Annotated in this window: 42 protein-coding genes and 1 pseudogene; 29 read left to right on the forward strand and 14 right to left on the reverse strand. The window is 68.5% G+C overall.

Going from position 1 to position 46,746, the window contains the following annotated elements; genetic code table 11:
• On the forward strand, window positions 1-578 hold a 578-nt coding region (locus tag P1J78_RS14400; RefSeq protein WP_374213290.1), incomplete at its 5' end, for a leucine-rich repeat domain-containing protein.
• A gap of 36 nt (window positions 579-614) precedes the next feature.
• Here P1J78_RS14400 and P1J78_RS14405 read toward each other — a convergent pair.
• Both P1J78_RS14405 and P1J78_RS14410 read right to left on the reverse strand, forming a co-directional pair.
• Complete coding sequence (locus tag P1J78_RS14405; RefSeq protein WP_275568074.1) at window positions 615-1,643, reverse strand: aspartate-semialdehyde dehydrogenase; 1,029 nt, start codon at window positions 1,641-1,643, stop codon at window positions 615-617.
• Between the two features lie 75 nt (window positions 1,644-1,718).
• A complete protein-coding gene (locus tag P1J78_RS14410; protein ID WP_275568075.1) occupies window positions 1,719-2,726 on the reverse strand; it encodes a LacI family DNA-binding transcriptional regulator in 1,008 nt (335 codons plus the stop codon).
• A gap of 261 nt (window positions 2,727-2,987) precedes the next feature.
• On the opposite strand from P1J78_RS14410, the gene P1J78_RS14415 reads away from it, so the two are divergent.
• Both P1J78_RS14415 and P1J78_RS14420 read left to right on the forward strand, forming a co-directional pair.
• Entirely contained in the window at window positions 2,988-4,601 is a 1,614-nt protein-coding gene (locus tag P1J78_RS14415) for a GMC family oxidoreductase (protein WP_275568076.1), read from the forward strand.
• 115 nt (window positions 4,602-4,716) lie between these two features.
• Window positions 4,717-4,806: pseudogene (locus P1J78_RS14420) on the forward strand (chemotaxis protein MotB); the annotation flags it as partial.
• A gap of 321 nt (window positions 4,807-5,127) precedes the next feature.
• On the opposite strand, the gene P1J78_RS14425 reads toward P1J78_RS14420, so the two are convergent.
• Window positions 5,128-5,478 (reverse strand): flagellar biosynthesis protein FlgN, encoded by a 351-nt coding sequence (locus tag P1J78_RS14425; RefSeq protein ID WP_275568077.1) that lies wholly within the window; start codon window positions 5,476-5,478, stop codon window positions 5,128-5,130.
• Entirely contained in the window at window positions 5,465-5,734 is a 270-nt protein-coding gene (locus P1J78_RS14430) for a rod-binding protein (protein WP_275568113.1), read from the reverse strand. Before P1J78_RS14430 ends, P1J78_RS14425 begins: the two co-directional genes overlap by 14 nt.
• A gap of 2,365 nt (window positions 5,735-8,099) precedes the next feature.
• On the opposite strand from P1J78_RS14430, the gene P1J78_RS14435 reads away from it, so the two are divergent.
• Complete coding sequence (locus tag P1J78_RS14435) at window positions 8,100-8,630, forward strand: flagellar hook-length control protein FliK (protein ID WP_275568078.1); 531 nt, start codon at window positions 8,100-8,102, stop codon at window positions 8,628-8,630.
• Between the two features lie 14 nt (window positions 8,631-8,644).
• A complete protein-coding gene (locus P1J78_RS14440; protein ID WP_275568079.1) occupies window positions 8,645-9,307 on the forward strand; it encodes a flagellar hook capping FlgD N-terminal domain-containing protein in 663 nt (220 codons plus the stop codon).
• A gap of 55 nt (window positions 9,308-9,362) precedes the next feature.
• Here P1J78_RS14440 and ubiB read toward each other — a convergent pair whose 3' ends face one another.
• Together ubiB and ubiE are read right to left on the reverse strand one after the other, a co-directional pair.
• Window positions 9,363-10,892, reverse strand: coding sequence for a 2-polyprenylphenol 6-hydroxylase (gene ubiB, locus P1J78_RS14445; RefSeq protein WP_275568080.1), 1,530 nt, complete (start codon window positions 10,890-10,892; stop codon window positions 9,363-9,365).
• A complete protein-coding gene (gene ubiE / locus P1J78_RS14450; RefSeq protein ID WP_275568081.1) occupies window positions 10,889-11,632 on the reverse strand; it encodes a bifunctional demethylmenaquinone methyltransferase/2-methoxy-6-polyprenyl-1,4-benzoquinol methylase UbiE in 744 nt (247 codons plus the stop codon). Before ubiE ends, ubiB begins: the two co-directional genes overlap by 4 nt.
• A 157-nt stretch (window positions 11,633-11,789) precedes the next feature.
• Between ubiE and mutM the strand changes: the two genes are divergently transcribed.
• The 8 genes from mutM (at window position 11,790) to P1J78_RS14490 (ending at window position 19,559) form a co-directional block, all read left to right on the forward strand.
• A complete protein-coding gene (gene mutM / locus P1J78_RS14455; protein WP_275568082.1) occupies window positions 11,790-12,641 on the forward strand; it encodes a bifunctional DNA-formamidopyrimidine glycosylase/DNA-(apurinic or apyrimidinic site) lyase in 852 nt (283 codons plus the stop codon).
• Window positions 12,642-12,704: 63 nt separating this feature from the next.
• Window positions 12,705-13,481 carry an enoyl-CoA hydratase gene (locus P1J78_RS14460; RefSeq protein WP_275568083.1) on the forward strand — a complete coding sequence of 259 codons (777 nt, stop codon included), beginning with the start codon at window positions 12,705-12,707 and terminating at the stop codon, window positions 13,479-13,481.
• 232 nt (window positions 13,482-13,713) lie between these two features.
• Window positions 13,714-13,977 (forward strand): 30S ribosomal protein S20, encoded by a 264-nt coding sequence (gene rpsT, locus P1J78_RS14465; protein WP_275568084.1) that lies wholly within the window; start codon window positions 13,714-13,716, stop codon window positions 13,975-13,977.
• Window positions 13,978-14,630: 653 nt separating this feature from the next.
• Entirely contained in the window at window positions 14,631-16,013 is a 1,383-nt protein-coding gene (dnaA, locus tag P1J78_RS14470; protein ID WP_275568085.1) for a chromosomal replication initiator protein DnaA, read from the forward strand.
• Between the two features lie 118 nt (window positions 16,014-16,131).
• A complete protein-coding gene (gene dnaN, locus P1J78_RS14475) occupies window positions 16,132-17,250 on the forward strand; it encodes a DNA polymerase III subunit beta (RefSeq protein WP_275568086.1) in 1,119 nt (372 codons plus the stop codon).
• A 61-nt stretch (window positions 17,251-17,311) separates the two neighbouring features.
• Window positions 17,312-18,415, forward strand: a complete 1,104-nt coding sequence (recF, locus tag P1J78_RS14480; protein WP_275568087.1) for a DNA replication/repair protein RecF — start codon at window positions 17,312-17,314, stop codon at window positions 18,413-18,415.
• Window positions 18,412-18,942 carry a DUF1697 domain-containing protein gene (locus P1J78_RS14485; RefSeq protein WP_275568088.1) on the forward strand — a complete coding sequence of 177 codons (531 nt, stop codon included), beginning with the start codon at window positions 18,412-18,414 and terminating at the stop codon, window positions 18,940-18,942. The genes recF and P1J78_RS14485 overlap by 4 nt, the downstream gene beginning before the upstream one ends.
• A complete protein-coding gene (locus P1J78_RS14490) occupies window positions 18,939-19,559 on the forward strand; it encodes a LysE family translocator (RefSeq protein ID WP_275568089.1) in 621 nt (206 codons plus the stop codon). The genes P1J78_RS14485 and P1J78_RS14490 overlap by 4 nt, the downstream gene beginning before the upstream one ends.
• Here the strand turns inward: P1J78_RS14490 and P1J78_RS14495 are convergent.
• Window positions 19,552-19,872, reverse strand: coding sequence for a hypothetical protein (locus tag P1J78_RS14495; RefSeq protein WP_275568090.1), 321 nt, complete (start codon window positions 19,870-19,872; stop codon window positions 19,552-19,554). The two genes, P1J78_RS14490 and P1J78_RS14495, sit on opposite strands and share 8 nt — an antisense overlap.
• A gap of 144 nt (window positions 19,873-20,016) precedes the next feature.
• On the opposite strand from P1J78_RS14495, the gene gyrB reads away from it, so the two are divergent.
• Window positions 20,017-22,434, forward strand: coding sequence for a DNA topoisomerase (ATP-hydrolyzing) subunit B (gyrB, locus tag P1J78_RS14500; protein WP_275568091.1), 2,418 nt, complete (start codon window positions 20,017-20,019; stop codon window positions 22,432-22,434).
• A gap of 93 nt (window positions 22,435-22,527) precedes the next feature.
• Here gyrB and P1J78_RS14505 read toward each other — a convergent pair whose 3' ends face one another.
• From P1J78_RS14505 to P1J78_RS14525, 5 genes are read right to left on the reverse strand one after another with little or no spacing between them, the layout of a single operon-like run.
• Window positions 22,528-23,472, reverse strand: a complete 945-nt coding sequence (locus P1J78_RS14505) for an ABC transporter substrate-binding protein (protein WP_275568092.1) — start codon at window positions 23,470-23,472, stop codon at window positions 22,528-22,530.
• 48 nt (window positions 23,473-23,520) lie between these two features.
• Window positions 23,521-24,522, reverse strand: a complete 1,002-nt coding sequence (locus P1J78_RS14510) for an ABC transporter permease (protein WP_275568093.1) — start codon at window positions 24,520-24,522, stop codon at window positions 23,521-23,523.
• Complete coding sequence (locus tag P1J78_RS14515; protein ID WP_275568114.1) at window positions 24,515-26,068, reverse strand: sugar ABC transporter ATP-binding protein; 1,554 nt, start codon at window positions 26,066-26,068, stop codon at window positions 24,515-24,517. Before P1J78_RS14515 ends, P1J78_RS14510 begins: the two co-directional genes overlap by 8 nt.
• 15 nt (window positions 26,069-26,083) lie before the next feature.
• Window positions 26,084-27,253, reverse strand: coding sequence for a Gfo/Idh/MocA family protein (locus tag P1J78_RS14520; RefSeq protein WP_275568094.1), 1,170 nt, complete (start codon window positions 27,251-27,253; stop codon window positions 26,084-26,086).
• Between the two features lies 1 nt (window position 27,254).
• Complete coding sequence (locus P1J78_RS14525; RefSeq protein ID WP_275568095.1) at window positions 27,255-28,313, reverse strand: sugar phosphate isomerase/epimerase family protein; 1,059 nt, start codon at window positions 28,311-28,313, stop codon at window positions 27,255-27,257.
• Window positions 28,314-28,460: 147 nt separating this feature from the next.
• Here P1J78_RS14525 and P1J78_RS14530 point away from each other — a divergent pair, with 147 nt between their 5' ends.
• A complete protein-coding gene (locus tag P1J78_RS14530; RefSeq protein ID WP_275568096.1) occupies window positions 28,461-29,498 on the forward strand; it encodes a LacI family DNA-binding transcriptional regulator in 1,038 nt (345 codons plus the stop codon).
• A gap of 12 nt (window positions 29,499-29,510) precedes the next feature.
• Here the strand turns inward: P1J78_RS14530 and P1J78_RS14535 are convergent, their stop codons facing one another.
• Both P1J78_RS14535 and P1J78_RS14540 read right to left on the reverse strand, forming a co-directional pair.
• A complete protein-coding gene (locus P1J78_RS14535) occupies window positions 29,511-30,209 on the reverse strand; it encodes a CDP-alcohol phosphatidyltransferase family protein (protein WP_275568097.1) in 699 nt (232 codons plus the stop codon).
• 139 nt (window positions 30,210-30,348) lie between these two features.
• Complete coding sequence (locus P1J78_RS14540) at window positions 30,349-31,074, reverse strand: GntR family transcriptional regulator (RefSeq protein WP_275568098.1); 726 nt, start codon at window positions 31,072-31,074, stop codon at window positions 30,349-30,351.
• A gap of 173 nt (window positions 31,075-31,247) precedes the next feature.
• On the opposite strand from P1J78_RS14540, the gene P1J78_RS14545 reads away from it, so the two are divergent.
• From P1J78_RS14545 to P1J78_RS14610, 14 genes are all read left to right on the forward strand, one after another.
• Entirely contained in the window at window positions 31,248-32,279 is a 1,032-nt protein-coding gene (locus P1J78_RS14545; protein WP_275568099.1) for a TRAP transporter substrate-binding protein, read from the forward strand.
• 172 nt (window positions 32,280-32,451) lie between these two features.
• Window positions 32,452-34,527, forward strand: coding sequence for a TRAP transporter large permease subunit (locus P1J78_RS14550; RefSeq protein WP_275568100.1), 2,076 nt, complete (start codon window positions 32,452-32,454; stop codon window positions 34,525-34,527).
• 10 nt (window positions 34,528-34,537) lie between these two features.
• Window positions 34,538-34,660 (forward strand): dihydroxy-acid dehydratase, encoded by a 123-nt coding sequence (locus P1J78_RS14555; protein ID WP_275568101.1) that lies wholly within the window; start codon window positions 34,538-34,540, stop codon window positions 34,658-34,660.
• Between the two features lie 10 nt (window positions 34,661-34,670).
• Window positions 34,671-36,416, forward strand: a complete 1,746-nt coding sequence (gene araD, locus P1J78_RS14560) for an L-arabinonate dehydratase (RefSeq protein WP_275568102.1) — start codon at window positions 34,671-34,673, stop codon at window positions 36,414-36,416.
• Entirely contained in the window at window positions 36,416-37,615 is a 1,200-nt protein-coding gene (locus tag P1J78_RS14565) for an L-talarate/galactarate dehydratase (RefSeq protein ID WP_275568103.1), read from the forward strand. Before araD ends, P1J78_RS14565 begins: the two co-directional genes overlap by 1 nt.
• Window positions 37,612-38,499, forward strand: coding sequence for a phytanoyl-CoA dioxygenase family protein (locus tag P1J78_RS14570; RefSeq protein WP_275568104.1), 888 nt, complete (start codon window positions 37,612-37,614; stop codon window positions 38,497-38,499). The genes P1J78_RS14565 and P1J78_RS14570 overlap by 4 nt, the downstream gene beginning before the upstream one ends.
• On the forward strand, window positions 38,496-39,407 hold the full coding sequence (locus P1J78_RS14575; protein WP_275568105.1) for a dihydrodipicolinate synthase family protein: 912 nt from the start codon (window positions 38,496-38,498) through the stop codon (window positions 39,405-39,407). The genes P1J78_RS14570 and P1J78_RS14575 overlap by 4 nt, the downstream gene beginning before the upstream one ends.
• Window positions 39,408-39,417: 10 nt before the next feature.
• Window positions 39,418-40,137, forward strand: coding sequence for a ribonuclease activity regulator RraA (locus P1J78_RS14580; RefSeq protein ID WP_275568106.1), 720 nt, complete (start codon window positions 39,418-39,420; stop codon window positions 40,135-40,137).
• A gap of 112 nt (window positions 40,138-40,249) precedes the next feature.
• Window positions 40,250-41,788: a D-arabinonate dehydratase gene (locus P1J78_RS14585; protein ID WP_275568107.1), complete on the forward strand. Its 1,539-nt coding sequence runs from the start codon at window positions 40,250-40,252 to the stop codon at window positions 41,786-41,788.
• Window positions 41,785-42,513 carry an RraA family protein gene (locus P1J78_RS14590; protein ID WP_275568108.1) on the forward strand — a complete coding sequence of 243 codons (729 nt, stop codon included), beginning with the start codon at window positions 41,785-41,787 and terminating at the stop codon, window positions 42,511-42,513. Before P1J78_RS14585 ends, P1J78_RS14590 begins: the two co-directional genes overlap by 4 nt.
• The gene (locus tag P1J78_RS14595; protein ID WP_275568109.1) at window positions 42,510-42,968 is read left to right on the forward strand and encodes a nuclear transport factor 2 family protein; all 459 of its coding nucleotides are present in this window, start codon (window positions 42,510-42,512) and stop codon (window positions 42,966-42,968) included. The genes P1J78_RS14590 and P1J78_RS14595 overlap by 4 nt, the downstream gene beginning before the upstream one ends.
• Window positions 42,969-43,029: 61 nt before the next feature.
• Window positions 43,030-44,169, forward strand: coding sequence for a fumarylacetoacetate hydrolase family protein (locus P1J78_RS14600; RefSeq protein ID WP_275568110.1), 1,140 nt, complete (start codon window positions 43,030-43,032; stop codon window positions 44,167-44,169).
• Window positions 44,170-44,183: 14 nt separating this feature from the next.
• Entirely contained in the window at window positions 44,184-45,692 is a 1,509-nt protein-coding gene (locus P1J78_RS14605; protein WP_275568111.1) for an aldehyde dehydrogenase (NADP(+)), read from the forward strand.
• 82 nt (window positions 45,693-45,774) lie between these two features.
• The gene (locus P1J78_RS14610) at window positions 45,775-46,680 is read left to right on the forward strand and encodes a 5-dehydro-4-deoxyglucarate dehydratase (protein ID WP_275568112.1); all 906 of its coding nucleotides are present in this window, start codon (window positions 45,775-45,777) and stop codon (window positions 46,678-46,680) included.
• Window positions 46,681-46,746: the final 66 nt, after the last annotated feature.

Below are 46,746 nucleotides of genomic sequence, written 5' to 3' on the forward strand. Positions count from 1 at the left end.
CGGAGGTCGTGGACCTGTCACCGCTGACGGGGCTGCGGGCGGTGCGGCACCTGGACCTGGACGAGACGCCGGTGGCCGATCTGGCGCCCCTGTCGGCGCTGCACGGGCTGGAGCGGCTGTTTCTGTGGAACACGCAGGTCAGCGACCTGTCACCGCTGGCCGGGCTCGACCGGCTGGAGATGCTCGACGTGCGTCAGACGGCTGTGCGCGACCTGGCGCCGCTGGCCGGGCTGGGGCGTTTGCGGAATCTGAACGTTTCGCTGACGGCGGTGACGGATGTGGCACCGCTGGCCGGTCTCGCCGGGCTGGAGCATCTCAGTCTCTACTACACCGACATCGCGGATATCGCGCCGCTGGCCGGGCTGACGGGCCTGCGGTCGCTGGACCTGAATCAAACGGCTGTCGCCGATCTGCGGCCGGTGGCGGGGATGCCGCTGCTGGCAGAGGCACCCGGGAAGATGGGGCTGCAATTCGCCGGCTGTGCGGCCGCCGCGGCCGATCCGCGGATCGCGGAGATTGCCGAGATCCGGGACGACGCGGCGCGGGCGCGCGCGCTGTTCGCACATCTCGGCGGATGAGCGGCCGGGCGCGCGCGGCGCCCGCCCGGCAATGCCTCAGGCCTCGGCCTTCTGCAGCACCTTGTTGCCCAGAACCTCGGCGATCTGCACGGCGTTCAGCGCCGCGCCCTTGCGCAGGTTGTCGGACACGACCCAGATGTTCAGGCCGTTGTCGATGGTCGGGTCCTGGCGGATGCGGCTGATGAAGGTGGCGAAGTCGCCCACGCATTCGACCGGCGTGACGTAGCCGCCGTCCTCGCGCTTGTCGACGACCAGGCAGCCCGGCGCGGTGCGCAGGATCTCGCGCGCCTCTTCCTCGTCGAGGTGCTCCTCGAACTCGATGTTCACCGCCTCGGAGTGGCCGACGAAGACCGGGACGCGCACGCAGGTGGCCGTGACCTTGATCGAGGGGTCGATGATCTTCTTGGTCTCGGCGACCATCTTCCACTCTTCCTTGGTCGAGCCGTCCTCCATGAACACGTCGATATGCGGGATCACGTTGAAGGCGATCTGCTTGGGATAGACCGACGGCGCGACCTCCTGCCCCGGCACGTAAAGCCCCTTGGTCTGATCCCAGAGCTCGTCGATGGCGTCCTTGCCCGAGCCGGAGACCGACTGATAGGTCGAGACCACCACACGCTTGATCTTGGCGCGGTCGTGCAGCGGCTTCAGCGCCACCACCATCTGCGCGGTCGAGCAGTTGGGGTTCGCGATGATGTTTTTCTTCTTGTAGCCCACGATCGCGTCGGCGTTGCATTCCGGCACGATCAGCGGGACGTCCGGGTCGTAGCGGTAGAGCGACGAGTTGTCGATCACGACGCAGCCGGCCTTGGCGGCCTTGGGCGCGTATTCCTTCGTCGCGTCCGAGCCGATGGCGAACAGCGCGATGTCCCAGCCGGTGAAGTCGAAGGTGGCGAGATCCTGGGTCTTGAGGGTCTTGTCGCCGAACGAAACCTCTGTGCCCAGCGACCGGCGGCTCGCCAGCGCGGCGATCTCGTCGATGGGGAAGTGGCGCTCGGCCAGGATGTTCAGCATTTCGCGGCCCACATTGCCCGTGGCACCGACGACGGCGACCTTGTAGCCCATTTCGTACTCCTCGAGTCTAGGGACGCGGGTTCTTACCGCACACGAGGTAGCGTTTAAAGCGGTTTGTCGAGTTTGCTAGGCAACCGTGCTGGAGGCGCGGACCTTCAGCTGCACCGGTTCGCGGGTGAACTCGTCGGGCCGGTTGCCGGTGTCGATCCAGCCCAGCAGCGCGGCGACGCTGCGCTCGGCCAGCCGCGCCACGTCGCAATGCACCGAGCTCAGCGGCGGATCGGCGGTGGCGCATTCGGGGATGTCGTCGAAGCCGACGATCCAGAAATCCCGCCCCACGGTGCGCCGCGCCGCCCCGGCCGCGCCCAGCATGCCCAGCGCGACGCGGTCGTCGATGCAGATCGCCGCCTCGGCCTCCGGATGCTCGCGGGCAATCCGGGCCATGGCCGCCCGCCCGAAGTCGCGGCTGGCGTCGCCTTCGATCACCAGGGGGCGCTGGCCGTGCACCTGCATGATGTCGCGGTAGCCCGACGCGCGCTCCCACGCGATCTGGTGGCCGGAGTGACCGCCGACGAAGGCGATGCGGCGCAGCCCCTGGTCCAGCAGGTGCTGCGCCGCGAGATGACTGCCGATGGCATAGTCCATGGAATGGAACGGCAGCCTGTCGAGCCGGTCGTCGCTCTGCCGCAGCACCTGCATCGCCGGGATGCCGGCGGCGAGGATCGTGTCGAAGACCGGCAGGCCCGCGCCGTGGCAGGGCGCGATCAGCAGCCCCGCGATGTCGTGTTCCAGCGCCAGCCGCACGGCGCGGTCCTCGGTCTCGGCGTCCTCGCCGGCGGAGCCGACGATCGGCGCGAGTCCGCGCCGCATCAGCGCCGCCTGCGCGGCGACCACGAAATCCGTCACGAAGGGGGTGGCGAGGTCGTTGACGACGATGCCGATGCGCCCGCTATTGGCACTGCGCAGCGCGGCGGCGGCGCGGTTGCGGACATAGTTCAGCTCGCGGATCGCGTCGGCGACGGCGGCCTTGGTCTCGGCCCGCACCAGCGGCGAATCGTGCAGCACCAGAGAGACCGTGGACTTGGAAACCCCGGCCCGCTCGGCCACGTCGCGGATCGTCGCGCGTTTGCCCATCCGCCCCCTCCTTGCACCCGCCGGGCCGCGCCACCGCGTGCTCCGGCCAAACCGTTCCTGTCCCCGGCGCCAGCCATAGACCGCCTGACGCGCGAACTAAAGGCCCAGCGCACGGCTCCGCCTCCGGCCCGACGCAACGGGGCCGGAGCTGCCCGCCACGCAGGCCGTTCGCGCAGGGATCGGGCAGCGCCCCGGCGCCGGACCCGTTGTGCTTTGGCCGCGAATGTCGTCTCCTGCCCCGCGTCAGGCAGGGTGAACCGCATGTCGAAGGTCGCGGAATACGTCATCGTCGGCGCCGGCTCGGCCGGCTGCGTGCTCGCCAACCGGCTGAGCGAGGATGCAAGCGTCGTGCTGCTGGAGGCCGGCGGCAAGGACACTTATCGCTGGGTGCATATCCCGGTGGGCTATCTCTACTGCATCGGCAACCCGCGGACCGACTGGGGCTTTCGCACGGCCGAGGAGACGGGGCTGAACGGGCGGTCTCTGCTGTATCCGCGGGGGCGGATCCTGGGTGGCTGTTCCTCGATCAACGGCATGATCTACATGCGCGGTCAGGCGGCGGATTACGACGGCTGGCGCCAGATGGGGCTGACCGGCTGGGGCTGGGACGACGTGCTGCCCTATTTCCGCAAGTCGGAGGACTATTTCGCCGGCGAGAGCGAGCTGCACGGCGCCGGCGGCGAATGGCGGGTCGAGGAACAGCGGCTGAGCTGGCAGATCCTCGACGACTTCATGGCCGCCGCGGAACAGGCCGGCATTCCGCGGACCGACGACTTCAACACCGGCGACAACGAGGGCGTCGGCTATTTCAAGGTGAACCAGCGGCGCGGCTGGCGCTGGAATACGGCCAAGGCCTTCCTGCGGCCGGCGCGCGGGAGGGCCTTCCTGCGGGTGGAGACCGACGCGCAGGCGACGCGCATCCTGTTCGAGGGCCGCCGCGCCGTCGGCGTGGAGTATCGCCGGGGCGACCGGGTGGAGCGGGTGACGGCCCGGCGCGAGGTGATCCTGGCCGCCGGCGCCATCGGCTCGCCGCAGCTGTTGCAGCTGTCGGGCGTCGGGCCGGGCGAGGTGCTGCGCGCGCACGGGATCGAGGTGGTGCGCGACGTGCCGGAGATCGGGGAGAACCTGCAGGATCACCTGCAGCTGCGCTGTGCCTACAAGGTGCAGAACGCGACGACGCTGAACACCCTGTCGGCCAGCCTCCTGGGCAAGGCGCGGATCGCGGCGGAATACGCGCTGACCCGTTCCGGCCCGATGTCGATGGCGCCGTCGCAGCTGGGCGCTTTCGCGAAGTCGCGGCCGGACGTGGCGACGCCAGACCTGGAATACCACGTGCAGCCGCTGTCGCTCGACGCCTTCGGCGAGCCGCTGCACGCCTTCGACGCGATCACCGCGAGCGTCTGCAACCTGCGCCCCGACAGCCGCGGGCACGTGCGCATCGCCTCGCCCGACCCCTTGGCGCCGCCGGAGATCCGGCCGAACTATCTGTCGGAAGAGAGCGACCGTCGGGTGGCCGCCGACTCGATCCGCCTGACGCGCCGGATCGTGGAGCAGCCGGCCTTCGCCAGGTACGCGCCGGCGGAGTTCAGGCCCGGCCCCGCCTATGAAAGCGACGCGGAGCTGGCGCGCGCCGCCGGAGACATCGGGACCACGATCTTCCATCCCGTCGGCACCGTCCGCATGGGCCCCGACGACGCCGCGCCGCTGGACGGCGCGCTGCGGCTGCGCGGGGTGGAGGGGCTGCGCGTCGTGGATGCCAGCGTGATGCCGCGGATCACCAGCGGCAACACCAATTCCCCGGTCATCATGATCGCCGAGAAGGCGGCCGACATGATCCGGGAGGGCCGGCGCACCGGGTCGGCGCAAGACACCTAAAATACCGGGAAAACCCGGATATTCGCCATCTTAATCGCGACAATTGGACAGGTTAAGGCCACGTTCACCGGCCCCTTCTATCAGCCATGTGGGGGTAAAGTTCCGAGGTGGTGGGATGAGCGCGAAGAGCAACGCGCCAGTCATCATCAAGCGGAAGAAGGTCGTGGCCGGCGACGGGCACCACGGTGGGGCGTGGAAGGTTGCGATTTGGGTACATTTCCTTCGCTCGTGCGGTGCCGTTTTGCACCGCAGGTTCAGTTGCGCCCCGTTCGACAGGACGATTGCGATGTCGTTCTGACTGTTGCGCGGGATCGTTCGCCCCGTGCGCCACCCCGTCGGGTGCAGGGGCAGTCCTGACGCCAAATCGGTAAGAGAATGTGAAAATGACGCGCCAGCTTCGGGCGTTTTCGGTAAAACTCAACGTTAAGACGTGTCGCGCTCAAGGCGCATCGCGTCGGTCCGAGTTCGTACATTCAATGCGATACACTCGGAGCGGCGACCCGGATCGGCTGCCCGGCCGCGACGCTCAGCGGCGCCGGTTCGTCGGACGCGCGGCGCCGTCCAGCACCTTCTTGCATCCGCTGGCATCGTAGGTGTGAAGCGTGTCGGGGCGGCGCAGGGCCTCGAGCCGTGCCTGCGCGTCGGTCAGCCCGGACTGCGCGGCCGCCAGCAGTCGGCCATTGCGCTCGGCCTTCCGCCGCAGGCACTCCAACTCGCCGCCGCCGGACGCTCCGCGCGCCAGCCGCGTGCCCAGACGTTCCTTTTCCGGCGCCAGCCGTTCCAGCACATCGAACCGACCGGCCAGGATCGCCTCGCGCTCGCGATCCAGAAGATCGTGCAGGGCGCCGGCGGCGTCGCGAAACTCAAACAACGCCATCCTGCCGCTCCTTCAATGCCTCGAACAGCGATTCGGCGAGGCCGATTCCGCCGGCCCTTGCCATCTCCTCGGCCTGGGCGCGGACCAGGAACGACGAGAACTGATCCTCTCCCACGCCACCGCCGAAGGAGTCCCGCGTCTCGCCAAAGCCCGCGGATTTCAGCATTTCCGTCAGGAACGTCGCCTCCAGCGCCCGCGCCGCGCGGTGCAGATCGGCATCCTGGCCCGTGGCGTCCGGGCCGGTCGGCGCGGGCATCGCGCCGGGGGCGCGCAAACCGTCGAGAGGTGTCATCGCGTTACCTTCAATTCGAAGAAGTCTCGCCCCCTCATGCACCTCGATAGGTAAAGAACCGGTAACCATTGTCGGTCATAACCGGGCGACACCGCGGAAGAAGACCCGGAAAGACAGTATGCAGGCAAACCAGATTTTCGAGGGCCAGGTCACGGGCCGGCGATCCAAGCGGCCGGACACGGACGCCACGCCGACCGGTGCCGAGACGCCGTTCGCGCGGTTCGTGGACAGCGGGCCCAGCACGGCGAAGGGCGATCGCGCTGAGGCGAGCGCCGGTGCCATCGGCGCGTCCGGCATGCGGCCGGGGCATCCGGACGTCGCGGGAGTCCGGAACGCACCGCGCCGCGTCGCCTTCGGGATCGAGGTGCCTCCCGAATCGAACGGCGGCGCTTCGGGCCATGCCACGTTTATGGAGCAGGTCGGAGAAGACAGCGGCCCGGCAGGGCCAGGCGATCTACCGGACACCACGCAGCCGGCGGTCGACCAGCACACGGCGACGCCCGGTGCGGGCGCCGGACCGGTGCTCGCCGATGCGCCAACGGGCGGCATCCCGCCGTCCATGCCCCTTTCGACACGGGACGATGCGGCGCAGACGGGGAGCGCGTACGCGCTTCGCGACGCCGCGACAACGAAACCGGAGACCCCCGCCGCGGCGAACAGCCATGCGCCGGGGACCGTGCCCCTCGACCAGTGGAGTCCGGCTCGGGCTCCCTCAGGCCCGCTGGAGGCGCCGCCGCCGCGTGCCGCCGGCGCGGCAACACCAATTACCGCACAACCACCGGATCAGAGGAATGCGCCCGTGGCATTGCCCGGGACCACGCCTTCGGCGCCGGCAAGCGGTCCGGGCACCGACCTCGCGCGTTCCGCCGACGGGGATCAGGCAACGGGTTTGGCGGAGCTCTCCGCTACTCGGCCCGGATCCGCGGGCCACCCGACGCGCCCGACCGACGGCTCGACCGCACGCGGTGAGGCCGGGCCGGTGCGCGACGGCGTCCCAAGGGCGACCGTCCCGGGGACGCTGACGGACCCGGGCGACCCGGCCGCCACGGCTGTCTCGCGGGATACGCATGGCCCGCGCGGATCTGCGGAGGATGCGGTCGCACCAAGGCGAGCCCGATTGCCTCAGCTCGACTCCGCGACGTCTCTGGACCGACAGCCCTATGCGAGAACCGGCACGCTGCCCGCCACCACGGCCGAGGGCGTCCGGGACGCACCGCAGCAACCGGGGAATCCGTCCTCCACACCGCAGTCCGGTCTGAGCGGTCCCCCATCCGCCACGACACCGCGACCGCCATCCGCCCCCGCTTCGGTTGGGGCCGGAGGCACACCGGCAGACTCTTCCCTCCCGTCGACGCCCCCGGCGGGACTGCCGTCGGACTCCGGCCCGGCCCGGGACGCCGCGCCGGATCGAGGGACCGCCGCACCGCTCCGGCCGACCCTATCGTCCCCGCAATCGGCCAATGCGGGCCAGGCCACGCATACCGCACGCGCGAAAACGGCGGGCGCCACGTTTATCCCCGACCCCAACACTCCCGTGCGGCACGACCCGAAACCGGCCGACGCACCGGTCCGTGATGCCGATGCCCGCACGGTCTCGGCGGCCGCGCAACCGCGCGTGCCGCCCGCCACTGCGACGCCGTCCGGTCCCGCGACACCGGCAGACGTCCCGGATCCGAAGTCCGCGATACCGCCACCGACCGATCCGACGGTCGCGGCATCGCAGAACCGATCCCCGCATCGCGTCGGCGCGCCGCAGGAGGGGCCGGGTCGCTCAGCGTCCCCAGGGGGTGCGCACCAGGGCGTGCCGCTCAACGGCACCGAGTTAACCGCGACCACCCGCCAGAAGGACGGAGCGGTTTCGCCGTCAAGGCACCGCGCTCCGTCCGGCTCCGGTTGGCCGCCGCCGGGCACCTCTGGCCCAGGTCAGAGCCCCGACTTGTCCGCTCCGGCCCAGAAGACCACGCGACCCGGCGGCGCGCCCGTCACCCGGGCCGGAGACCCCCTAACCGCTAGGAACCTCGCCACCGCGCAGGGGGAGGGCCGCCGGTCTGTATCCCAGGCCCAGGCCAGCGAACCGGCCCGGTCGCCGGCCCCCGCAACGGCGCCCGTCGCGCCGAAGGGGCCGAGCGTCGCCGAAGGGCCGCCGGTTGCCCGGACGCCACCGGACGCGCCTTTGCCCGCCGATCGGGCCGCCCGCCATGATCGCAGGCCCGACTCGCGCGAGAACGCAAGTCCCGCGCCGACCGCCCGGACAACGACGCCGGCCCCTCCGGCCGCGGCCGCGCAGGCGGTACCGATGGCGCCCCCGGCCCCGGTCTCGCCCGCGCCCATGGGGCAATCCCGCGACATGGCGCCCGCCGGACAGACAGGCCAGGACTCCGACCGCGTCGCCGCCGAGGCCGCGCCCGCCGCCGCAGAGTCGCGCTCCGCCCCCGCGCCCCTGCGTCCGCCGGATCAGCCCATGCCGCACCGGATCGCACTGCAACTCGTCGAAGCCGCTCGGCAGATGGCCGACCGCCCCGTCGAGCTGACGCTGGAGCCGGAGGAGCTTGGCCGTGTGCGCATGACGCTGACCACGGGAGACGGCGCCATGACGGTCGGCCTGACGACCGAACGCGCCGAGACCGCCGACCTGCTGCGGCGCCACATCGAAACGCTGGCCCAGGAATTCCGGCAGCTCGGCTATCGAGACGTCACGTTCGAATTCGCGGGCGGCCGGGGCGGGAACGGTGCAACGCCGGAGCGGGACGCGCCGGGCCACAATGACGCCGCCGCGACCGAGTCCGAGACGCCAACCGAAGACGGCGCGGAAGCGCCGGCGCGCCTGCACCTCTCCGACCGGATGGACCTGAGACTCTAGAAAGGACGACACGCATGGACATCGCAACGACCAACCCGAACGCGGCAACGCCCCCCGCGGCAGCGCGGGCCGCGGACAGCGACAAGCCCGGAATCGCCTCGGATTTCGAGACCTTCCTGCGGATGCTCACGGTGCAGATGGAGAACCAGGATCCGCTGAACCCGGTGAAGGCAGAGGAGTTCGCCGTCCAGCTCGCCACCTTCGCCGGCGTCGAACAGACCGCCTATACCAACAAGCTTCTCGAGGAGATGCAGGCGCAGATCGGACTGACCGGCATGTCGGACTATGCCGGCTGGATCGGCAAGGAGGCGCGCGCGCCCGTCGCCGCCCATTTCGACGGCACGCCCGTCCATGTCGCGTCAGATCCCGATCCGACGGCCGAGGAAGCCTTCCTGGTGGTGCGCGACGCGAACGGGCTCGAAGTGCAGCGCACTGCCATCCCGACGCAGCCGGCCGATATCGCCTGGGACGGCAGCACGGCCAGCGGCCTGCCCCTGCCGAACGGGCTTTACAGCTTTACCGTCGAGAACTGGAAAGACGACGGCCTGTCGAGCGAGACCAGGGCCGATGTCTATACCCGGATCACCGAGGCGCGCATCGAGAACGGGGTGCCCGCGCTCGTCACCGCGGGCGGGGTCGAGGTGCCGGCCGACTCGGTGACCGGGCTGCGCGAATAGCCGCAGCGGCCCGGCGCGTCGCTGGTGGCCTTTAAAACGGCCTGTCCGGGCCTCCTCACAGAACGGAGGCCAGCCACATGCCCGCGGCCACGAGCCCGCCGCCAAGCCCCATGAACCCGAGGGCGGACCAGCCCCACCAGGCGCCCTTGCCGGCCGGTTTCTGGTTCTCCGCCATCAGCAGCGCCTCCGCCACCTCCGGCAGGCGCGGGCCGAAGCGGGACACGACCCGCACCGTCTTGGTCAGGTCGGCGAGAAACGCGCGCGGGCCGATATGCGCCTTGATGTAATCCTCCACGACCGGCTGGGCCGTGCGCCAGATGTTCATATGCGGGTCCAGCGAGCGCGCCACGCCCTCGACCACCACCATCGTCCGCTGCAAGAGGATCAGCTCGGTCCGCGTCTCCATCCCGAACCGTTCGGTCACCTCGAAGAGATGGTTCAGCAGCCGTCCCATGGACACGTGCGAGGCATCCAGATCGAAGATCGGCTCGCCCACCGACCGCAAGGCGCGGGCGAAGGCGTCGATGTCGCGGTCCTTGGGAACGTAGCCCGCCTCGAAATGCACCTCGGCCACGCGGCGATAGTCCTTGCGGATGAACCCGTAGAGGATCTCGGCATAGACCCGGCGCGTGTATTCGTCGATCGTCCCCATTATGCCGAAATCCAGCGCGACGATGTCGCCGTTCTCGGCCACCTTCAGGTTGCCCTGGTGCATGTCGCCGTGAAAGAACCCGTCGCGCAGCGCGTGGGCCAGGAACAGCTGCAGCACCCGCTCCGCCAGCCGCCGCCGGTCGTGCCCCGCCGCGTCGATGGCGGGAAGGTCGTGCAGCGGGATACCGTCCGCCCAGCCCAGCGCCATGGCCCGCCGGCCGGAGATCGACCATTCCACCTGCGGCACGCGAAAGCCGGGATCCGTGGAGGTGTTCGCCGCGAACTCGGCCGCCGCCGCCGTTTCCATCCTGAGGTCCAGCTCGCCCAGCACCACGCCCTCGAAATGCGCGATCACGTCGCGCGGCCGCAGCCGGCGTGAGGCCGGGGACAGTAGCTCGATCATGTCGGCGGCGAAGTAGAAGGCGTCGATGTCCTTGCGGAACGCCTTCTCGATGCCGGGCCGCAACACCTTCACCGCGACGTCGCGCCCATCGCGGTGCAGGGTCGCGCGATGCACCTGCGCGATGGACGCCGCCGCGACCGGATCCGAGAATTCCGAGAAGACCTCCGAGACGGGCCGCTCCAGCTCCTGCGCGACGGTGCGCTTGGCCTCCTCCACCGGGAACGGCGCCAGCTTGTCCTGCAAGACCTGAAGCTGCTTCGCCAGCTCCTCGCCCACGACGTCGGGCCGGGTCGAGAGGATCTGGCCGAACTTGATATAGGCCGGGCCCAGGGCGGTCAGCGCCCGCGTCACCGGCGGCATCGTCGGGTCGCCCTTGTAACCCAGCCACTTGAACGGCCAGCCCAGCACCCGCGCGGCGGCGCGCAGCGCCGGCGGGGCGCTGAAGGCGTCCAGCACCGCCCGCATGGCGCCGGTCCGCTCCATCGTCGCGCCGGTGCGGACCAGCCGCCAGATGTTGTGCGGACCCCTCAAAGCTTCCAGCCGGAATGCAGCGCGGCGACGCCCATGCTCAGGTTGCGGTACTTCACCTGGTCGAACCCGGCGGCGCGGATCATGCCGGCGAAGGTCTCCTGATCCGGGAACCGGCGGATCGACTCGACGAGATACTGATAGCTGTCGCGGTCGTTCGCGATCGCCTGGCCCATCCGCGGGATCACGTTGAACGAATACAGGTCATAGAGCCTCTGCAGCCCCGGATTGGGCAATTGCGAGAACTCCAGCACCATCAGCCGGCCGCCCGGCCGCAGCACCCGGAACGCTTCGGCCAGGGCGTCCTCGGGGCGCGTCACGTTCCGGATCCCGAAGCTGATCGTGTAGACGTCGAAGCTGGACGTCTCGAAGGGCAGCGCCATGGCGTCGCCGACGACCCAGTCCAGCCGGTCGCCGATCTCCCGCGCCCCGGCGCGCTGCCGGCCGGCCTCCAGCATCCCCTCGGTCATGTCGCAGACCACGGCCGACGCCTCCGGCGCGCGCTGCAGGAACCGGAACGCGATGTCCCCGGTGCCCCCCGCCACGTCCAGCAGCCGCTGGCCGTTCCGCGGGGCCAGCCAGTCCATCATCGCATCCTTCCACAGCCGGTGGACGCCGCCCGACATTACGTCGTTCATCAGGTCATAGCGCGAGGCCACCGAGGTGAAGACGCCATGCACGCGGCCGGCCTTTTCCTCCTCGGGGATCGTCTGGTTGCCGAAATGCGTGGTCTTTTCCGTCATGGCGCTCGCCCGCTCTGTTCCCCCGTCCCGATATAGCGTCCGGCGCCCGGTGACAAACGCAGATGGCGACGCATGTACCTTATGCGCGGGCATTTCCGGTCTGGCGGCAGGGCGCGCGGTCTGGAATACCTGTCGCACCCGCAACCGGAAGCCCCGAATGCCCGAACTGCCCGAAGTCGAGACGGTCCGCCGCGGCCTCGTCCCCGCGATGGAAGGCGCGACGATCACCGCGGCCGAGGTGCGGCGGCCCGACCTGCGCTGGCCGCTGCCGGAACGGATGGCCGAGCGGCTAACCGGCCAGCGCGTGACGCGGCTGGGCCGGCGGTCGAAATACCTGCTGGCGGACCTGGCCTCGGGCGAGACGCTGATCGTGCATCTGGGCATGTCCGGCCGCATCCTGATCTCGGGCGCGATGCCGGGCGCCTTCCACCACTCCCACGCGGCGCGGGACAAGCACGACCACGTGGTGCTGGAGATGTCCTCGGGCGCGCGCATCACCTTCAACGACGCCCGCCGCTTCGGCGCGATGGACCTCTGGCCGACCGAGGCGATCGAGACCCACTGGCTGCTCAGCAGTCTCGGGCCGGAGCCGCTGGGCAATGCGTTCAACGAGGACTACCTGGCGGCGCGGCTCAAGGGGCGGATGACGCCGGTGAAATCGGCGCTTCTCGATCAGCGAGTCGTCGCGGGGCTGGGGAACATTTACGTTTGCGAGGCGCTTTTTCGGGCACAGGTGTCGCCGCGTCGCAAGGCGGGCAACATCGCGGAAAAACGGCTGCGGGCGCTCGTCCCGGTGATCCGCGACGTGCTGACCGACGCCATCGCCGCCGGCGGCTCCAGCCTGCGCGACTACCGCCAAACCAGCGGAGAGCTTGGATATTTCCAGCACACCTTCCGCGTCTACGGCCGCGAGGGCGCCCCCTGCCCCACCCCCGGATGCCCCGGAACCATCGCCCGAATCGTGCAGTCCGGGCGGTCCACCTTCTTTTGTCCGAAATGCCAAAGATGACTTGATCCGCCCCGCTTCGCTGTTATGGAGTCGTCCGGACGGGGAACAGCCAAGGGCACGCACATGGCCTTCAAGACGATTGTCGTCGAGATCGAGGACCACGTCTCTCTCATCAAACTGAACCGCCCGGACGCCCTGAACGCTCTGAATTCCGAGCTCCTGGGGGAACTGGCGACGGCGCTGCGCGAGGCGCAGGCGAACGAGAAGGTGCGGGTGATCGTCGTCACCGGCTCCGAGAAGGCCTTCGCCGCCGGGGCCGACATCGGCGAGATGTCCGAGAAGGACTTCGTCGACGTGTTCCTGGAGGACCTGTTCGCCGAGGACACGACCGCCATCCAGCGCTGCCGCAAGCCGATCATCGCCGCCGTCGCGGGCTATGCGCTGGGCGGCGGCTGCGAGCTGGCGATGATGTGCGACTTCATCATCGCGGGCGACAACGCCAAGTTCGGCCAGCCCGAGATCAACCTTGGGGTGATCGCGGGCATCGGCGGCACACAGCGTCTGACCCGGTTCATCGGCAAGTCCAAGTCGATGGACATGCACCTGACCGGCCGCTTCATGGATGCCGCCGAGGCGGAACGCTCGGGTCTCGTCAGCCGCGTCGTCCCGGCCAAGAAGCTGATGGAAGAGACCATGGCCGCCGCCCAGAAGATCGCCGAGAAATCGGCGCTGACGACGCGGGCGGTGAAGGAGGCGGTGAACCGCGCCTACGAGACGCCGATGTCCGAGGGGCTGCTGTTCGAACGGCGGCTGTTCCACTCGCTCTTCGCCACCGAGGACCAGAAGGAGGGCATGTCCGCCTTCCTCGACAAGCGCGAGCCGCAGTTCCGCGACAAGTAGCCGCCGCGCGACGCGCCGTGCGCAAGGGTCTTCGAAGGCCCTTGCCCCATGCGGCTTTCCGCGCCCGGGACAGGCGCCGCGATTCCGGCTTCACAAGCGCGCCGTTCTGCCCTATACGCACCGCTCGTTACATGCGCGTGAGGCCCGCCAGGCCGGAACAGCCGGTTGTCCCAAACCCGGCCGGGCTCCTTGCGCTATTCGTTTGCAATGAACCCGGAGAAGGGAAAGACACATGGCGAATTCGCCCCAGGCCAAGAAGCGCGCCCGCCAGAACGAGCGCCGTTACACCATCAACAAGGCCCGCCGGTCGCGTATCCGCACCTACCTGCGCAAGGTCGAGGAGGCCATCGCCTCCGGCAACCAGGACGCCGCCGCCTCTGCGCTGCGCGACGCCCAGCCCGAGCTGATGCGCGGCGTCACCAAGGGGGTGCTCCACAAGAACACGGTCGCCCGCAAGTTGTCGCGCCTGAACGCCCGCGTGAAGGCGCTCGGCTGATCCGAGCCGCGACTCATCGACAAATCGAACAAAGGCCCGCGACGCCCGCGGGCCTTTGTCGTATCCGACTGTGGTTTTTTGGTATCGCCGGACGCCAGTGCTTCAATGGCTTACCGGAATCCGCCCAAGAAAGCTCTGCGTCGACGCCGGGGACACATTGCGCCCGCCGCGGACAGCTTGCTAGCTTTCCCGGGCGATTCACGTTGCACTGGGGGGACATGAAGTCGAGACGGAACCCGGCAGCCGCACCAGAACGGTAACGGTTGCCACAGCAGGTGTCGGGCGAACACCGCGCCGGGTTTCGGACGGGACGGACCAAGGGGGCGCTGCCGAATGCCCCGGGACCGGCCCCGTCGGATCGGAGGACGCGAACCGCGCGTCTCCGTCGGCTGAAATGTCCAATATGGTTTGGCGCCTGGTGAAAGGCCGACTCGACGGGATGCTGCCATCCTGTCGATTCGGATCTTTTTCCCATGCGCCAGCGGACGGGGAATTCCGGCGCGGTGCGCGCGGCCATGGCCGTACGCGGCCGTCAGACGCCGGCCCGGTGCGGCATGACTTGCAAGATCGAACGGGCGTCTCCGCCGGGACGTGCCGGGCCCGGGGAAGCAATCCCGGGTTTCAAAGTGTCAGAGGTGCGGGTCAACAAGAAGATGAACGAAGAGCTTTGGGGGAAGATCAAGAATGAACTTGCAGATGTCGTGGGCAGTGATCACTACCGGAACTGGATCGAACCGCTGCGGTTCGCCGGGCTGAACGAGGGCACGGCCACCTTTCACGTTCCGACCAATTTCATCGGCGACTGGGTGTCGCGGAACTATTCCGACCTGATCCTGGGACGGCTGAAGGCGGCGGGCGTGCCGGTCACGCGGCTGAACTTCACGCTGCCGCAGCACCGCACCCAGCCGCGCCCGTCCGCGGCGCAGCCCATGGCCGCCGCACCGCGCCCCGCGCCGCGCCAGGCCCAGGCCGCCGGCGGCGGCGGCGACGACGGGCTGCCCGGCGCACCGCTCGACCCGCGCTTCACCTTCGACCGGTTCGTCGTCGGCAAGCCGAACGAGCTGGCCCATGCCGCCGCCAAGCGCGTGGCCGAGGGCGCCGAGGTCACCTTCAACCCGCTGTTCCTGTATGGCGGCGTCGGCCTGGGCAAGACCCACCTGATGCACGCCATCGCGCACGAGCTGACCAACCGCCGCGACGGGCTGCGCGTCGTCTATCTCTCGGCGGAGCAGTTCATGTACCGTTTCGTCCAGGCGCTGCGCGACAAGCAGATGATGGACTTCAAACAGCTGTTCCGCTCGGTCGACGTGCTGATGGTGGACGACGTGCAGTTCATCGCCGGCAAGGACAGCACGCAAGAGGAGTTCTTCCACACGTTCAACGCGCTCGTGGACCAGAACAAGCAGATCGTCATCTCGGCAGACCGCGCCCCGAACGAGATCAAGCAGATGGAGACGCGCATCTCCAGCCGGCTGCAATGCGGCCTGGTGGTGGACCTCCACCCCACCGATTACGAGCTGCGGCTCGGCATCCTGCAGCAGAAGGTCGAGAACCAGCGACAGCAATATCCCGACCTGGTGATCGCCGACGGCGTGCTGGAGTTTCTCGCGCATCGCATCTCGAACAACGTCCGCGTGCTGGAGGGGGCGCTGATGCGGCTGTTCGCCTTCGCCACGCTGGTCGGGCGCGAGATCAACCTGGAGCTGACCCAGGAATGCCTGTCGGACATCCTGCGCGCCTCGGACCGGAAGATCTCGATCGAGGAAATCCAGCGCCGCGTGTCCGAGCATTACAACATCCGCCTCAGCGACATGATCGGCCCGCGCCGCCTGCGCGCCCTGGCCCGGCCGCGTCAGGTGGCGATGTACCTGTCGAAACAGCTGACCTCGCGCTCGCTGCCCGAGATCGGGCGCCGCTTCGGCAACCGCGACCACACCACGATCCTGCACGGCGTGAAGAAGATCGAGGAGCTGATGGCGCAGGACAGCCAGCTGGCCGACGACATCGAGCTGCTGCGCCGCTCGCTGGAGGCCTGAATCGCGGCGGAACGGGGCCTTGACGCTGGTTTGAAAGCGACTCACTGTCCGAAAAAGCACTTGAGCCGGGGCGGAACCCATGTAGGGTTCTCGCCCCGGCAGGCATGAGGGTCGAGGGATGAAGATCAGTATCGAACGCGGCACGCTTCTGAAGGCGGTCGGCCAGGCGCAGTCGGTCGTGGAGCGCCGCAACACGATCCCGATCCTCGCCAACGTGCTGATGGAGGCCGAGGGCGACAGCGTGTCCTTCCGCGCCACCGATCTGGACATCGAGGTGGTCGACAAGGCCCCCGCCCAGGTGGAACGCGCCGGCGCCACCACCGTCAGCGCCGTGACCCTGCACGAGATCGTCCGCAAGCTGCCCGACGGCGCGCTGGTGCAGCTGGTCGACGACGGCGCCAGCGGCAAGCTGGAGGTCACGGCGGGCCGGTCGCATTTCACCCTCGCGACCCTGCCGAAAGAGGACTTCCCGGTGATGGCCTCGTCGGAGTACCAGTCGAACTTCTCCGCCCCGGCGCCGGTGCTGCGGCGGCTGTTCGACAAGTCGAAATTCGCGATCTCGACCGAGGAGACGCGGTACTACCTCAACGGCGTCTACATGCACGTGGCCGAGGCCGAGGAGGGCCGGGTGCTGCGCTGCGTCGCCACCGACGGCCACCGGCTGGCCCGGATCGACGCCGACCTGCCCGACGGCGCCGAGGACATGCCGGGCGTGATCGTGCCGCGCAAGACCGTGGGCGAGCTGCGCAAGCTGCTGGACGACGACGACATGCAGATCGCGGTGTCGGTGTCCGAGACCAAGATCCGCTTTGCCACGCCCGAGATCACCCTGACCTCCAAGGTCATCGACGGCACCTTCCCCGACTATTCCCGCGTGATCCCCATAGGCAACACCCGCCAGATGGAGGTCGACGCCCAGGAATTCGCCAAGGCCGTCGACCGCGTCGCCACGGTGTCGTCGGAACGATCGCGCGCGGTCAAGCTGCAGCTCGACGAGGACCGGCTGGTGCTGTCGGTGAACGCGCCGGATTCCGGCGCCGCCGAAGAGGAGCTGGCCGTGGCCTATGGCGACGAGAAGCTGGAGATCGGGTTCAACGCCAAGTACCTGCTGGAAATCGCGTCCCAGGTGGATCGCGAGAACGCCGTCTTCCTGTTCAACTCGGCCGGCGACCCGACGCTGATGCGCGAGGGCACGGACCAGTCGGCGGTCTATGTCGTGATGCCGATGCGCGTATGACGAAGGCTCCTGCGGAGCCTGCCTTCGGCCAGAGTATTTTTGCCAAGATGAAGACGGGGACATGCCCGGGCTTTCGTTCATCGAGCTGACCCTGTCGCATTTCCGGTCGCACCGGCGGGCGCATCTGGCACTGGATGCGCGGCCGGTCGCGATTCACGGGCCGAACGGGGCGGGCAAGACCAACATCCTGGAGGCCGTCTCGCTGTTCTCGCCCGGTCGGGGCCTTAGGCGCGCGGCGGCCGACGAGATGGCGCGGCAGCCGGAGGCGCTGGGCTGGAAGGTGACGGGCGTGCTGCAGAGCCTGCACCAGATCCACGAGGTCGCCACATGGTGGGAGCCGGGCGGCGCGCGCCAGGTAACCGTCGACGGCAAGTCGGCGGCGCAGGTCGCGCTGGGCCGCATCGCGCGGATGGTCTGGCTGATCCCGTCGATGGACCGGCTCTGGATCGAGGGCGCCGACGGCCGGCGGCGGTTCCTGGACCGGATCACCATGAGTTTCGAGCCGGGCCATGCCGACGTGTCGCTGGCCTACGAGAAGGCGATGCGCGAGCGCAACCGCCTGCTGAAGGACCAGGTGCGCGACGCGCATTGGTATGCCGCGCTGGAGCGGCAGATGGCCGAAGCCGGCACCGCGATTCAGACGAACCGCCGTGCGGCGCTGGAGCGGATCGCGGCGGCGCAGGACGGGGCGGAGACGGCCTTTCCCGCGGCCGAGCTGACCCTGGGCGCGGCGGAGGACAGCGCGCCGCCCGACGACGCGCGCGGCTTTGCCGAAACCCTCGCCGCCAACCGCCAGCGCGACCTTTACGCGGGCCGCACCCTGATCGGCCCGCATCGCGCCGATCTCGACGCCGTCTATGCCGCCAAGGGCGTGCCCGCGAAGCAATGCTCCACCGGCGAACAGAAGGCGCTGCTGATCTCGCTGATCCTCGCCAATGCCCGCGCGCTGGCGCAGGATTTCGGCGCCCCGCCCGTGGTGCTGCTGGACGAGGTCTCGGCCCATCTCGACGCCGCCCGCCGCGCCGCGCTCTACGACGAGATCTGCGCGCTGGGGGCCCAGGCGTGGATGACGGGCACCGGCCCCGAGCTGTTTGCGGAACTTGGTGAACGTGCGCAGTATCTGGCGGTCAGCGAGTCGGACGGCATCTCGGAGATCGGGCCATGAGCGAAATCACCGTCGCGCTGCTGCGCGGGATCAATGTGGGCGGCCGCAGCAGCCTGCCGATGGGCGAGCTGCGGACGATGCTCGGCCGGCTCGGCGCCGGCCCGGTTGCGACCTATATCCAGAGCGGCAACGTCGCGTTCCGCGGGGCGATCCCCGCCGATGCCATCTCCGACGCGATCGAGGCGGAGAAGGGGTTTCGCCCGCATGTCCTGTGCCTCTCGCTGGACGACTACGAAGCGATTCTCGCCGCCAACCCCTACCGCGACGCTGCGGCGGCGGACGGCAAGGCGGTGCATGTCGTCTTCCTCGACGGCCCGCCGCAGGCGCTGTCCGAAGAGGTGCTGGCGCTGGCGACGCCGTCGGAGGCGGTGGCGGTCGCGGACCGCGCGGCCTACCTGCTGGCGCCCGAGGGCATCGGCCGGTCGAAGCTGGCCGCGCGGCTGGAACGCGCCCTCGGCGTCCCGGCGACGGCGCGGAACTGGACCTCGGCACGGAAGATCGCCGACATGGCGCGCGGGCTGCGATGACCGTTTCACCGCTCGAATTGGCGCTTTATGCTGGCGGCCTGCTGGCGCTGTTCCTGACGCCCGGGCCCGTCTGGCTGGCGATGATCGCCCGCGCGCTGTCGGGCGGGTTCCACGCCGCCTGGCCGCTGGCGCTGGGCGTGGTGGTGGGCGACGTGATCTGGCCGTTCCTGGCGATCCTCGGCGTCACCTGGCTGGTCTCGGTCTTCTCCGGCTTCCTGCTGGTCCTGAAATGGGTCGCCACGGCCTTCTTCATCGGCATGGGCGTCATGATCCTGAAGAACGCCGACAAGACGATCTCGTCCGACAGCCGGCTGACACGGCCCGGCATGTGGGCGGGGTTCATGGCCGGGCTGGCGGTGATCCTCGGCAACCCCAAGGCGATCCTGTTCTACATGGGGATGCTGCCCGGCTTCTTCGATCTGGGTGCCCTGACCCTGCCCGACATCGCCGCGATCTGCGCGCTGTCGGCAGCGGTCCCGCTGATCGGCAACCTGATCCTCGCCCTGTCGCTGGACAGGGTCCGAAGGCTCATGACCTCGCCCACGGCGCTGCGCCGGACGAACATCGCCGCCGGCTGCCTGCTGCTCGGGGTGGGCTGCGTGATCCCGTTCACCTGATCGCCGGGTATTCCTCGGTCTTGCCCAGCTCGTTGTCGGCGATCAGCGTCATCTCGTAGCGCTCCACCCGCGGTTCGCTGCCGTAGGTCTCGACGATGGACGCCCGCCAGGCCGCGTCGTGCCAACGGTCGGCGGCCGCCGGGTCGGCCCATTGGTAGACGGCTCCCGCCACGCCGCGCTCGGGGTCGTGAAAGAAGCTCTTGCGCACCAGTTCCGGCACCGCGCGCCACTTGTCGGCCACCTTGTGCGCCCCCGCCAGAACCTCCTCCCGCGTCGTTCCGGGACGCAGGTCGAAGGTCACGATCTCGATCATCACGGCAGCAACCCTCCCTCTTCGCTCGAAACGATCCTAGCACGTCCTTGCGCTCTGCCGGAAAGACACCAAATATAGTGTCATACACGTGACAATCCCCCCATAACCGCGTATAAAACCGGCAAAATACCAAGGGACGAGCGCATGGCCGAAGCAGCCCGGCAGCCGGACGATTACGGCGCCGAATCAATCAAAGTTCTCAAGGGCTTGGAAGCCGTCCGCAAGCGGCCCGGCATGTATATCGGCGACACCGACGACGGCTCGGGCCTGCACCACATGGTCTACGAGGTCGTCGATAACGGCATCGACGAGGCGCTCGCCGGCCATGCCGACCGCGTGACGGTGACGCTGCATGCCGACAACTCCGTCTCGGTCAGCGACAACGGCCGCGGCATTCCGGTGGACATCCACCAGGAGGAAGGCGTCTCGGCGGCCGAGGTCATCATGACCCAGCTGCATGCCGGCGGGAAATTCGACCAGAACTCCTACAAGGTGTCGGGCGGCCTGCACGGGGTCGGCGTCTCGGTGGTCAACGCCCTGTCCGACTGGCTGGAGCTGACCATCTGGCGCAACGGCAAGGAGCATTCGGCCCGGTTCGAGACCGGCGAGACGGTGAAGCACCTCGAAGTCGTCGGCGACGCCGACGGTCAGCAGGGCACGCGGGTGCGGTTCCTCGCCTCGACCGACACGTTCTCGAACCTCGATTACAGCTTCAAGACACTGGAAAGCCGGCTGCGCGAACTGGCCTTCCTGAACTCCGGCGTCCGCATCGTCCTGCGCGACGAACGCCCGGCCGAGCCGCTGGAGACGGACCTGCATTACGAGGGCGGGGTCAAGGAATTCGTCCGCTACCTCGACCGGCACAAGCAGCCGCTGATCGACGAGCCGATCTTCGTCACCGGCGAGCGCGAGGGGATCACCGTCGAAGTCGCGATGTGGTGGAACGACAGCTACAACGAAATGGTGCTGCCGTTTACCAACAACATCCCGCAGCGCGACGGCGGCACCCATCTGGCCGGCTTCCGCGGCGCGCTGACCCGGACGATCAACCTCTACGCCGGCTCCTCCGGCATCGCCAAGAAGGAGAAGGTCACGCTGTCCGGCGACGACGCGCGCGAGGGGTTGACCTGTGTGCTGTCCGTGAAGGTTCCCGACCCCAAGTTCAGCTCGCAGACCAAGGACAAGCTGGTCTCGTCCGAGGTGCGCCCGGCCGTCGAAAGCCTGATGAACGAAAAGCTGGCCGAGTGGTTCGAGGAGAACCCGCAACCGGCCCGGATGATCGTCACCAAGATCGTCGAGGCGGCGCAGGCCCGCGAGGCCGCCCGCAAGGCGCGCGAGATGACGCGGAAGAAGACGACGCACGACGTCTCCTTCCTCGCCGGCAAGCTCAAGGAATGCTCCGAAAAGGATCCGCACAAGCGCGAGCTGTTCCTGGTCGAGGGCGACTCGGCCGGCGGCTCGGCCCAGACCGGCCGCGACCGGCGCACCCAGGCGATCCTGCCCCTGCGCGGCAAGATCCTGAACGTGGAGCGCGCGCGCTTCGACCGGATGCTGTCCAGCCAGGAGATCGGCAACCTCGTCATGGCGCTGGGCACCGGCATCGGCCGCGACGAGTTCGACATCGAGAAGCTGCGCTATCACAAGGTCATCATCATGACCGACGCCGATGTCGACGGCGCGCATATCCGCACGCTTCTCTTGACCTTCTTCTTCCGGCAGATGCCCGAGCTGATCGAGGGCGGCTATCTCTATATCGCGCAGCCGCCGCTCTACAAGGTCAGCCGCGGCAAGTCCGAGGTGTATCTCAAGGACGTCCCCTCGCTGGAGAACTACCTGATCAACCAGGGACTCGAAGGCGCCGTGCTGCGCCTGAACACCGGCGAGGAGATCGCCGGCAACGACCTGCATCGCGTGGTCGAGGCGGCGCGCCAGTTCAAGCGCGTGCTCGATGCCTTCCCCACCCATTACCCGCGCAACATCCTGGAACAGGCGGCCATCGCCGGCGCCTTCGACCCGGGCCGCGCCGATGCCGACTTGCAGACCGTCTCCGACGACGTGGCCCGCCGGCTGGACCTCGTGGCCGAGGAATACGAGCGCGGCTGGCAGGGCCGGATCACCCAGGATCACGGCATCCGCCTGTCCCGCGTGCTGCGCGGGGTCGAGGAGATCCGAACCCTCGACGGCGCCGTTCTGCGCTCCGGCGAGGCGCGGCGGCTGTCCGAGGTCTCGGGCGAGACGCGCAACGTCTACACCCACCCCTCCGACCTGGTCCGCGGTGCCCGGAGCCAGCGCATCTACGGCCCCACCGACCTGCTGGACGCGATGCTGGAAGAGGGCGAGCGCGGCCTGACGCTGCAGCGCTACAAGGGCCTGGGCGAGATGAACCCCGACCAGCTCTGGGAAACCACGCTGGACCCCGAGGCGCGGACGCTTCTGCAGGTCAAGGTGGAGGACGTGGCCGACGCCGACGACCTGTTCACCAAGCTGATGGGCGACGTGGTCGAACCCCGGCGCGAGTTCATCCAGAAGAACGCGCTGAGCGTGGCGAACCTGGACTTCTGACAGCATTCGGCGACGCCGAAGCCCGTCAGGCCCGCAAAGACCGGCCCGGTCGGCATCGCCGCCGGGCCGTTCGTTTTCACGAGATGCGCCGGATCAGAACGGGCTGTCCGGATAGTAGTACTTCTCGGCATTCTCCGGCGTGATCAGGACCGAGCCGATGATGAAATCGCCCGAAACCGGCGCGTTCGAGACGTAGTTCAGCGCCGTCAGCTCGATCGCGGTCGCCGCCATCGACGGCGGATAGGTCACGTTGGCCGGCACCATGTCGGTGTCGCCGTCGACCAGCCGCTTGATCATCTCCTTCATGCCGGCGCCGCCCAGCACCCACATCTCGTCGCTGCGGTCGGCCTGGTCGATGGCCGCCAGAACGCCCACCGCCATGTCGTCGTCAGAGGCCCAGACCGCGTCGATATCGGGATACTTCGACAGGAAGTCCTGCATCACGGTAAAGGCGTCGTCGCGGTTCCAGTTGCCGTGCTCCATGTCGAGAATCTCGATGCCCGAACCCTCGATGGCCGCCTGGAACGCCTCCACCCGCTCGTTGTCGATGGTGGTCGGGATGCCGCGCAGGACGACGATGTTGCCGCCGTCGGGCATCTGCTCGACGAAATACTCGCCCGCGACGCGGCCGAAGCCGGGGTTGTCGCCGGCGACGTAGAGGTCCTCGATTCCGTCCTCGGACAGGCCGCGGTCGATCACCGTGACCCAGGCGCCGGATTCCTTGACGCGCTTGACCGGGCCGGTCAGCGGCTCGGACTCGAAGGGCAGGACGACCAGCGCGTCGATGTTGCGCGTGGCGACCATGTCCTCGATGTCGTTGACCTGCTTGCCCGGATCGCTCGCCGTGGCCAGCACGAAGTCGAGGTCGGAATAGGTGGCCTCCAGCCGCTCGATCGCCTCGCGGGTGTGGAAGTTCATGCCGCCGGCCCAGCCGTGGGTCGCCGCCGGAATCGACACGCCGATGACGGTCTGCGCCGCCGCCGCGACCGGCAGGGCCAGCGCCACCGCCGTCGCGCCGATGAAATGTCTGAATTGCATTGGTCTTCTCTCCCTTTTGCTTGCCCGTCTCCGGGCGCTCCCGGACCTCTAGCGATCCGCTTTCTTCTGGCGTTGCAGGACAACGGCCAGGATGATGATGACGCCCTGGATCGCACCGTTGAGATACGGGCTGACCAGGTCGGTAAGGTTCAGGATGTTGCCGATCAGGCTGAGGATCAGGACGCCGACGACGGTGCCCCAGACCCGGCCGAAGCCGCCCTTCAGCACCGTGCCGCCGATGATCACCGCGGCGATCGCCTCCAGCTCCCACAGCACCCCGGTCGACGACGACGCCGAGCCCAGCCGCGGCACGTACATGATCGTGGCCAGCCCCACCAGGATGCCCAGCAGGACATAGGTGGCGGCCCGGACCCGGTCCACATGCACCGCCGAGAACCGCGCCACCTGCTCGTTCGAGCCGATGGCGGCGCAATGGCGGCCGAAGGACGTGTGACGCATGGCGATCTCGCCCAGGATCGCGACGACGGCGAAGACGATGATCGGCCAGGCGACGCCGAGGATGCCGTCGTAATAGACCGGCCGGTACAGCTCGCGCATCTCGAAGTCGAGCGAGATGGTCCCGCCGTCGGCGAGCCAGGTGACGAGCGAGCGGAAGATGCCCATCGAGCCCAGCGTCACGATGAACGCCTCGATCCGCGCCTTGGTGATCAGCAGGCCGTTGAACAGCCCCGCCGCCATGCCGACGATCAGCGAGGTCGCCATGCCCAGCAGGATGACGGCCCAGCTGATCCCGAAAGTCGGGATCAGCGCGTTCATCACCAGGATCATCACCCCGGCGATGAAGGCCGCCATCGAGCCCACCGACAGGTCCAGCCCGCCCGCGGTGATGACGAAGGTCATGCCCACCGCGATGATGCCGATGAAGGCCGAGCGCGCCAGCACGTTGGTGACGTTGCCGTAGCTGAGGAAGTTCGCGTTCATCAGCGCGCCGACGATCACCAGTGCGATCAGCGCCACGATGGGCCCCAGCACCCGGATATCGACGCGAAGGCCGCCCCGCCTGGCCGTGTTTGCGGTGACGTTAGCCATTGTCCCTGTCCCCTCGGTCCAGCCCCATGGCGAGGCGGACGATCTTGTCCTCGTTGACGTCGGCGCCGGACAGCTCACCCGCCACCCGGCCCTGCCGCATCACCACCACGCGGTCGGCGATGCCGATCACCTCGGTCATCTCCGACGAGATCACGATCACGCTCTTGCCGGCATCGGCGAGGCGGTGGATGAAGTGGTAGATCTGCTGCTTGGTGCCGATGTCGATGCCGCGCGTCGGCTCGTCGATGATCACGATCTGCGGATCGGCCAGCATGATCTTCGCCAGCAGCAGCTTCTGCTGGTTGCCGCCCGACAGGTTGCCGACCAGCATGTTGCGCGTGGGCGCGCGGATGTCGAATTCCTCGATGGACCGGTCCAGCGCCGCCTCTTCCGCGCGCCCGTCGATCAGCACGTTCGTGAATTTCGGAAGCGCCAGCAGCGTCAGGTTCTGCCGCATCGACTGGTTCAGCAGCAGCCCGCGTTCCTTCCGGTCCTCCGTCAGATAGGCGATGCCGGCGGCCCGGGCGTCCTCGACCGAGCGGATCTGTACCGGGGCGCCGTTCACCTCGATCCGGCCGCTGGCCTGCCGGGCGCCGATCAGCCCCTCCATCACCTCGGTCCGGCCGGAGCCGACCAGACCCGCAAAGCCCAGGATCTCGCCGCGGCGCAAATCGAAGCTGACGCCCCGCACATCGTCGCCCACCGTCAGGTCGGACACGCGCAGCACCGTGTCGCCGTCATCGGCCGGCGTCTTCGGCGGAAACAGATCGGACAGTTCGCGCCCCACCATCGCCTCGGCCATGGCGTTCTCGGTCAGCTCCTCCGCCGGCGCCGTCAGCACGCGCTTGCCGTCGCGCAGCACAGTGACCTGGTCGGCGATGCGCTTTACCTCGTCGAGCTTGTGCGAGGTGAACAGGATCGCCGTGCCCTTGGCGCGCAGACGCTCGACCTGGCGGAACAGGATCTCCGCCTCGCGGCTGGTCAGCGAGGCCGTCGGCTCGTCCATGATCAGCACCCGCGCGTCGCGCGACAGCGCCTTGGCGATCTCCACCATCTGCTTCTCGGGCACCGAGATGTCGGCCACGGTGGCGCGCGGGTCGATATGCGTCTCCAGCGCCGCCAGAAGCTCCAGCGTCGTCGCCCGCATCCTCTTGTGGTCCAGCCGCCAGCCGCGCTTCAGCTCGCGGCCCAGAAATATGTTCTGCTCGACCGTTAGCTGCGGGGCGAGGTTGAACTCCTGATGGATCATCACCACGCCGCTGTCTTCCGCCGCCTCGCCCGACGCGAAGGTAACCGGCCGGCCGTCGAGCAGGATGCGCCCCTCGCTCGCCGCCAGATAGCCTGCGAGGATCTTCATCGTGGTCGACTTGCCGGCGCCGTTCTCGCCGATCAGCGCGTGAACCTCGCCGGCCCGCAGGTCGAAATCCAGGTCGAACAGCACCTGAACCGGCCCGAAGGCGCGCGACACGTTCTCCAGCGCCAGCACCGGCGTCGCCTCGCCCGGCGCCGCATCGGTCCGCCGGTCTTCAGCCAAGGCTGCGGACATCTCCATGCCCCCGCCTCACGCCAGCCGGACCCAGGCCGCGTTACGTTGCGATGACCGCACGCAGGCATCGACGAACTGCACGCCCAGAAGCCCGTCCGCGGCGGTGGGGAACACGACCTCCGGCGGAACCGGCCGGCCCGCCTGATGCGCGCGGATCGCGCGGGCGGCCTCGGTGTAGATATTGGCGAAGCCTTCCAGATAGCCCTCTGGATGGCCCGGCGGCACGCGGCTCACCCGCGCGGCGACCTCGCCCGCGCCCGCCCCGTTGCGGGTGATCCGCCGCGTCGGCTCGCCGAAGGGCGTGAACCACAGCACGTTCGGATCCTCCTGCATCCATTCGAGCCCGCCCTTGTCGCCGTAGACCCGCAGGCGCAGAGCGTTCTCGTTGCCCGGCGCGACCTGCGACGACCACAGCATGCCCCGCGCGCCCCCGGCAAAGCGCAGCATCACCTGCGCATTGTCGTCCAGCGGGCGCCCGGGCACGAAGGCCGTCAGCTCGGCCGACAGCGTCTCGACCTCCAGCCCGGTGACGAAGCTCAGAAGGTTGAAGGCATGCGTGCCGATATCGCCGATGCAGCCGCCGGCGCCCGACCGCGCAGGATCGGTGCGCCAGGCGGCCTGCTTGTTGTCCTGGCTCTCCTCGGCCTCGGTCAGCCAGTCCTGCGGGTATTCCGCCTGCACCACGCGGATATTGCCCAGTATCCCGGAGGCGACCATCTCGCGGGCCTGCCGGATCATCGGATAGCCCGTGTAGTTGTGCGTCAGCACGAACAACGCGCCGGACTCCGCCGCCAGCTTCGCCAGCCGCCGCGCATCCGGCAGCGACGCGGTCATCGGCTTGTCGCAGATCACGTGGATGCCGCGCTTCAGGAATTCGCGCGCCGCCGGGTAGTGCATGTGGTTCGGCGTGACGATGGCGACCGCCTCGATCCCGTCCTTGATCCGGTTCTCGCGGATCGCCATGGCCTTGAAGTCGTCATAGGTCCGATCCGGCGCCAGGCCCAGCGCGGCGCCCGATTCGCGCGCCCGCTCGGGCGTGGAGGACAGCGCGCCGGCCACCAGCCGGAACTCGCCGTCGATGCGCGACGCGATCCGGTGAACGGCGCCGATGAAGGCGTCCTTGCCGCCGCCCACCATGCCCAGGCGGATCGGCGCGGGGCGGGTCGTTGTATCCTGTCCGGTCATCTCAGCGCTCCAGTCCCAGCATCCGGCGGTTCGCGGCCTCGTCCGTGCCCGCGCCGGCGAAATCGTCGAACGCCCGCTCGGTCACCCGGATGATGTGGTCGCGCACGAAGGCGGCCCCCTCGCGCGCCCCGTCCTCGGGATGCTTCAGCGCGCATTCCCATTCCACGACGGCCCAGCCGTCGAAATCCATCGCGGCGAGCTTCGAGAACACCGCGCCGAAATCCACCTGCCCGTCGCCCAGCGACCGGAACCGCCCGGCGCGGTTCACCCAGCTCTGGTAACCGCCATAGACGCCCTGCCGGCCGGTCGGATTGAACTCGGCATCCTTGACGTGGAACATCCCGATCCGGTCGGCATAGATGTCGAGATTGTCGAGATAATCCAGGCACTGCAGCACGTAGTGGCTGGGGTCGTAGAGCATCATCGCCCGGTCGTGATTGCCGGTGCGCTCCAGGAACATCTCGTAGGTGACGCCGTCGTGCAGATCCTCGCCGGGATGGATCTCGTAGCAGATGTCGACGCCGCAGTCCTCGGCATGGTCGAGGATCGGCCGCCAGCGCGCGGCGAGCTCGTCGAACGCCGTCTCCACCAGCCCGGCGGGCCGTTGCGGCCAGGGATAGACGAAGGGCCAGGCCAGCGCGCCGGAGAAGGCGGCGATGGCCGTCAGGCCCATGTTCTTCGACGCCGTCAGCGTCTTCATCACCTGATCGACGGCCCATTCCTGCCGCGCCTTGGGGTCGTTGTGGACCGAGGGGTCGGCAAACCCGTCGAACGCCGCGTCATAGGCGGGATGCACCGCGACGAGCTGGCCCTGCAGATGCGCGGAGAGCTCGGTGACGGCGATGCCGCGCTCGGCCGCGACGCCCTTGAACTCGTCGCAGTAGTCCTTCGACGCCGCCGCCTTGTCGAGATCGAAGAGCCGCGCGTCCCAGCTGGGCACCTGGACGCCGCGATAGCCGCAGTCCGCGGCCCATTGCGTGATGGCGTCCCAGGAATTGAACGGGGACTCGTCGCCCGCGAATTGCGCAAGAAACAGCGCCGGGCCTTGCAGCGTCTTCATTGTCTCTCCTCCCCCGCCGCCTCTTCGGGCGGCATTGTAAACGTTTACATTGCGTGATATCTGATTCTGTAATCGTTTACAACAGGACTTGTGCGCCAGATGATGGCACCGGCGCGGCGGCCGGGCCGGACGGAAAGGGAAGACGCGATGACCAAGGGCGTCCCCAGCATCCGCGACGTGGCGGATGCGGCCGGCGTTTCGACGGCCACGGTCAGCCGCGCGCTGTCCAATCCCGGCGTGGTCACGGAAACGACCCGGCGCGCCGTCTTCGACGCCATCGAGCAGACCGGCTATACGGTCAACGTCGCCGCCCGCAACCTGCGCCGGCGCGAGACCGGCGGTGTCGTGGTCCTGGTCCCGAACCTGGGCAACGCCTTCTTCTCGCTGATCCTCGCCGGCATCGCCGAGGTCATGGCCGAGGCCGACTTGAACGTCCTGATCGCCGACACGGCGCCCGGCGTGAACGACGAACGGCAGATCCTGGACTATCTGGGCAACCACCGGGCAGACGGGCTGATCGTGCTCGACGGCATGCTGTCGGCCGATCTCTTGCTGGACCGCGGCGACCCGCGCACACGCGCGCCGCTGGTCTTCGCCTGCGAATGGGTCGAGGATCTGGTGCGGCCGGCGGTCACCATCGACAATGTCGCCGCGGCCAGGCTCGCCGTCCGGCACCTAGTCGATCTGGGCCACCGCGACATCGGCCACCTGGCCGGACCGCCCGGCAACGTGCTGACCGCGACGCGACGCGCCGGCGCGGAACAGTGCCTGGCAGAGGCCGGGCTCGACCTTCGCGACGACTGGTTCATCGACGGCGATTTCTCGCTGCGCTCCGGCGCCGCCGCGGCGGAACGGTGGATGGCGCTCCGGCACCGGCCGACGGCCCTCTTCTGCGCCAGCGACCAGATGGCCTGCGGCTTCATCGCGGCGCTGCATCGCGCCGGCTACTCCGTGCCGCGCGACGTGTCGGTCGTCGGCTTCGACGACATCGAGTTCGCCGCGCATTTCGTGCCGCCGCTGACCACGATCCACCAGCCCCGCGTCGAGATCGGGCGCACCGCGGCCCGCATGCTCCTGCGGCGCATGGAGGCAAGGCGGATGGAGCGGCCCGACCCCGAGACGACGTCCGAGACGCTGCCCGTGCGCCTGGTCGTCCGCGACAGCACGCGGCGCGTGTCGGTCTAGTTTGGCCGGCCGTTACGCCCCCCGCATCACCGGCCGCAGCGCATCGACGATATCCAGCAGAGCATAGACCCCCAGCGCCGCGACCGACACGCCCAGCCAGCTGCCCGTCAGCGCCAGGAACGGCAGCAGCCCCGACACGCCGGCGACGATGACCACCGGCCAGTCGCCCGGCGCGAGCGGGGCCGGCGGCGCGGCCGGCGCCGGCATTCGCTGCTCCACCCGGTCGCGGACCATCCGCGCCAGCAGCCGCCCGCTCGCGGCGCCGCCGGCCAGCGCGGTCCAGCCCCAGCCGCCGCCCAGCACCCGGTCGGCCAGCAGGCCGATCGCGAGGTACAGCGTCACCCATTGCAGCATGTCCACGAAGAAATCCATGTCGGCGCCGCGGGTCGAGCTCCGCCCCGTCACCCGCGCCAGCGTACCGTCGACGCAGTCCAGCACCTGGAACAGCGCCCCGCCCAGCGCCACGACCCATGGCGCCGCCGGCAGCGGCAGCGCCCAGGCCAGCGCCGGAAGCGCCAGCGCCAGCGCCATGCCGAGCAGCGTCACCGCCATCGGCGCGAGACCCGCCCGCGCGCAGAGCCAGACCAGCGGCAGGCTCGGCGCCCGGTACAGCACCGCGATGGCCCAGGAGCCGCGCAATTCCTGCCGCAGCCGCCCGCCGCGCAGGTCGTCCGCGATCTCCGCCAGTGTCGGGTGATGCCGTTCCGCCAATCCTGCGCCCCCGGGCTCCGTCCGTCGCGGGGGTCTTAGCACACGGAGGCCCGGGCGCCAGAGCGTGTCGCACAAAAGCGCGGCCCGGTCCCCGCGCGCCCCGGACACGCGAAATCAACACGTTAGAGCGCGCCGCGCGCTAGGCTGCGGCGCCCTCGAAATAGTCCGGAAATTCCTCGCGCAGCAATGTCACCCGCCGGATCGTCGCGCCGATATGGCCCCGCATCGCCGCCGCCGCCAGCTCCGGATCGCCCGAGGCCAGCCCCTCGACCACGGCCATGTGGCCGTGCACGATCTCCGACAGCTTGCCGGAGCGCGGAAGCTCCAGCCGCTGGCACCGGGCCAGGTGCCCCAGCCGCCGCGCCAGCATGCGGTAAAGCGGTATCATCCCCACCGCCTCGAACAGCGTCGCGTGGAACCCCCGGTCCAGCTCGTAGAACAGCGCCATCTGCGACGGGTCGTCCATCAGCGCCTCCTGCATGCGGACATAGCTTCGCGCCCGCTTGACCACGGCCGCGTCGCCGGCCAGCGCCACCCTGCGCACAACCTCGGTCTCGATCGCGACCCGCAGGAAATGCGTCTCCTTCAGCTGGTCCTCGTCGATCCGCGCGACGACCGTCTTCGACTGCGGATAGATCCGGATCAGCCCGTCCTCCTCCAGCCGCTGCAGCGCCTCGCGCACCGGGGTCTGGCTGACGCCGTAGGCCTTGGCCAGATCGTTGCGCGACAGGGTCGCATCGGGCGGCAGGTCGAATTCCAGGATGCGGGTGCGCAGATCCTCGTAGACGCGGTCGGCCGCGGTTCCTCCGCTATCCACCCGGCTGGCGACTCCGCCCCGCAATTTGTTCTCCGTCGACAGGTTCATGTCCGGTCCCGTGCCGTCGTCCCCATGGCGCCGGCCCGAGTGGCAGACACCGGAAAAACTGTAGGATCGCTTGGCGGTTGATTCAACTAGGTCACTAATATATTAGCATGGCGTTATCGGCGGCGGACATGGTGCCCGCCGCTGGGGACAGTGATTTCAAAGGGAGGAAATCCATGAAAGTCAAAGGCTTGGGCACGGCGCTCGCAACCTTCGCCGCGCTTGGAATCGGGACTCTGTCGGCGGATGCCGCAGATCGCACGCTGAAGATCCAGACCTCGTCGAATGCCAGCCACGCCTCGCTGGCTTATCTCAACGAGGAATGGGTGCCGAAACTGGAAGCGATGACCGGCGGCTCGCTGACCGTCGAGCTTCTGCCGGTGAACGCGGTGGTTCCGCGCCGCGAGACGCCCGAGGCGATCAGCGTCGGCATCCTCGACGGCGACCTCACCTCGATCAACTACTTCTCCGGCGTCGACCCGGCCTTCGCGCTGATGGGCGACCTGATCGCGGGCTACGACAGCGCCGACCAGATCCAGGCGTTCTGCGCCCAGGGCGGCGGCAAGGAAATGCTGCAGAAGCTCTATGACGCGCATTTCGAGGGCGTCCACGTCGTCGGCTGCGGCGCCTATGCCCGCGAAGCCTTCGTGTCCACCGTGCCGGTGCGCGGCGTCGAGGATCTGGAAGGGCTGAAGATCCGCTCGCCCGAGGGCCTGGCCGCCGACGTGTTCCGCCGCGCCGGCGCCGCGCCGGTGTCGATGGCCGGCTCGGAAACCTACGGCGCGCTGGAGAAGGGCGTGATCGACGCGGCCGACAACTCGGCCTACGCCAACAACGACGCCAACGGCATGCACGACATCGCCCAGTACCCGATCTTCCCGGGCATCCACTCCACCCCGATCCTGCAGTTCACCGTGTCCGAGCAGGTCTGGAACGAGCTGAGCGAGCAGGAGCAGGTGGCGCTCGAAGTGTGGTACCTGGCCGCCTATAACGGCCTGCGCCAGTACTTCGACCGGCTCGACCGCCAGCTGGTGGCCCGCGACAAGGCCGAGGGCGAGCTGACCATCATCGACTGGCCGCAGGAAGAGCGCGACAAGCTGCGCGAGATCGCCCAGGAAGCCTGGAACGACTTCGCCGCGCAATCCGAGCTGGCGCAGGACGTGTATGACGCGCATATCGCCTTCATGAAAGAGGCGGGCCTGCTGTAAGGCCCCCGCTTCGCCGCGCCCGGCACGCCCCGGGCGCGGCGTCCCGACCGGCCCCCGGAAGGCCGGCAGACCAAACTCCGCCCCGGCAGCCGGCCGGCAGGATAGCTGACAGCACACACAGTTGACGCGGCCGCGCACAGCCGTGCATGCCGCACCGGGAAGAGGGCCAGCCATGAGCCGCGAGTACGAAGACCGCCTGCAGGACGCACCGCTGGAAGTGTCCGGGGACGACCCGATCCACGACCAGGACAGCGTGGCAAGGTCGGCCTATACGCCGGTCGATCACCTCAGCCACCTCATCGGCATCGGCATATCGTGCTTCTACATGGTGGCCGCGCTGGCCACGCTCTACGAGGTCTTCTCGCGCTATCTGATGAACGCGCCGACCCACTGGGCGTTCGAGACGGTGATGATGCTCTGCGCCGCCGCCTGGATGCTCTCCGCCGGCTTCATCACGATGAAGAACCGCCATATCGGCATCACCGTGTTCCATGTCATGGCCAGCGACAAGCAGCGCTGGTGGCTCGACCTGTTCGGCATGGTGGTGGGCGTCTTCGCGCTCTACATGCTGCTGGCCGACGCCTCGATCCGCGCCTATGTCAGTGTCGAGCGGCTGGAGAAATCGGGCTCCGCCTTCAACTCGCCGCTGCCGATGATGCTGAAATCGCTGATGGTGGCGGGCGCCTTCCTGTATCTCACCCAGCTGATGGTGAACCTGCACCGCCACTTCGCGTCGCCCGCGTTGCGGCTGGCGGTTAAGGTGCTGGGGGCCTATTTCATCGTCTATTTCGTCTCGGGGTTCCTGGCCGAATATCTCGGCTTCGGCCTGGCCGAGACGTTCTCCGGCTTCATCTCCCAGATCGGCGACGCGCTCGACCCCTCCGGCGCGCTGCAGATGCGCGAGATGGACCTGGGCACCGTCTCGATCATCATGGTGCTCCTGCTGATCGCGCTGATGATGACCGGCATGCCGCTGGGCATCGTGACGCTGTTCGTCTCGGTCATCATGGCGATCTCGTTCTTCGGCCCGCGCGGGCTGTTCCTGGTGTCCTCGAACGCCGCGGGGCTGCTGGAGCACTATACCCTCGTCGCCGTGCCGTTCTTCGTTCTCATGGCCTCGATCCTGGAACGCGCCGGCATTGCCGAGGATCTGTTCGACGCGATGTCGATCTTCGCCGGCAACCTGCGCGGCGGCGTCGCGGTGCAGACCACCGTGGTCGCCGTGATCCTCGCCGCCATGTCCGGCGTGATGGGCGGCGAGATCGTGATGCTGGGCCTCGTCGCGCTGCCGCAGATGTTCCGCCTGGGCTACGACCGGAAACTGACCATCGGCCTGATCTGCGCCGCCGGCGCGCTGGCCACGCTGATCCCGCCGTCGATCATCATGATCGTCTACGGCCTGTCGGCCGAGGTGGGCATCGGCGACCTGTTCATGGCCGGCGCGACGCCGGGCATCATGCTGGCCGTGTTCTATGCCAGCTACGTGCTGATCCGCTGCAACCTGAACCCGTCGCTGGCGCCGACCGCCGCCGAGGTGGCCGAGCGCACCGGCGAGGACCAGAAGCTGTCGAAGGACCGGGTCACCGCCGTCATCCTCTGCATCATCCTGATCGCCTGCGTGATGGGGTCGATCTACGGCGGCATCGCTTCGGTGACCGAGGCCGCGGCGGTGGGCTGCATCGGCTCGCTCTTCGTCGCCGCGGTGCGCAACCAGTTCAAGTGGAGCGTCGTCAGCGCCGCGATGATGGGCTCGATGGCGACCGTCGGCACGATCATCTGGCTGGTCCTGGGCGCCGTCAGCTTCGTCGGCATCTTCAACCTCGTCGGCGGCGGCGACTTCATGCGCTCGCTGTTCCTCGACATGGGGCTGTCGGCGCTCGGCACGATCCTGGTGATGATGCTGATCCTGATGGTCCTGGGCACCTTCATGGAATGGATCGCCATCGTGTTCATCACCGTGCCGGTCTTCGCGCCGGTGGTGATGACCCTTGCACCCGAGCTGGGACTCACCGAAAGTCAGGCGAAAATCTGGTTCGGCATCCTGTTCGTGATGAACATCCAGATCTACTTCCTGTCGCCGCCCTTCGGCCCGGCCTGCTTCTGGCTGAAATCGGTGGCGCCCAAGGACGTGACGCTGCAGGAGATCTTCATCTCCGTGCTGCCCTTCATCGCGCTGCAGGTGACCGGGCTCATCCTGGTGATGCTGTTCCCGTCCATCGCCCTGTGGCTGCCCGACCTGTTGAACTGAGGAGAGACCCATGATCGGAAGAGACAGCCGCGAAGACATCGACGGGTACGGCATCTGGCCCTGGATCGCCGGTGTGGGTCTGGCGCTCGCGCTGATCTTCATCCTGCACTACTTCGCCACGCCGATTTCCTGAGGACACGCCGATGAAAGACGACAAGCACGTCAAACGCTACGAGGACCTGCGCTCGGCCCGGTTCTTCGCCGCCGACGACTTCCGCAGCTTCGGCCACCGGTCGCGCGCGATGCAGATGGGGCTGTCCCACGAGGACTGGGACGGCAAACCGATCATCGGCATCATCAACACCTGGTCCGAGGCACAGCCGTGCCACATGCACTTCAAGGACCGCGTGGAATGGGTGAAGCGCGGGATTCTCCAGGCCGGCGGCATGCCGATGGAGCTGCCGGTGCATTCGCATTCGGAACAGTTCCTGAAGCCCACCTCGATGCTCTACCGCAACATGGGCGCGATGGAGGTCGAGGAGACGCTGCGCGCCCACCCGGTCGACGGCGCGGTGCTGATGGGCGGCTGCGACAAGTCCACGCCGGCGCTGGTCATGGGCGCCCTCAGCTGGGGCTTTCCGTTCATCTACCTGCCGGCCGGCCCGATGCTGCGCGGCAACTACGCGGGCAAGATCCTGGGCTCGGGCACCGACGCCTTCAAGTACTGGGACGAAAAGCGCGCGGGCACCATCACCGACGAGGAATGGAAGGGCATCGAGGGCGGCATCGCCCGCTCCGACGGCCATTGCATGACGATGGGCACCGCCTCGACCATGACCGCGATTGCCGAGGGCTTCGGCCTCTGCCTGCCCGGCGCCTCCTCGATCCCCGCCAACGACGTCAACCACAAGCGCATGTCCGCCGCCTGCGGTCGCCGCGCGGTCGAGATGGTGTGGGAAGACCTCACCCCCGACAAGATCGTCACCAAGACGGCCGCAGAGAATGCCACCACCGTCGCCATGGCCACCGGCTGTTCGACCAACGCCGTCATCCACCTGATCGCCATGGCCCGCCGCGCCGGCATCGACTGGACGCTCGCCGATTTCGACCGGCTCAGCCGCGAGGTGCCGGTGCTGGCCAATGTCCGGCCCTCCGGCAAGGAATACCTGATGGAGGATTTCTTCTACGCCGGCGGTCTTTGCGCGCTGATGAAGGAACTGGGCGACAAGCTGGACCTGACCGCGATGACCGTGACCGGGCAGCCAATGGCCGTGTCGCTGGAAGGGGCCGAGAACTACAACCCCGACGTCATCCGCCCGCTGTCGAACCCGGTCTACAAGGAGGGCTCGCTGGCGCTCTTGAAAGGCAACCTCGCCCCCGACGGCGCGGTCATCAAGCCCGCCGCCTGTGATCCGCGGTTCCACAAGCATTCCGGCCCGGCCATCGTCGCCGACAGCTACCCGGAGCTGAAAAAGATCATCGACGACCCCGACTACCCGATGACCCCCGACCACGTGCTGATCCTGCGCAACGCGGGCCCCCAGGGCGGGCCGGGGATGCCGGAATGGGGCATGATCCCGATGCCCAAGGCGCTCCTGAAGGACGGCCACCGCGACATGGTGCGGCTGTCGGATGCCCGCATGTCCGGCACCAGCTTCGGCGCCTGCATCCTGCACACCGCGCCCGAGGCCTATATCGGCGGCCCGCTGGCGCTGGTGCAGAACGGCGACATCATCGAGCTGGACGTGCCCAACCGCACGCTGCACGTGAAGATCAGCGACGAGGAAATGGCCGAGCGCAAGGCCGCCTGGACCCCGCCGGAGCCCCGCTATGAACGCGGCTACGGCTGGATGTTCACGCAGCATATCGAACAGGCCGACAAGGGCTGCGACTTCGACTTCCTGAAGACCGAATTCGGCAAGCCCGTGGACGAGCCGGTGATCTTCTGATGGATCTGTCGACCCGCCGCATCGCTGCCCGACGACCCTTCGGCGGCGCGCCCGACCGGGCCGCCGCCCAGGACGCGCTGACGGGCATAACCCTGTCCCACATCGTCCTGCCGCTGGAAAATCCGCTGTCGGACGCCAAGGTGCTGACGGGGCGCCAGTCGCCGCTTTCCGCCGTGGACATCCTCGCCTGCGAGGCGGTGTCGGAAAACGGCCACCGCGGCATGGGCTTCGCCTATACCCTGCGCGCCGGCGGGTCCGGCATGTTCGCGCTGGCCTGCGAGGTGGCCGACCGCATCCTCAGCCACGACCCGAACGACATCGGCCGCCTGTGGGAACGCCTGCGCTGGCAGACCAACTCATTGGGCCAGGGCGGCATGTCCTACCAGACCATCGGCGCCTTCGACACGGCGCTGTGGGACATGAAGGCCCGCGCCGCCGGCCTGCCGCTGGCCAAGCTCCTTGGCGCGCATCACGACAGCATGCGCATCTACAACAGCCAGGGCCAGTACCTGCAGGCGTCGGTCGACGAGATGAAGGCGGCCGCCGACCGCTCCATCGGGCTCGGCATAGGTGGCATCAAGATGAAGGTCGGCCAGCCCGACGGGCAGGAGGACCTGAAGCGTATCCAGGCGATGCGCGACCACCTGCCCGACCACATCGCCTTCATGGTCGACGCCAACCAGCAATGGGACCGCGCCTACGCCCTGCAGTTCGGCAGGATCGTGGACGAGATGGGCCTCGCCTTCATCGAGGAGCCGCTCGATGCGCTGGATTTCGAGGGCCACGCGGACCTCGCCCGCAACCTCGCCACGCCCATCGCGACCGGCGAGATGCTGACCTCGCCGACCGAGGCGATCCAGCTGGCGCAACAGGCCGCCTGCGACGTCAGCCAGGTCGACGCCCTGCGAATCGGCGGCGTGACGCCGTTCCTCAAGGCGATGGCGATGGCCGAGGCCCACCGCATCCAGATCGCCCCGCACTGGCTGATGGAGCTGCACGTCCACCTCGCCGCGGCCTTCCCCGAAGCGCCGTGGATCGAGCATTTCCACTGGTTAGAGCCGCTGTTCGACGAACGGCTCGACATCGCCGACGGCCGCGTCGCGGTGCCCACGCGCCCCGGCCTCGGCCTGACGCTGTCGTCCAAGGCCCGCGACTGGACCGTGGCCAGCCAGGACATCGGAGAAGGAGGCCGCCCATGACCGAGGTACTCACCCCAGAGCAACAGGACTTCTACGCCCGCGAAGGCTATCTGATCCTGGAAAACCGCGTCCCCGACGCGATCATGGACGGCATCCGCGCCGAGATTGACCGCTTCCGCGCGCTCGCCCGCGGCATGACCGCCTCCGACGACCGCATCGACCTGGAGGACAGCCACAACCCGGACGACCCGCGCATCCGCCGGGTCAAGCTGCCCCACACCCAGTCGCAGCCGGTGGACGAGCTGATGCGCTCGGACCACATCCTCGCCCCGGTGCGCGACCTGATCGGCCCGGATGTCCGCCTGCAGACGACCAAGCTCAACATGAAGTCCGCCGGCTACGGCGCCGCGGTCGAATGGCACCAGGACTGGGCGTTCTACCCCTATACCAACGACGACGTGCTCGCCGTGGGCCTGCTGATCGACGACATGACCGAGGAGAACGGCCCGCTGATGGTCATGCCCGGCACCCATCGCGGCCCGGTGCTGAACCACCACCACAACGGCTACTTCGCCGGCGCCGTGGACCTGCAGGCCGAAGGGATCGACATGGCCGACGCGGTGCCGCTAATGGGCCCGGCCGGCTCGATCTCGATCCATCACGGCCGCGTGCTGCACGGCTCGGCGCTGAACCGCTCCACCCGCGACCGCCGGATCGTCTTCTTCGAGATGATGGCCGCCGACGCCTTCCCGATCTTCGGCCAGCACCCGCACCCCGCCTCGCTGGAGGAGTTCGACGCGCGGATGCTCTGCGGCACCCCGACGCTGGAGCCGCGCATGGCCGAGGTGCCGGTGCGCGTGCCGCTGCCGAAACCGCCGACCCAAGGGTCGATCTACGAAATCCAGAAGGCCATGGGCAAACGCTCGTTCGAGGTACATCAATGACCAACCTGACCCGCGCCCTCACCGGCATCTCCGGCATCCTCGCCACCCCCTACGACGCCGACGGCGCCATCGCGCCCGAGAAGCAGGCGCCCATCGTCGAGCGGGCGCTGAAGGCCGGTGTCCACATCCTGACGGCCAACGGCAATACCGGCGAGTTCTACTCGCTGACGACCGACGAGGCGGTCGCGATGGTGCAGTCCGCCGCCGACCATATCCGGGGCCGCTGCCCGCTGGTCGCCGGTGTCGGCCGCGCCATCCCCGACGCGATGCGGCTGGCGAAGGCCAGCGCCGAGGCCGGCGCCGACGCGCTGATGATCCACCAGCCGCCCGACCCGTTCGTGGCGCCGCGCGGCGTGGTCGATTACGTGAAAGCCGTCTCTGATGCGGGCCAGAACCTGCCCCTCATCCTCTACCTGCGCAACGACGCCATCGGCACCGACGCCATCGCCGCGCTTTGCGAGATCCCCGGCGTCGTCGGCGTGAAATGGGCCACGCCCAACCCGATGAAGCTCAAGGCCGCCATCGCCGCCTCGCCCGACGACATCGTCTGGGTCGGCGGCCTGGCCGAGGTCTGGGCGCCCAGCTTCTACGCCGTCGGCGCGCGCGGCTTCACCTCCGGCCTGATCAATGTCTGGCCCGAACGCTCTGTCGCCATCTCCGAGGCGCTGGAGGCGGGCGACTACCGGAAGGCCCGCGACCTCATTGCACAGATGCAGGTGTTCGAGGATATCAGGGCCGAGGAACAGGGCGGCGCCAACGTGCCCGGCGTGAAGGCGGCGCTGGCGATGATGGGCGAGGACTGCGGCGGCGTCCGCCCGCCCGCCGCCTGGCCGCTGACCGACGACCAGACCGCGCGCCTGCGGGTCTTCATGGATGAAAACGGCCTGCTGGCGCGGGCTGCGAGCTGAGGGAACGGAAATGACGGACGTGAAATCGGAAACGCTGGAAAAGCTCAAGACGGTCAGCGTGGCGACGCTCTGCACCGCGCTCTACAAGCGCGGGCTCAGGAACCAGGTGATCCAGGACGTGCATCCGGTGAAGGCCAAGGGCGTCAACATGGTCGGCCCCGCCTTCACCCTGCGCTACATGCCCGCGCGCGAGGACCGCAACACGCTGGCCGTGTTCCGCAACCCCGAGCATCCGCAGCGCAAGGCGATCGAGGAGTGCCCGCCGGGCCACGTCATGGTGATGGACAGCCGCAAGGACGCCACTGCCGCCTCGGCCGGCGACATCCTGATCACCCGGCTGATGGTCCGGGGCGGCGCCGGAGTCGTCACTGACGGCGGGTTCAGGGACGCGATGCGCATCGGCGAGCTGGACATGCCGGCCTATCATAACCGCCCCTCCAGCCCCACCAACCTGACGATCAACGAGGCCATCGAGATCAACTGCCCGATCGGCTGCGGCGACGCGCCGGTGTTTCCGGGCGACATCATCGTCGGCGACGACGACAGCGTCATCGTGATCCCGGCGCATCTTGCCGACGAGGTCGCCGAGGAGGCGGTCGAGATGACCGCCTACGAGGATTTCGTCGTGGAGCAGGTAAAGGGCGGCGCGACCATCATCGGTCTCTATCCCGCCACGAAAGAGGAAAACCTGGAGAAGTTCGCCGAGTGGCGCAAGGCCAACAACCGCTAGGCCCGACGCCACACGATCTTCTAGAAGATCGTGGCCGGCAAAATCTTCTAGAAGATTTTGAACATGCAGGATTTTCTAGAAAATCCTGCTCTCAGGATCCACGCAGGACCGCATGACCACCGAAACGCTCGCCAGATCCCCCGTCATCCGCCTCGACCCCGCCGACAACGTCGTCGTGGCGCGCGAGGACATCGCGGCCGGGGTCTCGATTCCGTCCGAGGGCGTGACCACGAACCACGATGTGCCGGTGGGCCACAAGCTCGCCACCCGGCCCATCGCCAAGGGCGACCCGGTCCTGAAATACAACACCACCATCGGCTTCGCCGGCGAGGACATCGCGCCGGGCGACTGGCTGCACGCCCACAACGTGCTGATGGACGAGGTCCAGAAGGACTACCGCCACGCGCAGGATTACGTGGCGGTCGAACTCCTGCCCGAGAACGAGCGCGCCACCTTCCTGGGCTACCCCCGCGCCGACGGCCGCTACGGCACGCGCAACATGATCGGTATCTTCATCACCGTGAACTGCGCCGCCACCGTCGCCCGGATGATCAGCCGCTATTTCGACGAGGAGCGCCTCGCCGACTATCCCAACGTGGACGGCGTCGTGGCCTTCATCCACGAACAGGGCTGCGGCATGGAACAGACGGGCGAACCGCTCGACCTCCTGCGCCGCACGCTGGCCGGCTATATCCGCCACCCCAATACCGCCGGCGCGCTGGTCTGCTCGCTGGGCTGCGAGCGCAACAACCTGCAGAGATTCATGGAGGCCGAAAGCCTCGACACCGGCAAGATGCTGCGCACCGTCACCATGCAGCAGATCGGCGGCACCAAGGCCGCGATCGAGGAGGGCAAGGCCGTCATCCGCGAGATGCTGGAGGAAGCCAACCGGATCGAGCGCGAACCCGCCTCCGCCGAACACATCACCATCGGCCTGCAATGCGGCGGCTCCGACGGGTTCTCGGGCCTGTCGGCCAACCCCGCGCTCGGCAAGGCGGTGGACATCCTCGTGCGCCACGGCGGCACCGCCATCCTGTCGGAAACCTCGGAGCTTTACGGCGTCGAGCACACCCTGACCGCCCGCGCGAAATCGGAAGAGATCGGCCGCAAGTTCATCGAGCGCATCGACTGGTGGCTCGACTACAACGCCGGGCGCGACACCCAGATCAACGGCCGCGTCAGCCCCGGCAACCAGGAAGGCGGGCTGGCCAACGTGATCGAGAAATCGCTGGGCGGCGCCAAGAAGGGCGGCTCCACCGGCATCAACGCGGTCTACGAATACGCCTATCCGGTCACCGAAAAGGGCCTCGTCCTGATGGACACGCCCGGCTTCGACCCGGTCTCGGCCACCGGCCAGATCGCTGGCGGCGCCAACCTGATCTGCTTCACCACCGGCCGCGGCTCCTGCTTCGGCTCCTACCCCGCGCCGACGATCAAGCTGGCCTCGAACACGCCGATGTACACCCGGATGCAGGGCGACATGGACCTCAACTGCGGCCAGGTGATCGACGGCACGAAGACGCTGGACGAGATGGGCGAGGAGATCTTCGCCAAGATCCTCGCCACCGCCTCGGGCGCGCCGTCCAAGTCGGAACTGCTGGGCGTCGGCGAGGAAGAGTTCGCCCCGTGGCAGATCGGGGTTCTGTCGTGACCGATATCGCCGCCGATACGCTCGACAAGCTGAAGACATGCAGCCAGGGCACGATCACCACCCAGCTCTTCAAGCGCGGCTTCAAGCAGCAGTTTCTTGTGGGCCTCGCGCCACTCAACAAGGCCGCCGGCCCCTTCGCCGGCGAGGCCTTCACCCTCCGCTTCATCCCGTCGCGCGAGGACAGGGATTACGACCTGTCCGATCTGCACAAGCGCGGCGAGGACAACATGCAGTGGGAAGCGGTCGAGGCCATCGGCGAAGGCCAGGTCATGATGATCGACAGCCGGAACGACCCCCGCGCGGCCAGCGCCGGGAACATGCTGATGACCCGCATGATGCGCAAGGGCGTCGCCGCGGCCGTGACCGACGGCGCCTTCCGCGACGGGACGGAGATCGCCGCCATGCCCTTTCCCGCCTACTGCCGCGCCAACACCGCCTCCACCCGGCCCGCCTTTCACCGCGCCGTCGACATGCAGCTGCCGATCGGCTGTGCCGACGTCGCGGTCTATCCCGGCGACATCGTGGTGGGCGACGCCGACGGCGTCTCGGTGATCCCTCGCGCCATCGCCGCCGAGCTGGCCGAAGAGGCCGCCGAGCAGGAACTGCGCGAGACCTTCCTGTTCACCAAGATCGACGCGGGCGCGCCGCTCTGGGGCACCTACCCTGCGAGCGCCGAGACGCTGACCGAATACGAAGCCTGGAAAGCCGGGAGGAATACGCCGTGACAGCCCGGAAGGCCGAGGCGCTGATCCGCCACTACTTCGACATGTGCAACGCCGCCGACCGGCAGGGTCTGATCGACTGTTTCACGCCCGACGGCACGCATTACTTCCCGCCGGGCCTCCCCGGCGCACCGTGGCGCGGGGCACAGGCCGTGGCCGACGGCTGGGTGTGGTGCGTCGAGAATTTCGGCTCTAAATGGACGATAGAGAAGATCCTCGCCACGCCCGACGGTCGCGAGGCGGTCATCGAATGGACCCACTGGAAGACCGCCATCGGCGAGGTCCTGCGCGGCGACGAGTGGTACGTCTTCAACGACGACGTCACCAGGATCGTCGAGATCCGCGCCTACTACGCCAGCCCGGTGAACAAGGCCGATCCGGTGAACGCGCTGCACGGGTTCGACTACGCGACCCGCGGGTTTCACATGGAGCCCCCCGAGGTTCCCGGCCGGGACTGACGCATCGCTTGCAGCACGGTCCGCACTCTGAGACGGTCCGCGCGGCACAGGAGGACGAGGGATGGAACTGAACGAATCGGAACGACAGGGCCTCTGGCTCGGCCGCGTCTGGCGGCCCGGAATCGGCCCCGCCGTCGTCACCCTCCGCGACGGCCAGCTCGTCGACATCACGTCGAAGACCGCGCCCACCGTGCGCGACGTGCTGGACATGGACGACCCCGCCGGGCACGTCCGCAGCGCGCCGGGCGACCCGCTCGGCCCGCCCGAGGACTTCGACGGCCCAACCGCGACCCCGGACGGCCCGCATCTCCTCGCCCCCTGCGACCTGCAGGCGATCAAGGCCTGCGGCGTCACCTTCGCCCAGTCCATGGTCGAACGGGTGATCGAGGAACAGGCCGCCGGCGACCCGGCCAAGGCCGACGAGATCCGCAAGCGCGTCTCGGAAAGCATCGGCGACAGTCTCGACCAGATCGAGGCCGGCTCCGAGCAGGCCGCAAAGGTCAAACAGGAACTCATCGCGCTCGGCATGTGGTCGCAGTATCTCGAAGTCGGGATCGGCCCCGATGCCGAGGTCTTCTCCAAGGCGCAGACGCTCTCCGCCGTCGGCACCGGCGCGGAAGTGGGCCTGCACCCCATCTCGAAATGGAACAACCCCGAGCCGGAGATCGTGCTGGCGGTCAACGCGCGCGGAACGATCCAGGGCGCGACGCTCGGCAACGACGTCAACCTGCGCGATGTCGAGGGGCGCTCGGCACTGCTTCTGTCCAAGGCCAAGGACAACAATGCCTCCTGCGCCATCGGCCCGATGATCCGCCTGTTCGACGACGGCTTCACGCTGGACGACGTGCGCAACGCCTGGCTGACCCTCCGGGTGGAGGGCACCGACGGCTACACGCTCGACGGCCGCTCCGACATGTCGAAGATTAGCCGCGATCCGGCCGACCTCGTGTGCCAGACCATCGGCCGTCACCACCAGTATCCCGACGGCTTCATGCTGTTCCTCGGCACGCTCTTCGCGCCGACCGAGGACCGGGACGAGCCCGGACAGGGCTTTACCCACCATATCGGCGACCGCGTGACCATCGCCTGCGATGGCCTAGGTCGCCTTACGAACACCGTCCGGCTGTCCACCGACTGCCCGGAATGGACCTTCGGGCTGGCCGCGCTGATGCGCAACCTGGCCGGCCGCAACCTGCTGTAACGAAAGGACGCGAAATGACACTGACAGGGAAACACCTCATCGCCGGCGACTGGGTCATGGGCGACAACACGTTCAAGTCCGACCCCGTCGACGGGAAAGGCAAGGAATATTCCGTGGGCTCCCCGGCCCATGTCGAGGCCGCCTGCTCCGCCGCGGAAGAGGCGTTCTGGGAATACGGCTATGCCAGCCGCGAAAAGCGCGCCGAGTTCCTCAACAAGATCGCCGACGAGATCGAGGCCCGCGGCGACGAGATCACCGAGATCGGCACCCACGAGACCGGCCTGCCCGAGGCCCGGCTGCAGGGCGAGCGCGGCCGCACCACCGGCCAGCTGCGCCTGTTCGCCGACCACATCCTGAAGGGCGACTACCTCGACCGTCGCCACGACGAGGCGCTGCCCGACCGGCAGCCGGCGCCGCGCCCCGACCTGAAGATGGTGCAGCGCCCGATCGGCCCCGTCGCCGTCTTCGGCGCCTCCAACTTCCCGCTGGCCTTCTCCACCGCCGGCGGCGACACCGCCTCGGCGCTGGCGGCCGGCTGCCCCGTGGTGGTCAAGGGCCACTCCGCCCATCCCGGCACCGGCGAGATCGTCGCCCAGGCCATCGACGCCGCGATCAAGGCCGTGGGCCTGCATCCCGGCGTCTTCTCGCTGATCCAGGGCGGCAAGCGTGACGTGGGCCAGGCGCTGGTGCAGAACGAGTTCATCCGCGCCGTCGGCTTCACCGGCTCGCTCGGCGGCGGCCGTGCGCTGTTCGACCTCTGCGCCCAGCGCCCCGAGCCGATCCCGTTCTTCGGCGAGCTGGGCTCCGTCAACCCGATGTTCCTACTGCCCGAGGCCGCCAAGGCCCGCGGCAAGGCCATCGGCGAGGGCTGGGCCGGCTCGCTGACGATGGGCGCCGGCCAGTTCTGCACCAATCCCGGCATCGCCGTGGTGCAGGAGGGCGCCGAGGGCGACGCCTTCGTGCAGGCCGCGGCCGAGGCGCTGAAGGGCGTGCAGACGCAATGCATGCTGACCGACGGCATCGCCGACGCCTACCGCTCCGGCAAGTCGCGCTTCGACGATCGCAACGCGGTGGAACCCGTCATGGTCACCGACAGCGACGGCCGCTATGCCAACCCGAACCTCTACCAGACCCGCGCCGACGCCTATCTGCAGGACCACGCGCTGGGCGAAGAGGTCTTCGGCCCGCTCGGCCTCGTCGTCCGCGTCAACGGCCCGGACGAGATGGAGACGCTGGCGCGCGGCTTCGACGGCCAGCTCACCATGACGCTGCACATGGACGACGGCGACACCGACGTGGCCCAGCGCCTGATGCCGGTGATCGAGCGCAAGGCCGGCCGCCTGCTGGTCAACGGCTTCCCCACCGGCGTCGAGGTCTGCGATTCCATGGTCCATGGCGGCCCCTATCCGGCCTCGACGAACTTCGGCGCCACATCCGTGGGCACGCTGGCGATCCGCCGCTTCCTGCGGCCGGTCTGCTACCAGAACTTCCCCGACGCGCTGCTGCCGGGCGACCTGAAATAAGCCTTTCCCGGCCCGTCCCGTCCGATCGGGGCGGGCCGATTTCTGTCCGGCCTCCAGACACCACGAACCAAGGGACACCCAAATGCTTTCCCCGTCCGAGCTTCAGGGCATCATTCGCTCCGGCCTGCTCTCCTTCCCCGTCACCCCCTTCGACGCGGACGACAACTTCAACGCAACCGCCTTCACGGCCCATCTCGAATGGCTCGGCCAGTACGACGTCTCCGGCCTGATCGTCGCCGGCGGCACGGGCGAGATGTTCTCGCTCACGCCCGCCGAGATCGTCGAGGTGGTGAAGACCGCCAAGGCCGCCCAGCCCGACGCACCGATCCTCGCCGGCTGCGGCTACGGCACCAAGCTCGCCTGCGAGCTGGCACAGGGGATCGAGGCCGCCGGCGGCGACGGCATCCTGCTCTTGCCGCATTACCTGATCGGCGCGCCCCAGGACGGCATCGAACAGCACATCCGCACCGTCTGCAAATCCACGAACATGGGCGTCATCGTCTACAACCGCGGCTCGTCCGTCTGTTCGGCGGAAACGCTCAAGCGGCTGGCCGACGATTGCCCCAATCTCGTGGGCTTCAAGGACGGCACCGGCGACATCGACACCGTCAAGCGCATCACCGTCGGGCTGGAGGATCGCCTCGCCTATATCGGCGGCATGCCCACGCACGAGCTCTTCGCCCAGGCCTATCGCGGCGCCGGCGTCGATACCTATTCCTCGGCGGTGTTCAACTTCGTCCCCGAAACCGCACTGGAATTCCACAAGGCGTTCCAGGCCGGCGACGACGCCCATTGCGAACAGATGCTGCGCGACTTCTACTACCCGTTCGCGAAGATCCGCGACCGCAAGACCGGCTACGCCGTTTCGGCCATCAAGGCGGGCGTCAAGCTGCGCGGCTTCGACACCGGCCCGGTCCGCCCGCCGCTCACCTCGCTCACGGCGGAAGAGTTCGACATGATGGAAGCCCTCATCGCCGACCGCAAATAGGGCGCGCCCCGCCGCTTCTTCTCGTTGCAAATACGCTCAGGGGGGTCCGGGGGGATGAAATCCCCC

This window comes from Psychromarinibacter sediminicola (genome assembly GCF_029168335.1).
GTDB classification, from domain to species: Bacteria; Pseudomonadota; Alphaproteobacteria; order Rhodobacterales; family Rhodobacteraceae; genus Psychromarinibacter; species Psychromarinibacter sediminicola.

What these genes read in the sequence shown, in the direction of transcription:
- P1J78_RS14405 (WP_275568074.1), bottom strand. Translation starts at nt 1,643, where the DNA reads ATGGGCTACAAGGTCGCCGTCGTCGGTGCCACGGGCAATGTGGGCCGC.
- P1J78_RS14495 (WP_275568090.1), bottom strand. Translation starts at nt 19,872, where the DNA reads ATGATCGAGATCGTGACCTTCGACCTGCGTCCCGGAACGACGCGGGAG.
- P1J78_RS14575 (WP_275568105.1), top strand. Translation starts at nt 38,496, where the DNA reads ATGACCAACCTGACCCGCGCCCTCACCGGCATCTCCGGCATCCTCGCC.
- P1J78_RS14555 (WP_275568101.1), top strand. Translation starts at nt 34,538, where the DNA reads ATGATCGGAAGAGACAGCCGCGAAGACATCGACGGGTACGGCATCTGG.
- mutM (WP_275568082.1), top strand. Translation starts at nt 11,790, where the DNA reads ATGCCCGAACTGCCCGAAGTCGAGACGGTCCGCCGCGGCCTCGTCCCC.
- recF (WP_275568087.1), top strand. Translation starts at nt 17,312, where the DNA reads ATGCCCGGGCTTTCGTTCATCGAGCTGACCCTGTCGCATTTCCGGTCG.
- gyrB (WP_275568091.1), top strand. Translation starts at nt 20,017, where the DNA reads ATGGCCGAAGCAGCCCGGCAGCCGGACGATTACGGCGCCGAATCAATC.
- P1J78_RS14530 (WP_275568096.1), top strand. Translation starts at nt 28,461, where the DNA reads ATGACCAAGGGCGTCCCCAGCATCCGCGACGTGGCGGATGCGGCCGGC.
- P1J78_RS14425 (WP_275568077.1), bottom strand. Translation starts at nt 5,478, where the DNA reads ATGGCGTTGTTTGAGTTTCGCGACGCCGCCGGCGCCCTGCACGATCTT.
- araD (WP_275568102.1), top strand. Translation starts at nt 34,671, where the DNA reads ATGAAAGACGACAAGCACGTCAAACGCTACGAGGACCTGCGCTCGGCC.
- P1J78_RS14440 (WP_275568079.1), top strand. Translation starts at nt 8,645, where the DNA reads ATGGACATCGCAACGACCAACCCGAACGCGGCAACGCCCCCCGCGGCA.
- P1J78_RS14490 (WP_275568089.1), top strand. Translation starts at nt 18,939, where the DNA reads ATGACCGTTTCACCGCTCGAATTGGCGCTTTATGCTGGCGGCCTGCTG.
- P1J78_RS14550 (WP_275568100.1), top strand. Translation starts at nt 32,452, where the DNA reads ATGAGCCGCGAGTACGAAGACCGCCTGCAGGACGCACCGCTGGAAGTG.
- P1J78_RS14520 (WP_275568094.1), bottom strand. Translation starts at nt 27,253, where the DNA reads ATGACCGGACAGGATACAACGACCCGCCCCGCGCCGATCCGCCTGGGC.
- P1J78_RS14570 (WP_275568104.1), top strand. Translation starts at nt 37,612, where the DNA reads ATGACCGAGGTACTCACCCCAGAGCAACAGGACTTCTACGCCCGCGAA.
- ubiE (WP_275568081.1), bottom strand. Translation starts at nt 11,632, where the DNA reads ATGACGGAAAAGACCACGCATTTCGGCAACCAGACGATCCCCGAGGAG.
- P1J78_RS14415 (WP_275568076.1), top strand. Translation starts at nt 2,988, where the DNA reads ATGTCGAAGGTCGCGGAATACGTCATCGTCGGCGCCGGCTCGGCCGGC.
- P1J78_RS14565 (WP_275568103.1), top strand. Translation starts at nt 36,416, where the DNA reads ATGGATCTGTCGACCCGCCGCATCGCTGCCCGACGACCCTTCGGCGGC.
- P1J78_RS14580 (WP_275568106.1), top strand. Translation starts at nt 39,418, where the DNA reads ATGACGGACGTGAAATCGGAAACGCTGGAAAAGCTCAAGACGGTCAGC.
- P1J78_RS14545 (WP_275568099.1), top strand. Translation starts at nt 31,248, where the DNA reads ATGAAAGTCAAAGGCTTGGGCACGGCGCTCGCAACCTTCGCCGCGCTT.
- P1J78_RS14600 (WP_275568110.1), top strand. Translation starts at nt 43,030, where the DNA reads ATGGAACTGAACGAATCGGAACGACAGGGCCTCTGGCTCGGCCGCGTC.
- P1J78_RS14605 (WP_275568111.1), top strand. Translation starts at nt 44,184, where the DNA reads ATGACACTGACAGGGAAACACCTCATCGCCGGCGACTGGGTCATGGGC.
- P1J78_RS14430 (WP_275568113.1), bottom strand. Translation starts at nt 5,734, where the DNA reads ATGCCCGCGCCGACCGGCCCGGACGCCACGGGCCAGGATGCCGATCTG.
- P1J78_RS14510 (WP_275568093.1), bottom strand. Translation starts at nt 24,522, where the DNA reads ATGGCTAACGTCACCGCAAACACGGCCAGGCGGGGCGGCCTTCGCGTC.
- rpsT (WP_275568084.1), top strand. Translation starts at nt 13,714, where the DNA reads ATGGCGAATTCGCCCCAGGCCAAGAAGCGCGCCCGCCAGAACGAGCGC.
- P1J78_RS14610 (WP_275568112.1), top strand. Translation starts at nt 45,775, where the DNA reads ATGCTTTCCCCGTCCGAGCTTCAGGGCATCATTCGCTCCGGCCTGCTC.
- P1J78_RS14460 (WP_275568083.1), top strand. Translation starts at nt 12,705, where the DNA reads ATGGCCTTCAAGACGATTGTCGTCGAGATCGAGGACCACGTCTCTCTC.
- P1J78_RS14525 (WP_275568095.1), bottom strand. Translation starts at nt 28,313, where the DNA reads ATGAAGACGCTGCAAGGCCCGGCGCTGTTTCTTGCGCAATTCGCGGGC.
- P1J78_RS14485 (WP_275568088.1), top strand. Translation starts at nt 18,412, where the DNA reads ATGAGCGAAATCACCGTCGCGCTGCTGCGCGGGATCAATGTGGGCGGC.
- P1J78_RS14515 (WP_275568114.1), bottom strand. Translation starts at nt 26,068, where the DNA reads ATGTCCGCAGCCTTGGCTGAAGACCGGCGGACCGATGCGGCGCCGGGC.
- P1J78_RS14410 (WP_275568075.1), bottom strand. Translation starts at nt 2,726, where the DNA reads ATGGGCAAACGCGCGACGATCCGCGACGTGGCCGAGCGGGCCGGGGTT.
- dnaN (WP_275568086.1), top strand. Translation starts at nt 16,132, where the DNA reads ATGAAGATCAGTATCGAACGCGGCACGCTTCTGAAGGCGGTCGGCCAG.
- P1J78_RS14540 (WP_275568098.1), bottom strand. Translation starts at nt 31,074, where the DNA reads ATGAACCTGTCGACGGAGAACAAATTGCGGGGCGGAGTCGCCAGCCGG.
- P1J78_RS14435 (WP_275568078.1), top strand. Translation starts at nt 8,100, where the DNA reads ATGGGGCAATCCCGCGACATGGCGCCCGCCGGACAGACAGGCCAGGAC.
- P1J78_RS14505 (WP_275568092.1), bottom strand. Translation starts at nt 23,472, where the DNA reads ATGCAATTCAGACATTTCATCGGCGCGACGGCGGTGGCGCTGGCCCTG.
- P1J78_RS14585 (WP_275568107.1), top strand. Translation starts at nt 40,250, where the DNA reads ATGACCACCGAAACGCTCGCCAGATCCCCCGTCATCCGCCTCGACCCC.
- dnaA (WP_275568085.1), top strand. Translation starts at nt 14,631, where the DNA reads ATGAACGAAGAGCTTTGGGGGAAGATCAAGAATGAACTTGCAGATGTC.